The organism is Burkholderia sp. RF4-BP95, assembly GCF_001521985.1.
GTDB lineage: Bacteria > Pseudomonadota > Gammaproteobacteria > Burkholderiales > Burkholderiaceae > Burkholderia > Burkholderia diffusa.
Genome location: NZ_LOSX01000073.1, coordinates 57672 through 114113, shown reverse-complemented (window position 1 = coordinate 114113; position 56442 = coordinate 57672). Strand labels below are relative to the sequence as shown.

55 protein-coding genes, 1 tRNA gene and 1 pseudogene (2 of these 57 running past the window's edge) are annotated in these 56442 nt (G+C 66.3%); 23 read left to right on the top strand and 34 right to left on the bottom strand.

Annotation, left to right across the window (positions count from 1 at the left end):
- From WS46_RS24905 to WS46_RS24890, 4 genes are all read left to right on the top strand, one after another.
- Nucleotides 1–1667, top strand: partial view of an SDR family oxidoreductase gene (locus tag WS46_RS24905; protein ID WP_059692080.1) — the 3' portion only. Its footprint begins 121 nt before the window's first position; only the last 1667 of its 1788 coding nucleotides appear in the window; the start codon falls outside the window, past its left edge; the stop codon is at nt 1665–1667.
- Between the two features lie 34 nt (nt 1668–1701).
- Nucleotides 1702–2607, top strand: coding sequence for a metal-dependent hydrolase (locus tag WS46_RS24900; protein ID WP_059692079.1), 906 nt, complete (start codon nt 1702–1704; stop codon nt 2605–2607).
- Between the two features lie 89 nt (nt 2608–2696).
- On the top strand, nt 2697–2984 hold the full coding sequence (locus WS46_RS24895; protein WP_059692078.1) for a hypothetical protein: 288 nt from the start codon (nt 2697–2699) through the stop codon (nt 2982–2984).
- Between the two features lie 251 nt (nt 2985–3235).
- A complete protein-coding gene (locus WS46_RS24890) occupies nt 3236–3610 on the top strand; it encodes a DUF2917 domain-containing protein (RefSeq protein ID WP_059527245.1) in 375 nt (124 codons plus the stop codon).
- Between the two features lie 172 nt (nt 3611–3782).
- Here WS46_RS24890 and WS46_RS24885 read toward each other — a convergent pair whose 3' ends face one another.
- A complete protein-coding gene (locus WS46_RS24885; RefSeq protein ID WP_006480752.1) occupies nt 3783–4061 on the bottom strand; it encodes a hypothetical protein in 279 nt (92 codons plus the stop codon).
- A gap of 755 nt (nt 4062–4816) precedes the next feature.
- Between WS46_RS24885 and WS46_RS24880 the strand changes: the two genes are divergently transcribed.
- On the top strand, nt 4817–6118 hold the full coding sequence (locus WS46_RS24880; RefSeq protein WP_059527038.1) for an NCS2 family permease: 1302 nt from the start codon (nt 4817–4819) through the stop codon (nt 6116–6118).
- Nucleotides 6119–6226: 108 nt separating this feature from the next.
- On the opposite strand, the pseudogene WS46_RS24875 reads toward WS46_RS24880, so the two are convergent.
- Nucleotides 6227–7078, bottom strand: a pseudogene (locus tag WS46_RS24875) (LysR substrate-binding domain-containing protein).
- Nucleotides 7079–7285: 207 nt separating this feature from the next.
- Between WS46_RS24875 and WS46_RS24870 the strand changes: the two are divergent.
- From WS46_RS24870 to WS46_RS24860, 3 genes are read left to right on the top strand one after another with little or no spacing between them, the layout of a single operon-like run.
- Nucleotides 7286–7816, top strand: a complete 531-nt coding sequence (locus tag WS46_RS24870; RefSeq protein WP_059692077.1) for a hypothetical protein — start codon at nt 7286–7288, stop codon at nt 7814–7816.
- Between the two features lie 13 nt (nt 7817–7829).
- Nucleotides 7830–8156: a hypothetical protein gene (locus WS46_RS24865; protein ID WP_059692076.1), complete on the top strand. Its 327-nt coding sequence runs from the start codon at nt 7830–7832 to the stop codon at nt 8154–8156.
- A gap of 3 nt (nt 8157–8159) precedes the next feature.
- Entirely contained in the window at nt 8160–9026 is an 867-nt protein-coding gene (locus tag WS46_RS24860) for an MBL fold metallo-hydrolase (RefSeq protein WP_059692075.1), read from the top strand.
- Nucleotides 9027–9187: 161 nt separating this feature from the next.
- On the opposite strand, the gene WS46_RS24855 is transcribed toward WS46_RS24860, so the two are convergent.
- On the bottom strand, nt 9188–9475 hold the full coding sequence (locus WS46_RS24855; protein ID WP_014898618.1) for a DUF1488 domain-containing protein: 288 nt from the start codon (nt 9473–9475) through the stop codon (nt 9188–9190).
- Between the two features lie 243 nt (nt 9476–9718).
- Nucleotides 9719–9910 carry a DUF2964 family protein gene (locus WS46_RS24850; protein ID WP_059527249.1) on the bottom strand — a complete coding sequence of 64 codons (192 nt, stop codon included), beginning with the start codon at nt 9908–9910 and terminating at the stop codon, nt 9719–9721.
- A 379-nt stretch (nt 9911–10289) separates the two neighbouring features.
- Between WS46_RS24850 and WS46_RS24845 the strand changes: the two genes are divergently transcribed.
- The 8 genes from WS46_RS24845 to WS46_RS24810 all read left to right on the top strand — a co-directional run bounded on the left by WS46_RS24845 (nt 10290) and on the right by WS46_RS24810 (nt 15638).
- Nucleotides 10290–12179, top strand: coding sequence for a sigma-54-dependent Fis family transcriptional regulator (locus WS46_RS24845; protein WP_059692074.1), 1890 nt, complete (start codon nt 10290–10292; stop codon nt 12177–12179).
- Between the two features lie 99 nt (nt 12180–12278).
- Nucleotides 12279–12581, top strand: a complete 303-nt coding sequence (locus tag WS46_RS24840) for a 2Fe-2S iron-sulfur cluster-binding protein (protein ID WP_059527056.1) — start codon at nt 12279–12281, stop codon at nt 12579–12581.
- A gap of 56 nt (nt 12582–12637) precedes the next feature.
- A complete protein-coding gene (locus WS46_RS24835) occupies nt 12638–13132 on the top strand; it encodes an SRPBCC family protein (RefSeq protein ID WP_059527059.1) in 495 nt (164 codons plus the stop codon).
- Between the two features lie 104 nt (nt 13133–13236).
- Nucleotides 13237–13614 (top strand): DUF2946 domain-containing protein, encoded by a 378-nt coding sequence (locus tag WS46_RS24830; protein ID WP_059692073.1) that lies wholly within the window; start codon nt 13237–13239, stop codon nt 13612–13614.
- 226 nt (nt 13615–13840) lie between these two features.
- Nucleotides 13841–14206 (top strand): copper homeostasis periplasmic binding protein CopC, encoded by a 366-nt coding sequence (gene copC / locus WS46_RS24825; protein ID WP_059527065.1) that lies wholly within the window; start codon nt 13841–13843, stop codon nt 14204–14206.
- Nucleotides 14207–14258: 52 nt separating this feature from the next.
- Nucleotides 14259–14705 carry a copper chaperone PCu(A)C gene (locus WS46_RS24820; RefSeq protein WP_059692072.1) on the top strand — a complete coding sequence of 149 codons (447 nt, stop codon included), beginning with the start codon at nt 14259–14261 and terminating at the stop codon, nt 14703–14705.
- Between the two features lie 34 nt (nt 14706–14739).
- Nucleotides 14740–14916: a hypothetical protein gene (locus tag WS46_RS36140; protein WP_179949184.1), complete on the top strand. Its 177-nt coding sequence runs from the start codon at nt 14740–14742 to the stop codon at nt 14914–14916.
- A 92-nt stretch (nt 14917–15008) separates the two neighbouring features.
- A complete protein-coding gene (locus tag WS46_RS24810; protein WP_059692070.1) occupies nt 15009–15638 on the top strand; it encodes a LysE family translocator in 630 nt (209 codons plus the stop codon).
- A 44-nt stretch (nt 15639–15682) separates the two neighbouring features.
- On the opposite strand, the gene WS46_RS24805 is transcribed toward WS46_RS24810, so the two are convergent.
- Nucleotides 15683–17008 carry a leucine-rich repeat-containing protein kinase family protein gene (locus tag WS46_RS24805; protein WP_059692069.1) on the bottom strand — a complete coding sequence of 442 codons (1326 nt, stop codon included), beginning with the start codon at nt 17006–17008 and terminating at the stop codon, nt 15683–15685.
- 140 nt (nt 17009–17148) lie between these two features.
- Between WS46_RS24805 and WS46_RS24800 the strand changes: the two genes are divergently transcribed.
- Nucleotides 17149–17233, top strand: a tRNA-Leu gene (locus WS46_RS24800).
- A gap of 264 nt (nt 17234–17497) precedes the next feature.
- On the opposite strand, the gene WS46_RS24795 is transcribed toward WS46_RS24800, so the two are convergent.
- From WS46_RS24795 to WS46_RS24755, 9 genes are all read right to left on the bottom strand, one after another.
- On the bottom strand, nt 17498–18439 hold the full coding sequence (locus WS46_RS24795) for a fimbrial protein (RefSeq protein WP_082725394.1): 942 nt from the start codon (nt 18437–18439) through the stop codon (nt 17498–17500).
- An 8-nt stretch (nt 18440–18447) separates the two neighbouring features.
- On the bottom strand, nt 18448–21009 hold the full coding sequence (locus WS46_RS24790; protein WP_082725393.1) for a fimbria/pilus outer membrane usher protein: 2562 nt from the start codon (nt 21007–21009) through the stop codon (nt 18448–18450).
- Between the two features lie 162 nt (nt 21010–21171).
- Complete coding sequence (locus WS46_RS24785; RefSeq protein ID WP_156443180.1) at nt 21172–21939, bottom strand: molecular chaperone; 768 nt, start codon at nt 21937–21939, stop codon at nt 21172–21174.
- 115 nt (nt 21940–22054) lie between these two features.
- Nucleotides 22055–22609 carry a fimbrial protein gene (locus tag WS46_RS24780; RefSeq protein WP_059692065.1) on the bottom strand — a complete coding sequence of 185 codons (555 nt, stop codon included), beginning with the start codon at nt 22607–22609 and terminating at the stop codon, nt 22055–22057.
- Nucleotides 22610–23720: 1111 nt separating this feature from the next.
- The gene (locus WS46_RS24775) at nt 23721–24422 is read right to left on the bottom strand and encodes an ABC transporter ATP-binding protein (protein ID WP_006484776.1); all 702 of its coding nucleotides are present in this window, start codon (nt 24420–24422) and stop codon (nt 23721–23723) included.
- Nucleotides 24422–25195 carry a high-affinity branched-chain amino acid ABC transporter ATP-binding protein LivG gene (gene livG / locus WS46_RS24770; protein ID WP_059692064.1) on the bottom strand — a complete coding sequence of 258 codons (774 nt, stop codon included), beginning with the start codon at nt 25193–25195 and terminating at the stop codon, nt 24422–24424. The genes WS46_RS24775 and livG overlap by 1 nt, the downstream gene beginning before the upstream one ends.
- The gene (locus tag WS46_RS24765) at nt 25192–26463 is read right to left on the bottom strand and encodes a high-affinity branched-chain amino acid ABC transporter permease LivM (RefSeq protein ID WP_059534289.1); all 1272 of its coding nucleotides are present in this window, start codon (nt 26461–26463) and stop codon (nt 25192–25194) included. Before WS46_RS24765 ends, livG begins: the two co-directional genes overlap by 4 nt.
- A gap of 11 nt (nt 26464–26474) precedes the next feature.
- Nucleotides 26475–27401 (bottom strand): high-affinity branched-chain amino acid ABC transporter permease LivH, encoded by a 927-nt coding sequence (livH, locus tag WS46_RS24760; RefSeq protein ID WP_006484734.1) that lies wholly within the window; start codon nt 27399–27401, stop codon nt 26475–26477.
- Nucleotides 27402–27574: 173 nt separating this feature from the next.
- Entirely contained in the window at nt 27575–28690 is a 1116-nt protein-coding gene (locus WS46_RS24755; RefSeq protein WP_059692063.1) for a branched-chain amino acid ABC transporter substrate-binding protein, read from the bottom strand.
- An 812-nt stretch (nt 28691–29502) separates the two neighbouring features.
- Here WS46_RS24755 and WS46_RS34485 point away from each other — a divergent pair.
- Nucleotides 29503–30123, top strand: coding sequence for a hypothetical protein (locus tag WS46_RS34485; protein ID WP_082725392.1), 621 nt, complete (start codon nt 29503–29505; stop codon nt 30121–30123).
- Nucleotides 30124–30179: 56 nt separating this feature from the next.
- Here the strand turns inward: WS46_RS34485 and WS46_RS24745 are convergent, their stop codons facing one another.
- The 3 genes from WS46_RS24745 to WS46_RS24735 form a co-directional block, all read right to left on the bottom strand.
- A complete protein-coding gene (locus WS46_RS24745) occupies nt 30180–30689 on the bottom strand; it encodes an OmpA family protein (RefSeq protein ID WP_059534279.1) in 510 nt (169 codons plus the stop codon).
- Nucleotides 30690–30773: 84 nt separating this feature from the next.
- Nucleotides 30774–32042 carry a diguanylate cyclase domain-containing protein gene (locus WS46_RS24740; RefSeq protein ID WP_059692061.1) on the bottom strand — a complete coding sequence of 423 codons (1269 nt, stop codon included), beginning with the start codon at nt 32040–32042 and terminating at the stop codon, nt 30774–30776.
- Nucleotides 32039–32746 (bottom strand): YfiR family protein, encoded by a 708-nt coding sequence (locus tag WS46_RS24735; RefSeq protein WP_059692060.1) that lies wholly within the window; start codon nt 32744–32746, stop codon nt 32039–32041. The genes WS46_RS24740 and WS46_RS24735 overlap by 4 nt, the downstream gene beginning before the upstream one ends.
- Before the next feature lie 427 nt (nt 32747–33173).
- Between WS46_RS24735 and WS46_RS24730 the strand changes: the two genes are divergently transcribed.
- Nucleotides 33174–34415 carry an FAD-binding oxidoreductase gene (locus tag WS46_RS24730; protein ID WP_059534263.1) on the top strand — a complete coding sequence of 414 codons (1242 nt, stop codon included), beginning with the start codon at nt 33174–33176 and terminating at the stop codon, nt 34413–34415.
- A 16-nt stretch (nt 34416–34431) separates the two neighbouring features.
- Here WS46_RS24730 and WS46_RS24725 read toward each other — a convergent pair whose 3' ends face one another.
- The 9 genes from WS46_RS24725 to WS46_RS24685 form a co-directional block, all read right to left on the bottom strand.
- Nucleotides 34432–35193 carry a FadR/GntR family transcriptional regulator gene (locus WS46_RS24725; RefSeq protein WP_059534261.1) on the bottom strand — a complete coding sequence of 254 codons (762 nt, stop codon included), beginning with the start codon at nt 35191–35193 and terminating at the stop codon, nt 34432–34434.
- Between the two features lie 74 nt (nt 35194–35267).
- Nucleotides 35268–36158 (bottom strand): amidohydrolase, encoded by an 891-nt coding sequence (locus WS46_RS24720; RefSeq protein WP_059692059.1) that lies wholly within the window; start codon nt 36156–36158, stop codon nt 35268–35270.
- A 43-nt stretch (nt 36159–36201) separates the two neighbouring features.
- Complete coding sequence (locus tag WS46_RS24715; RefSeq protein WP_059534259.1) at nt 36202–37143, bottom strand: ABC transporter substrate-binding protein; 942 nt, start codon at nt 37141–37143, stop codon at nt 36202–36204.
- Nucleotides 37144–37218: 75 nt separating this feature from the next.
- Complete coding sequence (locus tag WS46_RS24710) at nt 37219–38256, bottom strand: ABC transporter permease (RefSeq protein WP_059692058.1); 1038 nt, start codon at nt 38254–38256, stop codon at nt 37219–37221.
- A gap of 30 nt (nt 38257–38286) precedes the next feature.
- Nucleotides 38287–39828 (bottom strand): sugar ABC transporter ATP-binding protein, encoded by a 1542-nt coding sequence (locus tag WS46_RS24705; protein ID WP_059692057.1) that lies wholly within the window; start codon nt 39826–39828, stop codon nt 38287–38289.
- 12 nt (nt 39829–39840) lie between these two features.
- Complete coding sequence (locus tag WS46_RS24700) at nt 39841–40617, bottom strand: SDR family oxidoreductase (protein WP_059692056.1); 777 nt, start codon at nt 40615–40617, stop codon at nt 39841–39843.
- An 88-nt stretch (nt 40618–40705) separates the two neighbouring features.
- Complete coding sequence (locus tag WS46_RS24695; RefSeq protein WP_059692055.1) at nt 40706–41983, bottom strand: L-fuconate dehydratase; 1278 nt, start codon at nt 41981–41983, stop codon at nt 40706–40708.
- Nucleotides 41984–42006: 23 nt separating this feature from the next.
- Nucleotides 42007–42849 (bottom strand): ureidoglycolate lyase, encoded by an 843-nt coding sequence (locus tag WS46_RS24690; protein ID WP_059692054.1) that lies wholly within the window; start codon nt 42847–42849, stop codon nt 42007–42009.
- A gap of 66 nt (nt 42850–42915) precedes the next feature.
- Nucleotides 42916–43680: an SDR family oxidoreductase gene (locus tag WS46_RS24685; RefSeq protein ID WP_059534356.1), complete on the bottom strand. Its 765-nt coding sequence runs from the start codon at nt 43678–43680 to the stop codon at nt 42916–42918.
- Nucleotides 43681–44357: 677 nt separating this feature from the next.
- Between WS46_RS24685 and WS46_RS24680 the strand changes: the two genes are divergently transcribed.
- The 3 genes from WS46_RS24680 to WS46_RS24670 all read left to right on the top strand — a co-directional run bounded on the left by WS46_RS24680 (nt 44358) and on the right by WS46_RS24670 (nt 46296).
- Nucleotides 44358–44648 (top strand): DUF3331 domain-containing protein, encoded by a 291-nt coding sequence (locus tag WS46_RS24680; RefSeq protein ID WP_044847789.1) that lies wholly within the window; start codon nt 44358–44360, stop codon nt 44646–44648.
- A 144-nt stretch (nt 44649–44792) separates the two neighbouring features.
- Complete coding sequence (locus WS46_RS24675) at nt 44793–45779, top strand: oxidoreductase (protein WP_059692191.1); 987 nt, start codon at nt 44793–44795, stop codon at nt 45777–45779.
- Between the two features lie 214 nt (nt 45780–45993).
- Nucleotides 45994–46296 carry a DUF4148 domain-containing protein gene (locus WS46_RS24670; protein ID WP_059534248.1) on the top strand — a complete coding sequence of 101 codons (303 nt, stop codon included), beginning with the start codon at nt 45994–45996 and terminating at the stop codon, nt 46294–46296.
- A 192-nt stretch (nt 46297–46488) separates the two neighbouring features.
- Here WS46_RS24670 and WS46_RS24665 read toward each other — a convergent pair whose 3' ends face one another.
- From WS46_RS24665 to WS46_RS24635, 7 genes are all read right to left on the bottom strand, one after another.
- Nucleotides 46489–47685: a TauD/TfdA family dioxygenase gene (locus WS46_RS24665; protein WP_059692053.1), complete on the bottom strand. Its 1197-nt coding sequence runs from the start codon at nt 47683–47685 to the stop codon at nt 46489–46491.
- 22 nt (nt 47686–47707) lie between these two features.
- On the bottom strand, nt 47708–48664 hold the full coding sequence (locus WS46_RS24660) for an alpha/beta hydrolase (protein WP_059692052.1): 957 nt from the start codon (nt 48662–48664) through the stop codon (nt 47708–47710).
- Between the two features lie 57 nt (nt 48665–48721).
- The gene (locus WS46_RS24655) at nt 48722–49210 is read right to left on the bottom strand and encodes a thioesterase family protein (RefSeq protein WP_059692051.1); all 489 of its coding nucleotides are present in this window, start codon (nt 49208–49210) and stop codon (nt 48722–48724) included.
- Nucleotides 49211–49216: 6 nt separating this feature from the next.
- Nucleotides 49217–50182 (bottom strand): L-carnitine dehydrogenase, encoded by a 966-nt coding sequence (locus tag WS46_RS24650; protein WP_059692050.1) that lies wholly within the window; start codon nt 50180–50182, stop codon nt 49217–49219.
- Nucleotides 50183–50268: 86 nt separating this feature from the next.
- On the bottom strand, nt 50269–51198 hold the full coding sequence (locus WS46_RS24645) for a 3-keto-5-aminohexanoate cleavage protein (protein ID WP_059692049.1): 930 nt from the start codon (nt 51196–51198) through the stop codon (nt 50269–50271).
- A gap of 100 nt (nt 51199–51298) precedes the next feature.
- Nucleotides 51299–52252, bottom strand: a complete 954-nt coding sequence (locus tag WS46_RS24640) for a choline ABC transporter substrate-binding protein (RefSeq protein WP_059692048.1) — start codon at nt 52250–52252, stop codon at nt 51299–51301.
- Between the two features lie 317 nt (nt 52253–52569).
- Nucleotides 52570–53541, bottom strand: a complete 972-nt coding sequence (locus WS46_RS24635; protein WP_059534236.1) for a LysR substrate-binding domain-containing protein — start codon at nt 53539–53541, stop codon at nt 52570–52572.
- A gap of 135 nt (nt 53542–53676) precedes the next feature.
- On the opposite strand from WS46_RS24635, the gene WS46_RS24630 reads away from it, so the two are divergent.
- On the top strand, nt 53677–55977 hold the full coding sequence (locus WS46_RS24630; protein WP_059692190.1) for an NADP-dependent malic enzyme: 2301 nt from the start codon (nt 53677–53679) through the stop codon (nt 55975–55977).
- A gap of 183 nt (nt 55978–56160) precedes the next feature.
- Here WS46_RS24630 and WS46_RS24625 read toward each other — a convergent pair whose 3' ends face one another.
- Nucleotides 56161–56442, bottom strand: the 3' end of a protein-coding gene (locus tag WS46_RS24625) for a YdeI family protein (protein ID WP_059692047.1). 288 nt of this gene lie beyond the right edge of the window; the window shows 282 of its 570 coding nt (coding positions 289–570); its start codon lies beyond the right edge, outside the window; the stop codon is at nt 56161–56163.

Below are 56442 nucleotides of genomic sequence, written 5' to 3'. Positions count from 1 at the left end.
CGGTCGTGCTCGTGCACGGCTACCCCGACGACAGCAGCGTCTGGCAGCACGTCGCGCCTCTGCTCGCGCGCAAGCACTACGTGATCGCCTACGACGTGCGCGGCGCGGGCCTGTCCGGCGCGCCGAAGCGCACGGCCGATTACCACCTCGCGAAGCTGACCGACGACTTCATCGCGGTGATCGACGCGCTCTGCCCCGGCCGCGCGGTGCACCTGATCGCGCACGACTGGGGCTCGATCCAGGGCTGGGAGTTCGTCACGGATCCGCGGCTCGCCGGCCGCATCGCGTCGTATACGTCGTGCTCGGGGCCATGCCTCGACCACGTCGGCTTCTGGCTGCGCGAACGCGTGCTGCATCCGACGCCCGCGTCGTTGGCCAGGCTCGGCGGGCAGCTCGTGCGCTCGTGGTACGTGTATCTGTTCCATCTGCCGTTCATCCCCGAGCTCGGCTGGCGGCTGTGGCTCGGCCGCGCATGGCCGGGCCTGCTGCGCCGGGTCGAGAAGACCCCCGCCACGCCGCGCGCGACGCAGGCCGACGACGGCGCGCGCGGCGTGCGCCTCTATCGCGCGAACTTCATCCGCTGCCTGTTCGCGCCGCGCGAGCGCTACGCGCACGCGCCGGTGCAGACAATCGTGCCGCTCGGCGACAAATACGTGAGCCCGGCGCTGTCCGAGAACCTGTCGCGCTGGGTGCCGCAGTATTACCGCCGCGAAGTCGCGGCCGGCCACTGGCTGCCGCTCGCCGATCCCGCGCGCTTCGCGGGTCTCGCCGAACAGTTGATCGACGCCGTCGAATCGGGCGACGAGCCGCCCGCGCTCGCGAACGCACGCCGCCGCGCGACCAGCGGCCGCTTCAGCGGCAAGGTCGCGGTCGTCACCGGCGCGGGCAGCGGCATCGGCCGCTGCGCGGCGCTTGCATTCGCCCGCGAAGGCGCGACCGTCGTCGCGTGCGACATCGATCTCGCGAGCGCCGAGCGCACCGCGCTGCTGCTCGGGCTGACCGGCGCGCAGGCGCATGCGAAACGCGTGGACGTCGGCTCCGCCGACGAGATGGAAGCGCTCGCGGCATGGGTCGGCAGCGAACTCGGCGGCGCCGATGTCGTGATCAACAACGCGGGCATCGGCATGGCCGGCGGCATTCTCGACACGAGCGAACGGCACTGGGAGCGCATCCTGCACGTGAACCTGTGGGGCGTGATCCACGGCTCGCGGCTGTTCGCGCAGCAGATGGCCGCACGCGGCACGGGCGGCCACATCGTCAACACCGCGTCGGCCGCCGCGTTCGGGCCGTCGCGCGACCTGCCCGCGTACGCGACGACGAAGGCCGCCGTGCTGATGCTCAACGAATGCATGCGCGCGGAACTCGCGGAAAAAGGCATCGGCGTGACGGCCGTCTGCCCCGGCTTCGCGGAAACCGGAATCATGGCGTCGACGCAATACGCGGGCGCCAACGCACGGGACGAGGCGCGGCTGCGCAAACGCGCGACGAAGCTGTACCAGATGCGCGGCCTGAAGCCGGAAACCGTCGCGCAGGCGATGGTCGACGGCGTGCTGCGCAACCGGCCGGTCGTGGCCGTGGGCACCGAGGCGCACGCGCTGCGCTTCGTCGGCCGCTTCATGCCGTGGCTCGGCCGGATGCTCGCCCGCGTCAGCATGGCATCGCATTGACGGCGCGGCGCGCCGCACAGGAACGGAGACACAGATGACCGCTACCGCCGACTATCACAAGATCAAGGCCCGGCACGTGAAGTTCGACTTCAGCGACACGCCGATCACGTGGGTGCCGAACGACCCGGGCAGCACGCACATCATCAACACGCTGAACCTGCTGTTCCCGGAAGGCGAACTGTGGTTCTGCCGCGTATACAACAAGGCGCTGCCGAACATCACCGATGCGCGCCTGCGCGACGAAGCCGAAGGCTTCCTGCGCCAGGAAGCCGTGCATTCGCGCTCGCACGGCGGCGTGCTCAAGCATTACTACGACCGGCACGGGATCGACACGAAGCCGTTCACGCAGAAACTGAACTGGCTGTTCACGCGCGTGCTGGGCGAAGCGCCGTTCGGGCTGAAGATCGGTCACACGCGCTTCTGGCTGCGTCAGCAGCTCGCGGTGATCGCGTCGCTCGAACATTTCTTCGGCTATCTCGGCAACTGGGTGCTCAACGCGCACGGGCTCGACGAAGGCCGCGCCGACCCGACGATGGTCGACCTGCTGCGCTGGCACGGCGCGGAGGAAGTCGAACACCGGACCGTCGCGTTCGATATCTACAACCACATGGGCGGCAACTATCCGGAGCGTTGCGTGCACATGGCGTTCGTGATCGTGCTGCTTCTCTACTTCATCACGAGCGGCGCGAAATTCATGTACCGGCGAGATCCCGCCGCCGGCCGTTATCCGGGTTTCGTGCTGTCGTGGTGGAAGGGTTCGCGGCGCGGGCACCTGCCGTCGTTCTGGAAGGTGATCGGCGCGGCGCTGCGCTATTTCAGGCCGGGCTATACGCCGCACCACGAAGGCTCGACCGAGCAGGCGCTCGCGTATCTGGCGCGCTCGCCGGCCGCGCAGGCGGCCGCGCACGGCGGCAACTGGGGCACGACGAAGGGCGCGTGACCGGGCCCGCAAGCGGGTTCGCGACGGTTTCGGCGGGGGCGCCGGCCGAAATGCGTACAATCGCGGCTTCATTTCCCGGAGGTGCCGCGATGGCCATGAAGAAAACCGATCTAGAAAAGAACAAGGCGCTCAAGCTGACGCAGGCGATGAAGCAGTCCAGCTCCGCCCGCTTCGGCAAGGGCGCCGAGGACGCGGCGAAGCTCGACCGCCGCGCGCAGCGCAAGCTCGACCAGGAACAAGGCCTCGTGCCGTTCGCGTGCAAGCTCAACGCCGACCTCGTCGAACAGCTGAAGGCACGCGCCGCCACGCATCCGAACGGGATGACGGGCCTGCTGTCCGAACTGCTCGTCAACGGCCTCGCCCAGCGCGACGCGTGATCGTCACATATCTCGAAAATAGTCGTTGACAACGCTGTACGACATCGACAAACTCGTTCGCATGCCTACGTTCAAGCTCATCGCCATCGCGAATCATTGCCCGCTGAACATTCGAAAGAATGGATCACGGGAGGCGCTTGTGCGTTAGCATCCGAGCAGTACCGCATGTCACACAAGGCCTCACCGGAAACGGATGAGGCCTTTTTGTTCTGGTGCGCGTCATCCGTCCGGCTCAACGAATGGAGAAGACGATGGACCAGGCAAGCCCGTTGTTCGACCGTCCCGATTCGCGCCGCGTCGGCGCGATCGCGTTACCGACCGTCGTGATCCGTTTCGCGGTCGCGCCGCGCACGACGCTGACCTGGCGCGCGCCGAGCGATGCGGAAATCCGCGCGCACGGCGCGCCGCTGTGGATCACGCGGCCGCCGAGCGTCGACGACTACTGGGTACAACCCGGCGACGTGCTGCGCATCGCGCGCGGCGATCGCATCTGGCTCGGCACCGATGACGACCGGCCGGCCGAGGCGTCGATCACGACGGCGTACGTGAAGCGCGGCGAACGGCTGAGACGCACGCTCGCGCGCATGCAACGTTTGCTCGTCGGACGATGGCGAATACGGGATTGACGATGCGCGCTCACGCGCGCGACGGGATGCCGGGACGCACTGAATCAGCGCATCCGGAAACGGACGCACCCGCGACGCGACGCGTCGCAGGTGCGCATCGAATGACGCGGCACGCACGTGCGTGCCGCGAGCGATCGCGCGCCGTGCGCAACCCTGACATGCATCACGTGCATCAGGTGCTGGCGGCGAGACGCGGGCCCGTGCTGCGAGGCGTGGAATCGAGGTCGGGGCGTTGCGCCGCCTGCGAGGTCACCCACGGGTCGATGCCTTGCTTTTGCACCTCCTCGAGAAATGACACCCGCGTACGCCAGTAATCCGCCTGTAATTTCGCATCGATGACGCGCTGTTCGGCTGCGAACAGTTCCATGCGCGCCGTCACGAGCATCGACGCAGCGGTTTTTTCCGGCGTGGGGGCGTGCCGCATCGCCCAACGGCTGATCCAGTTCAACATGCTGACCTCCGTGATGACGGACAAACCCGCATCGGGCAATCGCAACCGGTCGCGCCTGCCCGAATGCGCAACGACCGTCACCGCGCTTCACCGCCTGGCCTGCACGGACTGCGACTCCCCCGCGTCGGCAACAACTGGCGCGACGTGTGTGCGCGGTGTATCTATCCTAGAAAGACTTGCCGGTTAACGCGATGACGTCTTGCAATCTTTTACACAGAAACCACAGTCCGGCCCGCGCCGCGAAATGACAGTTGCGGACGCGACGGCTTCGGCGCAGGATACCCCGATATCTGCAACCGCCTGGACTGACGAATGACCGCTGCGCGCCGCCGCGCACCCGCGTCGGTCATGTGCGCGCGCACTGCGTCCGTCCTGTGTTCGCCCCTCGTGCGGGCGTGCCGTTGCGGTCGCATACCGTCACGTGGCGGCCATGCACCGCACGTCGATCATGCCGTTGCGCCCGCATCGGCCGACACGGCCCGCCCGCCATCGAATCGTTTCCATCGTTTCTACCTGCCCGCCTGGTCCGAACCGGTAAAATGCGCGCCTTCGTCGCGCGGCCGGCCTGTCCCACCGTTCGCGCGAACGCTGCCGATCGTGCCCCGCAACTATATCGTCCGAGCTATCCGCGCTATTACAATCCGCCGATAGCGTCGCAATAGTGGCTGGTTACAGTAGGCCGGCCTCGCCGCTGCCTTACAACAATTCGGCATAAACAACAAGCAACACGACAACCCGACCGGAGAAACGCCTTCATGGAATCCATCAAGCGGTATTTCGGCTTCGACGAAGCCGGCACCGACTTCCGCACCGAAATACTCGCGGGCGTCACCACGTTCCTGACGATGGCCTACATCATCTTCGTCAACCCCGCGATCCTCGGCGATGCCGGCATGCCCAAGGAATCCGTGTTCGTCGCGACCTGCCTCGTCGCGGCGCTGGCGTCGATCATCATGGGGCTGTACGCGAACTACCCGATCGCCTGCGCGCCCGGCATGGGCCTGAACGCGTATTTCGCGTACACGGTCGTCAAGGGGATGGGCTTCACGTGGCAGGCCGCGCTCGGCGCCGTGTTCATCTCCGGCTGCCTGTTCCTGCTCGTCACGCTGTTCCGCGTGCGCGAGGCGATCGTCAACGGCATTCCGAAATCGCTGCGCATCTCGATCACCGCCGGCATCGGCCTGTTCCTCGGCATCATCTCGCTGAAAACCTCGGGCGTGATCGTCGGCAGCCCGGCCACGCTCGTCACGCTCGGCGACCTGCACAAGCACGACACGATCCTCGCGATCATCGGCTTCTTCACCATCGTCACGCTCGACCACCTGCGCGTGCGCGGCGCGATCCTGATCGGCATCATCGGCGTCACGATCCTGTCGTTCTTCTTCGGCGACAACCAGTTCCACGGCGTGTTCTCCGCGCCGCCGTCGATCGACGCGACGCTGTTCAAGCTCGACATCGGCGCCGCGCTGTCGACCGGCATCATCAACGTGATCCTCGTGTTCTTCCTCGTCGAACTGTTCGACGCGACCGGCACGCTGATGGGCGTCGCGAACCGCGCGGGGCTGCTCGTCGAAGGCAAGATGAACCGCCTGAACAAGGCGCTGCTCGCCGACAGCACCGCGATCGTCGCGGGCTCGGTGCTCGGCACGTCGTCGACCACCGCGTATATCGAAAGCGCGTCGGGCGTGCAGGCCGGCGGCCGCACGGGCGTGACGGCGATCACCGTCGCCGTGCTGTTCCTCGCGTGCCTGTTCATCGCGCCGCTCGCCGGCGTCGTGCCGGCCTACGCCACGGCACCGGCACTGCTGTACGTGTCGTGCCTGATGCTGCGCGAGATGGTCGACGTGCCGTGGGACGACGCGACCGAAGCCGTGCCGGCCGCGCTGACCGCGCTGCTGATGCCGTTCACTTACTCGATCGCGAACGGCGTCGCGTTCGGCTTCATCGCGTACGGCGGCCTGAAGCTGCTGACGGGCCAGGCCCGCACGGTCAAGCCGATCGTGTGGATCATCGCGGCCGTGTTCCTGTTCCGCTTCTTCTATCTCGGCAGCGAGTGACGCACGCGCGCCCCCGTGCGCTGCACGATGAAACGAAAACGCCACCTTCGGGTGGCGTTTTTGTTGTGTTCTCGATTCGGCTACGCGCGTGGAGCGAGTGAGCGCCGGTCAAGCTTCCGCCTGCCGAAGCACCCAGCGCGCGAAGGTCTGCACCGGCCCTTCGCCCAGTTCCAGCGCATCGGGCAACACGAGACAGAAGCGCTTGACCACGCCCCGCCCATCGGGCCACGGCGCGGCGAGCAACCCTTGCGCGATCTCGGCGTCGACATAGAGACGCGGCACCAGCGCGACGCCGAGCCCGGCCAGCGCCGCCGCGATCAGCATCGAGTAAAGGTCGTAGCGTGCGCCGGCGGCCGGATTGCTCACCGGCAACCCCGTCTCCTGCACTTACGCCGACCACGCATCGGGCGTCTGGCGCTTGTGCAGGCGCGGCAGCGTGCCCAGCAACATGTTCGGCTGCCCGCCCGCGAGCAGCGACGGATGGCAGACCGGCACCAGCACCTCCTCGCACAGCCGGTACGTGTGCATGCCGGCCCAGGCCGGGTGCTCGAAGTGAATCGCCGCATCGAAACCGCTGCCGGCCAGCACGAACGGCTCCGCACGGTCGGCGAAGTGCACCGTGATGTTCGGATGCTGCGTCTGGAATCCCTTGAGCCGCGGAATCAGCCAACGCGTCGCGAACGTCGGCGTCACGGCGATATCGACGCTGCCGCCGTCACCGGGCTGCCCCATCATGTACTGGCTGTCGCGCTCGAGCCGGTCCAGCACTTCGCGAACCTGCGCCGCGTAGCGCACGCCGTTCGGCGCCAACCGCACGCGGTTGCCGACCCGCTCGAACAGCGCGACGCCCAGGAACGCCTCCAGCCGGCCGATCTGCCGGCTGATCGCGCCTTCCGTCAACGCCAGTTCGTCGGCGGCGCGCGCGAAACTTCCATGCCGCGCCGCGGCCTCGAATGCCATCAATGCCGAATTGCTCGGAATCCTGCGTCGCGTCACGATTGCTCCCGGTCCGACCGCCATCGGTCATGGCTTGATCAAATGTCATTGAACGGTGACGAATCATCGTTTTTCGCCCGTCGTGCCGCTCATTATCATGACAAAAACTCAACCCGTCGAGCCAGCCGTTCGATTCCGAAGGCCGCTCGCCCCCCCCCCCGTGGAGAAGTCATGATCTATGCCGTTGAATGCAGCATCGCCGAGCCCGCCGTCGAAGCCGAGTGGAACGACTTCTACAGCCGGATCAAACTGCCGGCGCTGATTTCCGTATCCGGCTTTCGCACGTCGCAACGCTTTCGCGCGCTCGGCGGCGACGGCCCCGTCTACCTCGCGCTGCATACGATCGACGGCCCGGACGTGCTGACGTCGGCCGAGTATCGCGACAAGGGCGGCGGCAATTTCGCGCGCTGGCAGCCGCATATCGTCGAGTGGCGTCGCAACGTATACGACTGCGCGGCACCCGCGCCCGCCGTCTCCGGCCATCAATGGCTGGCCGTTTGCGACGACCTCGCCCCGTTCGCGCGAGCAGGTATCGCCGCCACGGCCATGCATGCAGTCGCGCTGGATCGCCGGCCGGCGGCGCGCTGGCTGGCCGTACTCGCGCACGATCAGGCTCGACTCGCGTCCGATGCCGCGATCCGGCTCTATGCGCCGATGGGTGACCCACTCGTCAGCGCGCCGGCGTCGACAACCTCACGCTGACCGGAGCCCGACCATGCCCAACGTCACGATTTCGATCCCCGAAGCGAGCATGCCGACCAGCGCGGCGCTCGACGCATTGTCGTCGGCGTGCGAGAGGATTTGCACCGACGTGTTGAGCGCCGCACCCGGCACGGTCCATGTCGTATATGTGCCGGTCCGGCACGGCTGCGGACATCCGGTCAGCGCGGAGATCCGCTTTCGCATCACATCATTTCGCACCACTGAACTGATGACCCGGTTCATGACGGAACTGGATCGCGAGATTCTTCGCCACACCGGATTCGTCGCACGGATCCGCTGCTTCGGCTATGACGCCACCCACCTTCACGCCCGACATTGACCCATGAGCGCCTCGGTTCCCCGCCCATCTTTCCCGCGTCGCCAGGTCGGCGATTTCACGGTGACCGCGATCAGCGACGGCACGCTGACGGCCAGCCTCGACCTGCTGTCGAACATCGACGTCGACGACGCGGCCGGCATCATGCACAGGGCCGGCATACACGCGCCGTCCGACGTCAACATCAACTGCTACGTCATACGCGGGCACGGGCGCACCGTGCTCGTCGATACCGGCGCCGGCGGCATCCGGAACTGGGGCGGCCTGCTGCGTCCGTCGCTGTCGCGAGCCGGCATCGATGCACGCGACATCGACACGGTCCTGCTGACGCACGCCCATCCGGACCACATCGGCGGCCTGCTCGACACGGACGGACGGCCGGCCTTTCCGCAAGCGGAGGTGTTCATTCACGAACGGGAACGTGCGTTCTGGCTGGACGACGGCATGTATGAGCGGGCAAGCGAGCGCGCACGCGGCAATTTCCGGATCGCGCGGCGCACGTTCGACGCGTATCGCGCGCAGCTACGCACCATCGAGGCGGCAGGCGACGTGCTGCCCGGCATCGTCGCAGTGCCGCTGCCGGGGCACACGCCCGGCCACACCGGCTATCGCATCGAATCGCATGGCGAGCGCCTGCTGATCTGGGGCGATCTCGTGCATTTCGCGCCGATTCAGGTTGCTCGCCCCGACGTGTCGATCGCGTTCGATCACGATCCGTCGCAGGCATCGTCGACGCGCGCGGCCACGCTCGCCGAAGTCGCTTCGGATAACTTGCTGATTGCGGGCATGCACCTCGCCGACACGGGCTTCGCACGCATCGCGCGCGCGAACGGCGCAACCGGCGACGCGTACGTGCTGAGCGGCGCGGATTGAGCGAAACGGAACGCGGGAACGCACGCACGCCAGCGCGCTGGCGCGACGTTCGAATCGTGCCGGGCACCGCCCCGCGCGGGCGCGCTATCGGACGAGCATGCGTCGATATGACACGGGCGCCGGTATCCGACGCCCGCTCCGTCGCTGCCCGGTCGTCCGGTTCAGCGCCAGTTCGCCTCGTAGAAGCGCACGTAGCCGCTGCGCAGCGTCACGCATTGCGCGCGCGTCTCGGACAGCAACCGCCGTGCGGCCGCCTCGATACGCTCGCGGTGCTGATCGTACGCACCGACCATGTCCTCGAAGCGCGGCGATGCCGCACCGAAATGATCCTCCAGCGCCTCGGCGGTGATCTGACATTGGACGCGCTCGCCATTGACCAGCGCCGTGAAACCAAGCATCAGGTCGCGCCCCGAATATTCGGGCTTCTCATTCGTGAAATGGATCTGCATGGGAGCCGCCTTGTCCGGTAGAAAGCAAATGACCGCGTCCGTCGTCCGCTACCGGCCGGACGAAAATTTACGCGGGCTCGCCGGCAGAGGCAGCATCCACGGGGGTATGGCGCGGACAATGCGTGCCGGTTGCATTCCACTGTAGACGGTTTCGCGCAGGAGGCAAAATTTACGATGTGCGTCGTTCCGACGCGCTTTTTCATCAGACCAGCGCGACATCCGGCACCGTTTTGCCGAGCGGCGTCAGTGGGGATCGGTGGGCCAGATGTTCAGTGCGATTGCGGCGGTCGTGGCACCTACCGCGATCGCGGCGGCCCCGTATTGCACCGCATCGCTCAGGTCGAACAGCAGACCGTGGATCGCGACGGCGATGCCGCCCAGCATGATGAAAGTGGCGATGGCCGCCAACACGACTCTCAGTTCCGTCCGAACCATGATGGGTCTCCCGAACGGATGCATGTCACGTCGCATGCATGTTGCGATGCGGAACACGGCGCGTGCGTGCTCCACTTTCATCATTGCAGGCGGACGCTTAAAAGCAAGGGGGTTTTGTACGCAGTCGCACAACGCGCGCGGCGCTTGTATGATGAGGCGATATCGATGGCGGCGGCCCGGGTGGCGGATGGTGCGGTGCAGAGCGTGAGCTGGGGTCGACCGCGAAGCATGGGACCAGAGTAAGCGCTAAAGCGCTAACTGGGGCCGACCGCGAAGCATGGGGCCCCAGTAAGCGCTGAAGCGCTAACTGGGACCGACCGCGAAGCATGGGACCAGAGTAAGCGCTAAAGCGCTAACTCTGGTCGACAGGAGACAAGACATGCCTCAACCTTTCGTGCTGCCCGCCACCGCGGGCCGCAACGACCTGCTCGCGCAGGCGCATGCCCGTTCGACCGCGGTCGGCCTGCGCGCAAACGAGCGCCCCGATTTCTCGCCGCTGTCGCGGCTCGCGCTGCGCGAACTGCTCGACACGAACCACGCATTGTTCGCGCACGCGCGCCCGGTGATGGAGAACCTCCACGCGCAGATCGCCGACACGCAAAGCCTCGTGCTGCTCACCGACGCCGACGGCGTGATCCTGCACAGCATCGGCGACGCGGACTTCATCGAAAAAGCAAACCGCGTCGCGCTGTGCACCGGGGTGTCGTGGGCCGAAGGCGCGCGCGGCACCAACGCGATCGGCACCGCGCTCGCATCGGGCCAGGCGGTCGCCGTGCACGGTGCCGAACACTTCCTGCGCGCGAACCATATCCTCACCTGCTCGTGCGCGCCGATCATCGATCCGTTCGGCCGCACGCTCGGCACGCTCGACGTGAGCGGCGACCCGCGCGGCTTCAGCCCCCATACGCTCGCGCTCGTGCGGATGTCCGCGCAGTTGATCGAGAACCATCTGTTCGCGAACCAGTGCGCGGAAGCACTGCGGCTGCGCTTCCACGCCCACGAGGATTGCGTCGACTCGCTGTTCGCCGGGCTCGTCGCGTTCGGCCCCGACGGCGGGCTGATCGCCGCGAACCGCAGCGCGCAATTCCAGCTCGGCGCGACCTTCGATGCGTTGCAGCATCAAGGCTGCGATGCGCTGTTCGGCATGCACTTCGGACAGCTCGCGCAGCAGGCGGCCCGCGCACCCGGCGCACCGTTCCGCCTCACGCTGTCGACCGGCGTGCGCGTGCTCGCGCGCTGCGAATTCGCGGAAGCGCACAAGACGGCCGTCGCCGTCACGCCACCCGCGCCGGCCGCGCGCACACGGGCGCCGGACCCGGATGCGATCACGTTCGCGACGCTCGACACCGGCGATGCGCGGATGGCCGCCGTGCTCGAACGCGTCGCGAAGATTCGTGGGCGCGACCTGCCGTTGCTGATCCTCGGCCAGACCGGCACCGGCAAGGAATGGCTCGCGCGTGCGCTGCACCAGGCATCGCCGCGCGCGGACGGCCCGTTCGTCGCGGTCAACTGCGCGGCGCTGCCGGATTCGCTGATCGAGGCCGAACTGTTCGGCTACGAGGACGGCGCCTTCACCGGTGCGCGCAAGCGCGGCAGCCCCGGCAAGATCGCGCAGGCCGACGGCGGCACGCTGTTTCTCGACGAAATCGGCGACATGCCGCTCGCGCAGCAGGTCAGGCTGATGCGCGTGCTGCAGGAGCGCGCGGTGATGCCGCTTGGCGGCGCACGCGCGGTGCCGGTCGACGTGCGCGTGGTCTGCGCGACCCACCGCGACCTGCGTGCGATGATCGCCGAAGGCACGTTCCGCGAAGACCTGTTCTACCGGATCAACGGCCTTGCCGTCACGCTGCCGCCGCTCGCCGCGCGCACCGACCTGCCGGCACTGGTCCAGCGGATCCTCGCGCGGCTCGGTCGCAGCGAGCCGATGCCGAACCGCCTCGCGACCGACGTGCTCGACGCGTTCATGCGGCACCGCTGGCCCGGCAACCTGCGGCAAATGACCAACGTGCTGCGCACGGCCGGCATGCTCGCCGAAGACGAAGCCGAAATCACGCTCGCGCACCTGCCCGACGATTTCTGGCTCGACTGCGACGACGCGCCCGTGGCGGAGGCCGCGCCGTCCGACACGCGCGAAGCAACGACCCTGCAGAGCCACCAGGCTGCGGTGATCGACGCGGTGCTCGCGCGGCACGGCGGCAACGTATCGGCCGCCGCGCGGGAACTCGGGCTCGCGCGCAATACCGTGTACCGCTACCTGCGCCGACACTGACGTCCCGGGCCGGCTGCCCGACGGGCGCCGGCCGCACCGCCTTCGGGTATGCTTGGCGCTTGCCTTGTGTTACCGCCGCGCCGCCGCCCGCTTCGCCCCATGACCGATCCCGACCACCCGCCTCTCGTACGCATCGAGCCGCTCGGCGCGACGTTCGACGCCCCCGATTCGCTGACGCTCCTCGAGGCTGCCGCGTTCGCGCACGTCAGGCTGCCGCGCTCGTGCCGCAACGGCACGTGCCGAAGCTGCCTGTGCAGGATCGTCAGCGGCAGCGTACGCTATACGATCGAATGGCCGGGCCTGAGCCGCGAGGAAAAGGCCGACGGCTATACGCTGCCGTGCGTGGCCGTCGCGACCTCGGATGTCGTGCTCGACGTGCCCGACGCGGTGATGATCGACTGAACGCGGCGCGCGGCCGTGCGCCGTCCCGCATCAAGCATGCCCGTCAGGAGAACGCGATGACCCAGTCCACCGATCGCATCGAGAAACAAGCCTTGCTCGCCGCGCCGCTGGCGCGCGTCTGGGAAGCCGTCAGCAATGCCGGGGAATTCGGCACCTGGTTCGGCGTGACGTTCGACGGACCGTTCGTCGCCGACCGGCCGCTGTTCGGCCGCATCACGCCGACGCGCGTCGACGACGACGTCGCCAGGGCACAGGAGCCGTATGCCGGCACCGTGTTCGAAATCGTCGTCGATCGCGTCGAGCCGAAGCAACGGTTTTCCTTTCGCTGGCACCCGTTCGCGATCGATCCGAACGTCGATTACGCGTCCGAGCCGATGACGCTCGTCACTTTCGCACTCGCCGAAGCGAACGGCGGCACGCTGCTGACGATCACCGAAACGGGTTTCGACCAGTTGATCGCAACGCGTCGCGCGAAGGCGCGCGAGATGAACGATCAGGGCTGGGCCGCGCAGATGATGCTGATCACGAAATATCTCGCGAAGCACGCGTAAGCGTGCCGCGCATCATTCCCGGAATCCGCGTGCCCGCATGCCCTCGCGGCGGGTGCGTGGCATAATCCGCTCCATCGTCGTTCATACGCCGCCCCGCGCATCGCATGCTGAGTCGTCGTTTCCGGAAGATCGTCAGTCTGATCGGGATGCTCGCCATCCTGATGACGGCGCTCGCGCCGACGATCTCGCAAGCGCTGACGACGCAAGACCGCGTCGATTCGCTGCTTGCCGGCTACTGCACGGCCGGGCCGGCGGGCGGCAACCATGCCGGCGATGCGTCGTCGAAAAGCCTGCAGGCCCATCTGCAGGCTTGCGGCTATTGCAGCCTGCTCGCCCATACACCCGCCCTGCCCGCGCCCGAACTGACGTTCGCGGCCAACTTCCAACCGCTCCGGCATCGCGAAGCAACCCGCTTCGAAAGCCTGCGCCGCTCGCAGCCGCTTACGGCCGCGCAACCGCGCGCCCCGCCGCTCGCGTCCTGATTCGTCGTCACCGCGCGTGATGCCGTCGCGCATCACGCCGTCCGCACGCGCGCTGCGCGTGCATGCCGTGTCACGTTTCGAAGGACGATCTCATGTTCGACCGTATCGCTCGCGGCGTCGCGCCGTGCGTGCGCTCGCCCGCCTCCGGCGGTTGCGCGTGCACGAACGCGCGGCCGTTCGTCGAATGCATCGTTCTCCTTGTCATTTCCAACCGGATCATCCCGTCATGAAAACCACTGCTTTCGTCCGCGGCGCACTCGTCGCACTCGGCTTCATCGTCGCCCAGGCCGCTCACGCGCACGCACACCCGAAAAACCTCGAACCGGCCGCCGACGCCGCGCTGTCGAGCGCGCCGCACGCGGTCACGATCGACTTCAGCGAAACGCTCGAACCCGCATTCAGTTCGATCGCCGTCACCGACAGCCACGGACAATCGGTCGCCGACGGGAAATCCGCCATCGACGCCGGCAACCGGAAGCGGATGCATGTGGCGCTGGCGAACCTGACGCCTGGTACGTACACGGTCGCATGGGTCGCGGTGGCGAGCGACGGGCACCGCACGCAGGGCCGCTACACGTTCACGGTGAAATAACGCGCACGATGCCCGCGCGGCGACCTTCCCTACCCGATCAGGAACACACTCGATGAAACGCTCGATTCCGACCAGCCTGCTGTTTGCACTGCTGGCGCTGCAGGCGCCCGCCACGTTCGCCGCATCGGCCGTCCAGGCCGATGCATGCTGGATCCGCACGATGCCGGCGACGGTGCCGTCGTCCGGTTATTTCACGCTGAAGAACGACGGCGACAAGCCCGTCACGCTCACGGGCGTCGATACGCCCGCGTTCGGGATGGCGATGATGCACGAAACCCAGACGGCCGGCAGCACCGCGAAGATGGTTCACGTCGACACGGTCGACGTGCCCGCGCACGGCACGGTGACGTTCAGGCCGAAGGGCTATCACGTGATGCTGGAGGAACCGCGCCAGCCCGTCGCGCCCGGCGCGAAGGTGCCGCTCCGGCTGCATTTCGCCGACGGCGCGACGGTGTCCGTGACCTGCGACGCGAAAGCGCCCTCCTACACCGGCCAGTAACGCCGCATCCGCAACGACCGAAGGAGAGATGCACATGAGCAAGGAACGCGTGCCGCTGGCCACCCTGATCGTCCGCTACCGGACGCCGCTGAACGTCGCCGTGCTGATCGCCTGCGGGTTATGGGCGGCGTGGATCGCGTGGATGACGCGGCCGTCCGCGATCGATTCGCCGTCGTCGATCTCCGCATACTGCGTGCGCGACGCACGCTGACGCGCCGCGCCGGTTCCGGCGGCGGTCCGCGTCATTTTGGCGTGGCATCATCGCTTCATCCCGACCGCCGGAACCGCCTCTCGGAGCAACGCATGTCCATTCAGACTTGGATGCTGTTTGCCGCTGCCTATCTCGCGACGACGCTGTCGCCGGGCCCCAACGTGCTGCTCGTCATCCGCAACACGGTGCGCTACGGCTCGCGCGGCACCGCCGCGACGATCGCGGGCAACCTCGTCGCGCAAGGCGCGGTGGTCATGCTCGTCGCGTTCGGCGTCGGCGCGGTGCTGGCCGCGATGCCGCCGCTGTTCGTCGCGATGAAGGTCGTCGGCGCCGCGTACCTGATCTTTCTGGGCATCCGGCAACTGCGCGGCGACCGCAACGCGCGCTCGCCCCACGGCCAGGCCGCGATCGTCGAGCCCGACCGCAGGAAGCTGTTCCGCGAAGCGCTGTTCGTGTCGGGCAGCAACCCGAAGACGATGATCTTCCTGTCGGCGTTCATGCCGCAGTTCATTGCACACGATCGCCCGCTCGCGATGCAGTTCGTCGTGATGTACGTGACGATCGCATGCACCGTCGTCGTCGTGCACAGCGTCTATTCGTTCGGCGTGCGCCGGCTCCATCGCGGCATCGGCGTCGGCCCGTGGGTACGCGCGGCCAAGCGCGCCAGCGGGCTGCTGTTCGTCGGCCTCGGGATCAAGCTGCTGACTGCGCGGCAGGCGTAAGCATTCCTGCGGCGACGGCCGGCGCCACGGCGCGGGCGGAACCGTCAGCCCTTCGATGCGGCCAGCACGGCCGCAATCTCGCCGAACGACGGCCGCGCGTCGATCTCCTCGTTCAAGCAGGCGGCCGCCAGCGCGTCGAGTGCATGCGAACCTTCCCTCGCACGCGGCTCGCAGCGCGCCAGCAACTCGCCGAGCAGATAGCCGAACGCCCTGACTTCCAGCCGTTCGAGCCGTGCCGCGCGCACGCGGTCGTTCACGTCGTAGACCGACGCCGCGCCGAAATCGCCGAGCAGCGCGCCGCCGTTACCGTCGTGCAGGATGTTGTGCGCGTACAGGTCGCCGTGCATGATGCCGCGCGCGTGCAGATGCGCTGCAACCGACGCGATGCCGAGCGCGATCCGCGATGCCTCGGCCGGCGCGAATCGCACATCGGCCCCATATACATCGCGCGTGCAGGACGCGAAGCTCGGCGGCCCGGCGAGGTTCGTCAACGCCGGATCGACCAGTTCCATCACGAGGCCGTGCGCGCCCTCCGGATGGCCGTGCACCTTGCCGATCACCGGAATCATGTTCGGATGACGCCCGGCGTGCAGGCACGCGGCCATTTCGCAATCGGGCAGGCCGTCGCTCGTCACGGCCCCCTTGAACAGCTTGACAGCGACCGCGCGCGGCACCTGGCCGTCCGCGCGCCACTGCGCGCGATAAATGACACCCGATGCGCCTTCGCCGAGCTTCTGTTCGAACGCGAGCGACGTCCAGTCGATGTCCGCGACGCCCGGCTCGGCCGACGCCGCTGCTTCCGGCGCGGTGCCGAACGGATTGCCCGCGGACGCGAGCCACGCGAGGCGCGGCAGGCGCAACAGCCAATCCGGCAGCGCGTCGAGCCGGTTCGCCGACAGCCGCACCAGTTCGAGCGCACGGCACGCGGCCATTTCGGGCGGCAACGCGCGCAGCCGGTTGCCCGCCAGCATCAGCTTCTGCAAGCGCGAACAATCGCCGATCCCGGCGGGCAGCTCATCGATTTCGTTGTCGGTCAGGATCAGCCAGCGCAGCGCGCGCGGCAGCGACCCGCGCGGCACCGTGCGGATCTGGTTCGCCTTGAAGCCGATCATGTCGAGCTGCGCGCATGTGCCGAGCACGTCGGGAAATTCGGTGAAGCGATTGCCGGACGCGAACAGGATGCGCAGCCGATGCAGCCGCGACAGGTCGTCCGGCAGCGCCGACAGCGCATTGCCGGACAGGTCGAGCACTTCGAGCGTGTCCGCCAGATCGAAGATCTCGCGCGGAAATTCGGTCAGCCCGCATGCGAGCTTGAGTTGCCGGGCGCCCGACAGCTGGCCGGCCTGCAGTTGTTCGAGGGTGGTGGTCACGGTGGAAAACGGGTAGCCATGGCGATGGTCGTCGGACCGGTCGCCCGAATTCTACCGGGATCGCTTTCGCGTATCCGCTCGCCGTGTCATACCCCCTTCACAAACGCGCAATGTAACGCTACAATTCGCCCCCTTGCAGTGCCGACGTGGTGAAATTGGTAGACACGCTATCTTGAGGGGGTAGTGGCGAAAGCTGTGCGAGTTCGAGTCTCGCCGTCGGCACCATATACGGCTTTTTCGTGTTTCGTGCATCTGTAAAAAACCCGCGACAGCGCATGGCTTCGCGGGTTTTTTGTTGTCTGCGGCAATACCGTTGCGATCCGGCGATGCGCCGCGATAGTCCGGACGTCCAAGGAGATATCCACGTCGTCGCACGGGGACATCGCCACCGCCACCTCAGACGCGAGTCCCGACTTCCGCTTCCTCAGCCGTCCACCCGGCGCCGCGCTCGCTACTTCCCGGCTTTCCGGGCGCGCGACCGGAAAGCCGTCAGCGATAATCCATCAGGACCTCGACGACGCCCGTCACGGCGCCCACGCCGATTGTCTCGGCTGTCTGGATATATCGTGCAACCAGCGGAACCGTGTACGACCCACCCGTCGCCGTGTCATACGAGGTGAGGTTCATCGGCGTGTTGAACTGAACCGGCGTGCCGCCCGGGTCCGTCAACTGGATCGCGACACCGGAAGCCGTCGTCCCGGGGCCGTTCGGCAGCACGCCATTGGCGGAAGCCGGAGCCCCACCGGCCGGCGCCAGCGTGTAGCCAACATGGTTGTAACCGGCCGGGCACGCTTCCATCTGCAAGTCGAACGGCACTTCGACATTCGTTGTCGTACCAACGCCACCAAATTGATACACGACCGTTTGCGGCAAATTCACTGTCTTGTCCGGAACATTGCACGTTCCGACGATCGGTGTAACCGGCGCCTGACCGGCATTCACGCTGAACGATGAGCCGCCGCCGACGCCGAACACCGTCATGCCGGTCGTCGTCAGGTATGAGAGGCCAGTCGTGTACACGGCACTCGATGTCCTGATCGCGATCAACTCCACACGCGACGGTTTGACGCCGACCGAGCTCGACGTAACCGGCTGACCATCGAACAGCACCTGCATTTTCAAACCCGGGTTTCGCGAACTGATGTCAGGGCCGGCGATCGGAGGGTTGGTGGCAAGACCCTTGTCGTAAAGCGTGACGCTGGTGATCTCGCATGATGGTTGACCGCATAAGGCCATCCAGTCGACCGGTATGAGCGCGCGCAGCACGACGGTCCCTGGCGGCGCGGTGGTCGGAATGGAAAGAGGGGAACCCCACGGGGAATACCACAGCTTGACTGGCGTGACCGTTTGTCCGACACCTGACGGCGAATAGACGAACGCGCCCAACGCGAAAAGCCAGACACCGGCGACCACGCCTCGAATTGTCTTCATACGTTTCCTCACGAGGGTTGAGCCGAATCACCCGTCGAGAGATTCGGCCGGTAATTCGCGTGTTCCACCGATACACACGGCAACTCGACGCGCTGCGGCAGCCCGCCGGCGCCCCGACCCTGCCTGGCGCGCCGTTCAGGAAGCGCATACGAGACTTTGCAGAGCGACTTTTCGCCACTGCCATTCCACTCCACGAACAGATCGCCGCGCTCCGACAATCCGCGTGCGAAGAGCTTGCCGCCCTGCCCCACCACACCGATATCCGCGCCATCCTGATCGACGACCGACGCGCCGAACGGCACCGGCGCGCCATCTGGCCGATGCATGCGGATCACCGCCGAGCGACCGAACGTCGTCCTGAACTCGAGCAGCGGCACGGCGCCCGCGAGCGGCGCGACGCGCTGGCTCGTTTCCTGCAATTCGACATCCGTCGACAACCCCTTCGGATCGAGCGTGATCTCGTTCATCCTGAACGGCGACAGAAACGGCACGACCGCATAGCCGTTGCGCCCGACGCGCACGCCCGACATGTTCGTGACGCGCGCCCCTTCCGCATGGGGCGCCTTGACGATCGCGAATGTCTCCGACAACGGCTGAGACAACGTGACGCCGCCCGGATGCGCGACCATCGCGCCGCGCAAGCCCAGCGAGAATTGCTGAAAATCCGTGCTGACACCGAAACTGCCGCTGACGTCCGCAATCGAGCCGCGATACATCGCGTTCGCGCCGCCGGCGGTTTGTGATCGACCACGACTTGCATCGTGATCGACGTTCACGCCATACGAGAAATTGCCTTCGCGCCCAAGCGCGCCGGACAGACTCGTTTGCGCCCGCGTCGACCCTTGCGTGTCGCGATTGAAGTTGAGCGACAGCATCGCAGGCCGCTTCGATCCGAGCGGAATGGTCAGGCCTGCGTACAGTAACGTGCTCGATCGCCCCCACGCGTCGCGCTGGCGGGTCGCCGACAGGTTGTACGACACATCGCGGAAGCTGTTGTTGTAGCCGATCGTATAGTCGACGTCCGACCCGCTGCGATTCCAGTACGTCATCGCGGATGCGGTCACGTTGAGGCTGCCGCCCTTGCTGCCGAGCTGTTGACTCATCGTGAACGACATGCGATTGCGCTGCCGGTATATTCCCGCCGAGCCCATGAAAACCTTGGCCTGGTCGCGCGCGGACATCGCATCGTTCAGACCGAAAAAACCGTCCGTCGAATAGCGGTAAGCCGCAATGGCGATGTTCGTGCCGGTCGTATCGATCTGTTTCGCGTAGTTGATGCGGACGCTTTGTCCCGAATAGCGTCGCTCGCGCGGAATCGACGTCACGGCATGGGTGACGTCCACGCCGAATGCGCCCCAGGACGTGTTGAGCACGCCGCCGAGCATCGCGGCGGCGTAGCCCTCCGCGACCGTCGCGCCGCCATAGCCCGTCAGCATGTTGGTGAAGCCGTGCTGCCAGGTTGCCTGCGTGAAGAAAGGCGTCGTCTCGGGAAGGTTGCGCACGAAACCGGCCGTGAAGCTGTAGCGGTTTTGCCCGGGACGCAGCGACAACGGAACCGCGGCATACGGCACCGTAAACGAATGCACCGAGCCGTCGGCCTCCATCACGGAGACGTGCAGATCGCCGCCGTAACCGGTCGGATAAAGATCGTCGATGATGAACGCGCCCGGCGCAACGGTCGTTTCGTACAGCTTCACGCCGTTCTGCATGACGGTCACCTTCGCGTTGGTGTTGGCGACACCCCGCACGACCGGTGCATAACCGCGCTGCGACTCCGGCAGCATACGGTCGTCCGTATAGACGCGCACGCCGCGAAACGACGTCGAATCGAACAGATCGCCCGACGTGTACGATTCGCCGATCACCAGTTGCGACATCCAGGACGTCAGGTCGCGCTGCGCATAGGTCGAGACCGCTTCGTAACGCGTCCGACCGCGGTTGTCCACGTTCATCGAGCCGCTGTGACGAAAATGCCAGCGCTGGAAATTGAAGCCGCCGTCAAGACCCACGTAGCCCTGCGTGTTGCTTGCTGCGCCCTTGACGTGCGAATTGTAGACGTTGACGTTATACCCCAGCATCGCGACCGGCGCGCCGGCGCTCCACTGGTCCGGATTCACCGCGTCACGCGCGTGCCGCCGCAGCGACGCTTGCGGGATACTCAGATCGACGCGCTGGTTGCCGAAGTCGAATTCAACCGATGCCTCCGGAAGCGCTTCGCCAACGCGCATGCATGCACCGGGCCGGCCGAGCGTCGTCCGGACCTCCTCGGACAGTTGCTCGACGTCGATGCCGATCGTCTCGAGCATCGACTGATCGAAGCACGGTTGCGCATCGGCGACGCCGGGCGCCGACTTGAACGTCAATTCGAACCGCCCGATCCAACGGCCGTCGACATACACGTCCGGAATGTACTTTCCGGCACGCACGACGTTGCCGCGCGCGTAGCGCGATACATCGATCCCGCCGCTCGCGTTGTTCAGGAATCCCCCCTGAAACTCAACCTGGGCAAATTCCGTTTGCGCGAGTTGTTGCGTCGTCGCATATGCAGACTCTGCCTGCCATCCCGCCATCGCGATCAGGCACGCCGCGCAAATCGATTTCAGCTTGGGCCGATTCTCTTGCGGCAAACTGGTACGCCGACGCACTATGATTTCCCTCTCTGAAGAGCATCGCTTTTCTTTTTTCACGCCGACATCGTCGGTGGGGCGACTGCGGTCCTTCTTCTCCCGACATCAGTGCGCGACAGCCGCCTCATGCGCACGACCGCTTCCCCAGTCGTCGACACTGCTGTACGTCACGGTCGCATCGCCAACGTCACGGGTGCCGAGCCCCTTGACCGGGAACGTTGCCGTCTCGCCCGGAAGGATGTGGCCGATTCCTGCCGTGAACGGCTTGCCGCGCACATTCAGCGTGACGCTGCCCAGATTGACGACGTAGGACGTCGGGTTTTCCGCCTTCAGAACGATTTGCTGCTTGTCGTCGCGGACGAGGCTCCATCTGAGCGCCTTCGGCGCCTCGGCAGAATCCCCGGACAGACCGGCCGGCCGGTACATCAGCTTGATGCGCGACCGAAAAGCGACCTGCAATACGTTCCGGTCTTCAGTAGCCGCCGCCTTCGGCGGCACGTCGAGCACGTTCAGCCAGAACAACGACTCCTTGTCGGCCGGCAAGGGTTCGCCGCTGTAAATGATCCGCAGCGCCTGGCCCTTCCCGGGCTCCACGCGGAACACGGTCGGTGTCACCACAAACGGAACGTCGATTTCATCGACCGACGCACGCATGTCGCCATCGTCGATCCATGCCTGCACGAGCGACGGCTGTTTCCCTTCGTTCACCAGTTGAATCGTGGCTTCCTTGTCCTTGGCCTCGAAGACGATCCGCGTAGCGGAGAGCACCACGCTGGCGGACGCTTCGGTCAACGGCAACATCAGCGTCAGAATCGCCAGCGTGCCGAATACCATCATCGAAAACGCTTTTTTGTATGGATTCCTCAATTTCATTCTGCCTATCCTCTGGGAATTGTTCCGATGCGCGGCCAATCTGACAGCCTGTCGATCCGAACCTCGGCTGGCCACTGCGGAGGATGGCCAGCCGCCAATTCAGCTCATTTCCGAATCAGGGGTACACGAGCGAATACGTGACATAGGTGCTCGCGTCACCGGCCGTCGCCACGCCAGTCGCCACGTACTCCGCTGCGTATTGCAGCGTCGCGCCGCCGTCGACGATCTTCACTACCTGCGAGCTCTGATCCTCGAAAGCCGCACCGACCTTGATCGGCTGATACGTGTCGTTCAGCAGCCCGATTTCGACATTGGCCGCCGGATTCGCCGTACCGGTCGGCTTCAGCCGGCCCGTTGCCAGGTTCACGGCAGGACCGGGCTCGAACGCAACCGCGACTTGCGTCGGCGCATAAGCCGCCGTGCTGCACCCCGTCAATTGGAAGCTGAACGGTGTGCGGCCTGCGCTCTTGCCCGCTGCGGAAAGCTGCGCGGTGCCGACATTGGGCAGCATGACCGTGACATTGCCGTTGGCTGAGACGTTGCTGATCTTGCACGTCGAGGCAATGACCGCGCCCTGGAAAAGGACCGAGCCGTCCGATGCGTGTGCGACATTCGCGCCGAACGCGGCTGCCAGGCCGACAGCGGACATCAACATGGTGATTTTTTTCATTTGAGATTCCCTCAGGTTACACAAACAAACGAATAAAAAAATCCAGACTTACCTCCCACAGCGCCGATAAAGTCCAATCGATTTATTTATCCGGATAAGCGCCCACATTTACAAAGATCTTTTTTATCAATGGAGCGCGACGCCTATGCCACTACACAATCCTGGCCGGCCGGCCATTCCAGAGCGAATCGCGCCGATATACATCTTTCGGGTTTCGTTACAAGTCAATAACTAAGTCAACGACTTACCGATACACCCGCAAGACAACAGCATCCGCCCCAAACCCGCGTCGATCTCGGCGCCTGCAGGAAAGCGCCCCGGGCCCACCGCCCGGAAAACCGGCAAAAGATGTGTTGAGCCGATGCCCGAACTGCGCGCTTGATCAGTTCGAGATCGCGCTTCACGCCGGTTTTTATCGGCCCGGCCTTCTGCGCATTGCACGCTTGCCTTTGCTCGGATACCCGGCGGCCTCTGTTGACAGACGAGCCGAACGGGTGTGGAAGCGCAACCGCGTTCTCTCTCGACGCTCATCCCAGCCGGCATCTGCCCTTATTATTTTTCTTGACGGCCGCGCTGCCGGCAGCGGCTTGACCGTGGGCGACAGGTATTCGCCATTGCAATACGCGGATTGCATTGCGATGACGATCTGGTTATCGGCGCTTGGCACACCTCGCGTAAATTCGATCAAACGCCGGCGAATTCAGAATTACCCCATCGCAAACAACCGACCAAGGCAACCCTTCATACTTCCATTTTCTTGCAGTGCGCAGCAGTAAAATTTCCCGTCGGCAACTAAACTATTTAAATGATACTTTTCTGGAATCCGCGCACGATATAAGAATCATCCTAATTTCATCTCATAAAATTTGGGATAAGCGCGGTTTGACAATGATTAACGGTTGGGGAGAGCGGATCGCTCCCAGAGCTGGCGGGGATGTTGAGCACGCATAATCCGAAGGGGGAAACGCGCTCACTGATATGAACGGCCCGGCGGCACGCGATCGGGCCGCAAATGACCGGCCGGGCGATGGATTGCGACTGTTCCTGACGTCGGTGTCGCGCGGACAGTACCGAGTGCCGCCGGCCCGTTGCAGGCCGGCGGCATCCAGCATCAACCGCCGAGATACGCCTGCTTGATCCGGTCGTTCGCGAGCAGGTTCGCGCCCGTATCGGCGAGCACCACGCGCCCCGTTTCGAGCACGTAGCCGCGATCGGCCACGCCGAGCGCCTTGTTCGCGTTCTGCTCGACGAGAAACACCGTGACGCCCTCGTCGCGAATCGTCCGGATGATGTCGAAGATCTGCGCGATCACGAGCGGCGCGAGACCGAGCGTCGGCTCATCGAGCAGCAGCAGGCGCGGCTTGCTCATCAGCGCACGGCCGATCGCCAGCATCTGCTGCTCGCCGCCCGACATCGTGCCGGCCCGCTGCGCCGCGCGCTCCTTCAGGCGCGGAAACAGCTTGAAGACGTGCTCGATGCCGTCGTCGATCTCGTGACGGCTCGCGAAAAACCCGCCCATCTTCAGGTTTTCGAGCACCGTCAGGCTCGGGAACACGCGCCGTCCTTCCGGCGAGATCGCCATCCCCTGTCGCATGATCTGGTGCGTCGACATCGCGGTGATGTCGTTGCCCTCGAACAGCACGCGGCCCGACGATGCGCGCGGCGTGCCGCACACGGTCATCATCAGCGTCGTCTTGCCGGCGCCGTTGCTGCCGATCAGCGTGACGATCTCGCCCTTGTTCACCTCGATCGACACGCCCGCGAGCGCCTCGACCGCGCCGTAGTGCGTATGGACCTGTTCCAGCTTCAGCATCACTCTTCCCCCAGATACGCCTTGATCACGCGCGGGTCGTTGCGAACCGCTTCCGGCGTGCCGATCACGATCGGCCGGCCGTGCTCCATCACGAGGATGCGGTCCGACACGCCCATCACGAGGCTCATGTCGTGTTCGATCAGCAGCACCGATACGCCGAACTCGCGGCGCAGCTTGTCGATCAGGTGCTGCAGTTCGATCTTCTCCTGCGGGTTGAGACCGGCCGCCGGCTCGTCCAGCATCAACAGGCGCGGCTCGGTGATCATGCAGCGCGCGATCTCCAGGCGACGCTGGTGCCCGTACGACAGCGTGCCGGCCTGGCGGTTGGCGACCGCCGTCAGCCCCATCCGGTCGAGCCATACGGCCGCGCGCTCGAGTGCTTCCTTCTCCGCGCGCCGATACGCGGGCGTCGCGAACAGGCCGTGCAGCATCCCCGACTTCACCTTGCGATGCTGCGCGACGAGCAGGTTCTCGACGACCGTCAGCGACTTGAACAGGCGGATGTTCTGGAACGTGCGCACGAGACCCTTCAGCGCGATCTTGTGGCTCGGCAGCCCGGCGATCGCGTGGCCGTCGAGCACGACGTCGCCGCCGGTCGGCTTGTAGAAGCCGCCGACGCAGTTGAACACCGTGGTCTTGCCCGCGCCGTTCGGCCCGATGATCGCGAACACCTCGTTGCAGCGCACGTCGAAATCGATGCCGTCCACCGCGAGCAACCCGCCGAAGCGCATCTGCAGCCCGGCGACCTTCAACAGTTCCGTATTCGCGCTCATTGCGGCAGCTCCACGTGGGGACGGCTCGCGGGCAGCAGGCCCTGCGGACGCCACATCATCATCAACACCATCACCAGACCGAAGATCAGCATCCGGTACTCGGCGAAGCCGCGCGCGACTTCCGGCAGCACGGTCAGCAGGATCGCCGCGAGAATCACGCCGAGCTGCGAACCCATCCCGCCGAGCACGACGATCGCGAGGATCAGCGCCGATTCGATGAAGGTGAACGATTCAGGATTCACGAGGCCCTGACGCGCGGCGAAGAACGCGCCGCCGATGCCCGCGAACGCCGCGCCGAGCGTGAACGCCGACAGCTTGATGCGCGTCGGGTTGAGACCCAGCGAGCGGCAGGCGATCTCGTCGTCGCGCAGCGCTTCCCACGCACGCCCCATCGGCATGCGAATCAGGCGGCTCGTCACGAACAGCGTGAAGCCGACCAGCACCAGCGCGATCAGGTACAGGAAGATCACCATGTGCTCGCCGCTGTATTCCAGCCCGATCAGCTCATGGAAGGTCTTCGCGCCCTCGACGCTCGCCGAGCGCGCCATCTCGAAGCCGAACACCGTCGGCTTCGGAATGCTCGAGATGCCGTCCGGGCCACCCGTGAGGCTCGTCAGGTTGTTGGCGAGCAGGCGGATGATTTCGCCGAAGCCGAGCGTGACGATCGCGAGATAGTCGCCGCGCAGACGCAACACCGGGAAGCCGAGCAGGAAGCCGAACGTCGCCGAGGCGATCGCCGCGATCGGCAGGCACTCCCAGAACGACAGCCCGAAATACTGGTTCAGCATCGCGTACGTATAGCCGCCGACCGCGTAGAACCCGACATAGCCGAGATCGAGCAGCCCCGCGAAACCGACCACGATGTTCAGCCCGAGGCCGAGGATCACGTAGATCAGCGCGAGCGTCGCGACGTCCACGGCGCCGCGCGAACCGAAGAACGGCCACACGAGGCCGACCGCGAGCAGCACCCAGATGATCGCGCGCTGCTGCTGCGCGCCCATCGCGGGCATCGCCGGCAGCTTCACTGCGGATTTCGCGCGCACGAGCCACGGCTTGAACAACTGGAACAGGAACACGGCCGCGACCGCGATCCACACCGGACGCCAGTGCGGCGTCAGCACGACCTGATAGCCGTCGAGCTTCAACTGCAGGCCGAGCACCGGAATCGTGAGGATCGCCGTCAGCAGCGCGGCGGCCGCGGCATTCTTCAGCGCCTGGCCGACCGAAGCGTCGGCGGCCGGGCGGCGAACGGAAATGACTTGACTCATCTGCGTCTCCCTCAAACCTTTTCGATGTCCGACTTGCCGAGCAGGCCGGTCGGGCGGAAGAGCAGGATCAGCACGAGCAGGCCGAACGCGACGACGTCCTTGTACTCGGCCGGCATGTAGCCTGCGGCGAAGGTTTCGGCGAGGCCCAGCAGCACGCCGCCGAGCATCGCGCCCGGGATGCTGCCGATCCCGCCCAGCACCGCGGCGGTGAACGCCTTGATGCCCGCGACGAAGCCGATGTACGGATTCAGCTTGCCGATCGTCAGCCCGATCAGCACGCCGCCGACGGCCGCCAGCATCGCGCCGAGCACGAACGTGAACGAGATCACGCGGTTCGTGTCGATGCCGAGCAGGTTCGCCATCTTCATGTCTTCAGCGCATGCGCGGCAGGCACGGCCCATCCGCGAATGCGAGATGAACAGCGTCAGCGCGATCATCAGCACGATCGTCACGCAGACGATCAACAGACGCGCATACGGAATCGTCACGTCGTAGTCGCCGCCGAGGTGGATGTCGAACGCGCCGGAGATCAGCACCGGCACGGACACGTCGCGCGCGCCCTGGCCAATCTGCACGTAGTTCTGCAGGAAGATCGACATGCCGATCGCGGAGATCAGCGGCACGAGGCGCGGGCCGCCGCGCAGCGGCCGATACGCGACGCGCTCGACCGCGAAGCCGTACAGGCCGGTGACGATCACCGACACGATCAGCGCGGCGCCGAGCACGAGCGGCAGCGGATAGCCGGCGGAGATGCCGATGGCGGTGAGGGTCACGAGGCCCACGTACGCGCCGATCATGTAGATCTCGCCGTGGGCGAAGTTGATCATGCCGATGATGCCGTAGACCATCGAATAGCCGATGGCGATCAGCGCATAGATCGCACCCAGCGTCAGGCCGTTGACCAGCTGCTGGGCGAATTGAGGAAAGAAGTCAGTCATGTGCGGGAAGCTCCCGTTGGCGCTGGGTCGCATGCCGTCGCCGGATCACGGCGTTCGGCCGCGCGCAACGCACGGTGTCGTCTCGGGCCGCCCGTCGGCCGCGGAACGGCCAAATGCGCACGCGCTCCGCTCGGGTTACGGGCAGAGCGAGCGCGCGGGCGGATACTCCGTTGTTACTTGGCGGCGGTCTTCGTCGCGTCCTTGTGCCACGTGTAGACGACGAACTTGAACGCCTTCAGGTCGCCCTGGGCGTCATACGCGACCTTGCCGATCGGCGTGTCGAACGTCGTCTTGTGCATGTACGCGGCGACCTTCGTCGGGTCAGTCGTCTTCGCGCCGGCGATCGCGTCGGCGATGATCTTCACCGCTGCGTACGACGGCATCTGGAACGGGCCGTTCGGGTCGCGCTTCTTGTCCGCGAACGCCTTCACGAGCGCCGCGTTGGCCGGGTCGGCCGAGAAGTCGGCCGGCAGCGTGACCAGCATGCCTTCCGAAGCCGGGCCGGCGATTGCCGTCACGTCCTTGTTGCCCACGCCTTCAGGCCCCATGAACGTGGCCTTCACGCCCTGCTCGCGCGCCTGGCGCATCAGCAGGCCCATTTCCGGGTGGTAGCCGCCGAAGTAGACGAAATCGACGCCTTGCGACTTCAGCTTCGTGATGATCGCCGAGTAGTCCGAATCGCCGGCGTTGATGCCTTCGAACAGCACGACCGGGATCTTCGCGGCTTCGAGGTCCTTCTTCACCGACGACGCGATGCCCTGGCCGTACGACTGCTTGTCGTGTAGGACCGCGACCTTCTTCGGCTTCACGTTGTTGATGATGTAGTGCGCGGCGGCCGGGCCTTGCTGGTCGTCGCGGCCGATCGTGCGGAAGATGAAGTGGCGCTTCTTGCCTTCCGTCAGCTGCGGCGCGGTGGCCGACGGCGTGACCATCACGATGCCTTCGTTTTCGTAGATGTCGGATGCGGGGATCGTCGAACCCGAGCACACGTGACCGATCACGTACTTGATCTTCTGGCTGACGATCTTGTTGGCGACGGCGACGGCCTGCTTCGGTTCGCATGCGTCGTCCATCTGCACGACTTCGAACTTGTTGCCGCCCGCACCGCCGGCCGCGTTGATCTGTTCGATCGCGGTCAGCGCGCCGGCCTTCACCATGTCGCCGTACTGGGCGACCGAGCCGCTCATCGGACCAGCGATGGCGATCTTCACGGTTTCCGCTTGCGCGGCGGCGGCGCCGGCGAACAGCACGGCGGCGGCGGAAATGGACGTAAGACGGGACAGCGTCATCTGGGAGCTCCTCGATGTTGTTTAGTCATACGGGCAAAGGCGGCATGACTTGCGCAATCGAACAGCACCCGGGGCGAGGACATGGGACACGCCCGAGACACATGAAGACGGACCTGCGGATGGATGTTGCGTAGCGGGGCCCGGCTCTTGCAGTCCCCCAAAGGGGACGTCTGGTTCGGAAAGACATCGTGATGCGTCTTGCATTGCGCAAGCGTTTCGCCTGCCCCGCTTGCCAACTGCTCGTCCGGAGGGATGGTCCGACAGCCGTTGGCAAGGCAGTCGAAATTATATGGGGGTTTTCAAATCGTCTGTCAAAAATGCCGCCTCCATGAGGGAAAACACGGAGAAACTTGACTCGCGCAAGGTGGCGATGCGGGAGCAACTGAGGCGGGCGGCGAACGTTTGCGGCGGGTGCAATTGGGTTGCGATTTTGGGTGGGCTTGTCGATGAATTCCTTGCCGGGTTTAGGTTTCGGCGATTTGTCGTCGTGCGTCGTGTGCACTTTTGGATGCTTAGGGTCCGATCGCCGACGATCAATCAACTGATGATTGTGTCGGCGCGCACCGTGTCTGGGCGATGCGACCGCGCCGCCAATCCTTCTTTTTGCCGACATTTACCCGTAATGCGAAAGCTGTTTGTGATTTTTATGAAATAATACGGCCTCGCTTCTGCAATCCAGCCAGCCTTCCTGTGAGTCGCCCCTTCCGCGATTCGCAGTCGCTTCAGGGCCGCTTCGACGCCCATACGTCGCCGAGCCGCCAGCCAGTGATCTGCCGTTTTTTCTCATTGCACATCACCTGGTTCGGATCCCGATGAATCATCCTCTCCGTTTTTCTTCCGCCGCCGCGCTCGCTTGTGCGCTTTCTGTTTCGACTGCCGACGCCTCGGGCCGCGATTCGCTGGTCGATCGTTCCGGCGGGGCCAATATGTTTCGCTCGGAACGCCGGGCTGTCGCCAGGGATGACGCGCGTGCCGCGCTAACGACGCGGCGCGCGAAGTACGCGGCGCGGGCTGAACGTAGTCCGTTCGATACGCCTGATACGCGGCCGTTGCGGGTTTCGGGCGATACGCTCGAGCCGCAGCCTTCGGTTGAACACAGGGCCGGCGATTCCGTATGGCCTTCGAATCGCGTTGCGCTCGGCGCGGGCGGCAGCGATAGCTTCGGTCGCGCATTGCCCCGATACGAACAGCGCGCGCAGAACTGGACTGATTATCTGAGGGCCAACGGGTCGCAAGCGCCTGGCGGCAGGAATTCGTATCCGCCCACGCGGCCTTTCGATGCCGCGCGCGGTCCGCACGGTGCGCCCAATCCGTACAACCCATCGATGCCGCAGCCGGTGACGCGGACGTTCTACGACAACGGCGCGGGTTCGCATTGCACGGCTACGGGTGGTGCGGGAGCGTCGCGGTCGTCTTGCAATATCGCTTGGTGATGTTTGGTGGCGGGTCGTGACTGCTGACGTCGCTGATCATCCGGACGTGACGCCCCTCACCTCGGCGAAACCACGATCGCCGCCCGCCGATTCTGCATTCTCCCGGCCGGTGTCCGGTTATCGCCCACCGGATCGCTCTTCCCCTTCGGGACAACCGCAATCCGCTTCCCGTCGAGCCCCACGTCCACCAGCTCGATCGCCACCACCTCCGCCCGCCGCCGGGACAACTCGAGATCGTAGGCAGCCTCCCCTTCCTCGTCGGAGTATCCATAAACCCGCACGCCGTTGATCCCCGCCGACCTCAACGTCCTGCCGATCCGCTCGACGATCCGCCTGACATCCGGCTTGAGGTTGTACCGATCGAAATCGAACAGAATCGGCCCCGTCGACCCGAACTCGAACCCCTGCTCGGTCTCCTGGAAGCCGGCCGACTTCAGCGCCGTGACCTGCGTCTGCGTGAGCCCCCGATGAAGCGGCGGCGTCTTGCATCCGCCGAGCAGCAGGCACAGAAGCACCGCGCTCGCGACGCACATCCTCCCAATGCTCACAGGCAACGAGTCATCCATGATCGACCCCTTCGTACGCGCCCGCTTCGCGCGCGCTTATTATCCCGCCGCCGCGGCCTCGCCCGCGGCGCGAAACGATAGACATCAAACCCGTCCCGCCATGCCCTCCGCCAGTTGCCACGACCCCGGCCGCGCACGCTTGGCGCGGTACATCGCGGCATCCGACGCGCGCAGCAAGCCGCTCGCGTCGGACGCATGATCGGGATACAGCGCAATACCGGCACTCATCATGGTGGCCACCATGCGTCCGTCGGGCAGTTCGATCGACGGCACCATGCCGGACAAGATCTCGTCGGCGATCCGGCACACGCTGTCCGTATCGCGCACAGCCGTCAGCATCACCGCGAATTCATCGCCGCCCAGCCGGGCGACGAGATCGGTCTCGCGCACCTGCGCGCGCAACCGCGCCGCCACGCCGATCAGCACCGCGTCGCCGGCATCGTGGCCGAGGCCGTCGTTGATTTCCTTGAAGCGGTCGCAGTCGAGATACAGGATCGCGACCCGCTGCCCCGTCACGACGGCGTCGCAGAGTGCAAGCGACAGACGCGACTCGAACTGCACGCGGTTGGGCAGCCCCGTGAGCGCATCGTGCGTGGCCTTGTGTTCGAGCGACGCGTTTTCGTCGCGCAGCGTGTTCTGCCAGTCTTCGAATTCGTCGAGCAACGCGTTGAAGTCGTCGCCGAGCTGGTTCAGTTCGGCGATCGCCACGGGCTCGACGCGGCGCGCGAACGCGCGCTCGCGCCGCACGGCGTGCGCGACGCCGGCCAGCGCGCGCAGCGGGGCGACGATGTTGCGCAGCAAACGCTTCGAGCTGACATACGCGCCGAGCACGCTGACGGCCAGGCCGCCGAGAATGCCGCCGATGCCGCCGAGCAGGAATCCGAAGAACTGATGCCCGCGACCGCGCACGATGACCTGGCCGACGACGATGCCGTCGTGCGTCACCGGGGCGCTCACGGGCCCGGGCAGCGCCAGCGCGGCGACGCCGCGCTCGAGCCGGGCGATCCGCCCTTCGGCGGGCATCTTCCATGTTGCGAACAACTGGCCTTTGCCATCTGTGACCACCACCTGCGCGACGTCCTCGTCGGTGGCGATCATCGCGATCGCCTCGTTCGCCGCGACGCGGTCGCCGAACACGAGCGCCGCCTCGACCGTGTAACCGAGCGAGCGCGCCAGCAGGTTCAGGTTGTTGCCGGCGTACGCGCGCAGCGCGATCACGGCGACGACGATCAGCGACACGGCGGCCATCGCGACTGCGACGAACGCGAGGCGCAAATGCGCGCGGCGCAACACGCTTTGCAGCGTCGGGCGCGACACACGCGAAGGCGACATGGAGGGTGCGGAACGTGTCATGGCGTCAGCGTCCGCCGCGCGAGATTGAGCACATTCGGATGCACGCGCACGCCACTGCGCGCGACGGCGTCGAGATTGATGTCGAACGTGACGTGTTCGCCTTCGACCGCGAGACAGAACATGCTGCCCGCGGTGCATGACGGATCGTGTTCGGCGATGGTCAGCACCGGACGGCCGACCAGCGCGGTTCGCACCCGCTTTCGCTCGTCGTTTCCGAGCGCGCCGAGATACACCACGTCGCATGCGACGCCGAGCGCGGGGTCGTCGAAGCGGACCCGCTGCACGTCGAGCACGGTCGAGCCGGCCTGCATCGAGTCGGTCAGGTCGCCCGCGTAGTCGGGCCTGCCCGTCACGCACAGATGCAGGCGAACGGGCGTCGTCGGCCAGCGCGTGAAACTGACGATGCCGAGCACGACCTGGCGTACGGCGGAGTCGTGTGACGAAAAGGCGGGACTCGTGGGATTGACGGGTGTCGTGGTGCCGACGAGCCGCACCGTGTCGTTCGGCTCGTCGGCATCGCCAGGCGCCCCGGCAAGAACGGCCGGGGCAACGCTCAGAACGCAAACGATTGCGATGAACGCGTGGCGCAATCCGGCGACTCGGCCCGACCGGCCGGACGCCGTCCGCGCGGCGATTGCCGCCGCGCCCGCTGGCGTCGATGCGGCCGCATGACTCGCGGCCGTCGCGCACACACTCGCATCCATGATGGAAACATCTGCTGCAGTCGTTCCCGGCCCTGCCTCCTGCCTGCCGTGCGCGCGCAGGCACCGTGTCGCGCGCACGAGTGCTTCCATCTTAGGTAAAAATTCGTATCCCAAACCAGTGGGATACACCCGCGATTCATGTCGGAAAGTATGCGGAATCGGCGCCGTTCGTGGCGATGCGATGCCGGGGATTGCTCGGCTGACGGGGCGACCGTGCGACGCAAACTTCATACGTTCCGCAGTGGCACGCCGGACCGGTTTCCCCCACGCACTGATGCGAAGACGGGGGAAGTCGCAGCGCAATTCGCACATCACCGCGTTCCCGAGTATCCTTGCTGATCATTCGATTGCAGTTCCGCGCACCGGACCGTCGCGCGCGTCGCCGACGCCGAGTGTCGATCATCAACCGTCTATCTCGTCTTCCCTCATGGACTTCGACGTCATCGTTCTGGGCGCGGGCATCATCGGCGTCTCCGCCGCGCTGCACCTGCAGGATCGCGGCCGCAAGGTCGCCCTCGTCGACCGCGGCGCGCCCGGCGAAGGCACGAGCTTCGGCAACGCGGGGCTGATCGAGCGCTCGTCGATCGAACCGTATCCGTTCCCGCGCAGCCCGTTCACGCTGATGCGCTATGCGCTCAACCGCTCCACCGATCTCTATTGGCACAGCGCGTCGCTGCCCGCGTTCGCGCCGTGGCTCGCGCGCTTCTGGTGGGAATCGGCGCCGCTGCGTCACGCGGCAGCCTCGCGCGACATGCTGCCGCTGATCGAGCGCTGCATCGTCGAGCACGACGCGCTGATCGCGCGCGCCGGCGCCGGCGAACTGGTGCGCGCCAGCGGCTGGATGGAAGCGTTCCGCACGCCGGCCGCGTTCGAGCGCGCGGTCGCCGATGCGGGACTCACCGCGCGCCGCCACGGGCTCGGCATCACACCGCTCGATGCCGCGGCACTTCGCGCACAGGAGCCGAGCCTCGCCGCGGGCTTCTGCGGCGCGCTGCACTGGCTCGATCCGAAAAGCGTCGTCGATCCGTCCGCGCTCGTCAAAACCTACGCGCAACTCTTCGTGCAAGGCGGCGGCACGCTGCTCACCGGCGATGCCGCGAGCCTCGACGCACTGTCGCCCGGCTGGCAGGTCACGACGGACGACGGCAGGATCGCTGCGCCGGCCGTCGTCGTCGCGCTCGGCCCGTGGTCCGACACGGTGTTCGGCAAGTTCGGCTACAAGATTCCGCTGCGCGAGAAGCGCGGCTATCACATGCACTACGCGCCGTCCGAACGCGGCGCGCCGTCGGCACCGATCGTCGATCGCGAATACGGCTACGTGATCGCGCCGATGCGGCGCGGATTGCGGTTGACCACCGGCGTCGAAATCGCCCGGCGCGGCCTGCCGCCGACGGGCGTGCAGCTCGATCGCGCGGAACGCGTCGCGCGCCCGGTGTTCGGCTTCGGCGAGCGGCTCGACCCGCACCCGTGGCTCGGCTTCCGGCCGTGCACGCCCGACATGCGGCCGGTGATCGGCCCCGCGCCCGCGCATCGCGGGTTGTGGTTCTCGTTCGGGCACAACCATCACGGGTTGACGCTCGGCCCCGTCTCCGGCCGCCTGCTGGCCGAGATGATGACCGGCGAGACGCCGTTCACCGATCCGACGCCCTACCGCGCCGACCGCTTCTGATGCCGATCGCCCGCGCTCAGTCGAGCGCGCGGCCGAAGATCCGGATCACTTCGTCGAGATGCTCGGCCATCGCGCGGCGCGCGGCCTCCGGGTCGCGCGCGCGGATCGCGTCGAGGATCGCGCGGTGTTCGAGCTCCGATCGATGCGGCATGTCGTTCGGCATGTACAGCGACTGCAGCCGCTGGAACATCAGGTCGTACTTGTGCGCGAGCAGTTGCTTGATCATCAGCGCATACGCGGGGTTGTCGCTCGCTTCCGCGATACGGATATGGAACAGCCGGTCGCCCGGATGCGTGAGCGAGCCGCTGCGGTTGTCTTCCTGGTTGCGCAGGAACGCCTCGTGAATCCCCTCGATCTGCGCGTCCGAGCCATGTTTCGCGGCGAGCGACGCGGCTTCCGGCTCGATCAGCCGGCGCGCCTGCAGCAGCGCGAACGGCGGGATTTCGGTATCGAGGTCGATCGCGATGCCGAGCTCCGGATCGATTTCGACGATCGAGAACGGCGCGACCGTCGTGTCGATCTGCGGTTGCGGTGCGGTGGCCGCCTCGGGCTGGCGCACCTTCACGCCGTCGCCGACACGCACGCTGACGAGACCGTTCACCTCGAGCGCGATCAGCGCCTCGCGCACCGACGTGCGCGACACGCCGAACTGCTCGGCCAGTTCGCGCTCCGGCGGCAGGTAGCTGCCCGGCGGGAAGTCGCCTGACTCGATCATCGCGCTGAGCTTGTCGGCGATCTGCTGGTAGAGGCGGCGGTTCTGAATCGGCTGGATGGACATACGTTGATACAGGTAAGCGGTTGCGTGGCGGACGGCCTGACGAATGCGGGAGCGTCAGGCCGTTCGCGCCTATTCTATATGCCGGGCTTCGTATCGCCCGGCACCGCATAGCACCGCGCGGCCGTACCGCCCCACAACGCGTCGCGCTCGGCCGCCGACAACCGCGCTTCGGCCCAGCGTTCGACCAGCGACGCCACTTCGTCGTACGACGCTGCGAGCAGGCACACGGGCCAGTCCGAACCGAACATCAGCCGCTGCGGGCCGAACGCGTCGAGCGCCGCATCGAGGCATTGCTCGATATGGCGGATGTCCTGCCCGCGCAGGCCGCGCCGCCAGTCCGTTTCGGTCACGAGCCCCGACAGCTTGCACACGACGTGCGGCAGCGCGCCCAGCTCGCGCAGCCCGGCGCGCCAGCGGGCGAGCGCGGTGTCGTCGCGGTCGAACTCGGCGAGCGCGGGCTTGCCCGCGTGATCGAGCACGAGGCAGTGCGCATCGTGCCGCGCGCAGAACGCGCGCACGTCGCGCAACTGACGTTCGAACACGAGCACGTCGTACACGTAGCCATTCGCCTGCAGCCAGGCGACGCCGCGATTGAACGCGGGATCCGCGACGAACGCGCCGACGTCGGCTTCGTCCTGCAGCAGGTGACGAAAGCCGCGCAGCTTCGGGCTGCGCCATTCAGCGACACGGTCGGCGAGCGCCGGCGCACCGAGGTCCTCCCAACCGACCACGGCCGCGATGCGCGCTTCGTCGCGGGCGAGATCGAGCAGGAACGCCGTCTCGTCGCGTCCGACACGCGCCTGCACCGCGATCGACGCGCCGAGCGCCTGCGCATGCATCTGCGGCCACAGCGCGTCGGGCATGTAATCGCGGGCAAGCACGCCCATCCCGGCGCCGATCCACGGGAATTCGGCCGCGCGATAACGCCAGAAGTGCTGATGAGAATCGATGCGCACTGCGCCCATGGTGTCCTCGCGTTTCGCCGTCGTTCGCCGTGTCACGTCACGTTCAGTCGTACAGCACCGCCGTGATTTTCGGGTCGTCGATGTTGGTCTTGTCGTACCAGTAGAAACCGGTATCGATGACCTTCGGCAGCTTCTCGCCCTTGATCGCCTTCACGGCCGCCTCGACGGTCTTGTAGCCGATCCCGACCGGATTCTGCGTGATCGCGCCGGCCATCATCCCGCTGCGGATCGCGTCCTTCTGCTGCTTGCCGGAATCGTAACCGATGATCACGACCTTGCGCTTCATCTCGCGCACGCCGTTCACCACGCCGATCGCCGAGCCTTCGTTGGTGCCGAACAAGCCCTTGAGTTTCGGGTATGCCTGCAGGATCGACTTCGTCACTTCGGTCGATTTCAGCTGGTCGCCTTCGCCGTACTGCACGGTCACGATCCGCACCTTCGGGTGCGCCGATTTCATCCGTTCGAGAAAGCCGTCGCGACGGTCGATGCCGGTGCGGCTCGTCTGGTCGTGCGCGACCACGGCCACCTCGCCCTCGTCGCCGATCAGCGCGGCGAGCTTGTCGGCGGCGAGCGCGGCGGCGGCCTTGTTGTTGGTCGCGGCGGTCGTCACCGGGATGTCGCTGTCGACGCCGGAGTCGAACGCGATGACCGGGATCTTCTCGGCCTGCGCCTTCTTCAGGAGCGGCAGCGCGGCCTTGCTGTCGAGCGCCGCGAAGCCCAGCGCCGCCGGCTTCTTCGCGATCGCGGCGGACAGCATGTCGATCTGCTTGTCGACCATCGCCTCGGTTTCGGGGCCTTCGAACGTCACCTTCACCTTGTAGTCCTTCGCCGCCTGCATCGCGCCCGCCTTCACGGCCTGCCAGAACTGATGCTGGAAGCCCTTCGAAATCAGCGGGATGTAGGTTTCCTGCGCCTGCGCGCCGGCCGTCACGCCCACGGCGAACGTCAGTCCGACGATCGCGTTCAACACCTTGCTCCTGATCACTTCGCGTCTCCTTGGTTGGTATCGACTGAAATGCCGGACGGGCCGGCGGTGAAGCACATGTGTGTTGTGCGTGCGTCAGCGGCGGCGCCGGCGCAGGATGTCCACGTAGACGGCGAGGATGATGATCACGCCCGTGACGACCGTCTGCCATTCCTGCGCGACCGACATGATGCGCAGGCCATTGGTCAGCACGCTCATGATGAACGCGCCGATGATGGTGCCGACGATGCTGCCCGCGCCGCCCGACAGCGACGTGCCGCCGATCACGACGGCCGCGATCGCATCGAGCTCGTAGCCCTGCCCGAGCGCGGGCTGCGCGGAATTCAGCCGCGACGCGATCAGGAGCCCGGCGATCCCGCACACCGCGCCGCTGAACGTGTAGACGGCAATCTTCCACGCGTCGACGTTCACGCCGGACAGCCGCAGCGCTTCCTCGTTGCTGCCGAGCGCGAACGTGTAGCGGCCGAAGATGGTCCGGTTCAGCACGATCGACGCGCCGACCGCGACGAGGAACAGGATCAGCACGGCGTTCGGAATCGGCAACGCGGGAATCAGGCTGCCGATCAGCGAATCCTGCGCGATCGACGTGAAGCCCGGCGTGTCGTTGAAGTAGATCGGCCGCGTACCCGAGATCACGAGCGACAGCCCCTTGAGCAGCATCATCATCCCGAGCGTCGCGATGAACGGGGGCACCTTCATCTTCGCGATCACGAAGCCCGACACGCTGCCCGACAGCGCGCCGAAGCACAGCGCGGCCAGGATGCCGAGCGGCAGCGGCATGCCCCAGTTCGTCAGCACGACGCCGGCCATCACCGCGCAGAACGTCATCAGCGTGCCGACCGACAGGTCGATGCCCGACGTGATGATCACGTAGGTACACGCGACGGCCAGCACGCCGTTTACGGCGGTGGCCTGCAGGATCGCCACGAGGTTGTCGACTTCGAGGAAGTTCGACGACGCGAAGCTGAAGAACACGATCAGCAGCACGAGGCTCGCGAACGCGAGCAGCTTCTGCCGCGCGGCCGGGTTGAAAAAGCGCGCCTTCAGGCTCGATGCGGCGGCCGGCGTGTCGCCGGTGGCAAGGGGCGGGACGGGATGCGTATCGTTTGACATGGTCGGTAGGCCTAAGGATCGGCGTCTGAATCAGGACAATACGGTCGACTCGCGCTGCGTCGCGAGCTGCATGATCTTTTCCTGCGTGGCGTCGGCCGCGCGCAATTCGCCGGTCACGCGCCCTTCGCACATCACGAGAATCCGGTGGCTCATGCGCAGCACCTCGGGCAACTCCGACGAGATCATCACGATCGCCTTGCCGTCGGCGGCGAGCGCGTCAAGCAGCTTGTAGATCTCGCTTTTCGCGCCGACGTCGATGCCGCGCGTCGGCTCGTCGAAGAACAGGATGTCGCAGTCGCGCAGCAGCCACTTCGCGATCACGATCTTCTGCTGGTTGCCGCCCGACAGGAGGCGCGCCGGCTGCGCGACCGACGGCGTGCGGATCGCGAGCTGCCGCACGTACGACTGCGCGGTGTCGCGCATCCCGCGCGCATCGAGGAACATGCCGCGGCGCACGAAGCGCTGCATGCTCGACAGCGCGATGTTGTTCTGCACGTCCATCCCGACCGCGAGCCCGAAGTGCTTGCGGTCCTCCGACAGATAACCGATCCCGTGCGCGACCGCGTCGGCCGGCGTGCGGATCGTCACGGTCTTGCCGTGCACGCGAATCTCGCCCGCGTCGATCGGGTCCGCGCCGAACACCGCGCGCGCGACCTCGGTGCGGCCCGCGCCCATCAACCCCGCGAAGCCGAGAATCTCGCCGCGCCGCACCGTGAAGCCGACGTCGCGGATCGCGCGGCCGCGCGACAGCCCGCGCACTTCGAGCGCGACCTCGCTGGCCGACGTATCGGGCGGCGTGCGGAACGTCGTATCGAGCTGGCGGCCGACCATCATCGCGATGATCGCGTCCATCGACGTGTCCGCCATCGGCACGGTCGCGACGTACTTGCCGTCGCGCATCACCGTCACGCGATCGGCGATCTGGCGCAGTTCATCCATCTTGTGCGAGATGTAGACGATGCCGACGCCGTGCGCGCGCAAGTCGCCGATGATGCGGAACAGCTCGGCGATCTCCGCGTTGTTCAGCGCGGCGGTCGGCTCGTCCATGATCAGCACGCGCGAGTCGAACGACAGCGCCTTCGCGATCTCGACCATCTGCTGCTTCGCGACCGTCAGCCGGCCGACCGGCGTGCGCGGATCGAGATCGAGCCGCATCCGCGCGAAGATCGCGGCCGCGTCGCGGTTGAGCTGGTCCTCGTCGACGAACACGCCGAAGCGGCCGCGCGGCTCGCGCCCGATGAAGATGTTCTGCGCAACGCTCAGGTGGTTCATCAGGTTCAGTTCCTGATGGATGATGCCGATGCCGAGCGCCTGCGCGGCGCGCGGATCGTCGATCTCCACCGCGCGGCCGTCCATCCGGATCTCGCCTTCGTCCTTCTGATAAACGCCGGCGAGAATCTTCATCAGCGTCGACTTGCCGGCGCCGTTCTCGCCCATCAGCGCGTGGACTTCGCCGGCATGCAGGTCGAACCGGCAATCGTCGAGCGCCTGCACGCCCGGAAAGCGCTTGCCGATGCCGGTCAGCGCAATCAGCGCGGCGGGTGCGGCGGTCGGGTTCAGATCGGGTTGCATGGCTCGATGCCCTCAGCCGATCGCGCGATCGAGATGCGTATAGCCGCCGTCGACGAACAGCCACTGGCCCGTCGTGTGCGACGCGCGGTCCGACAGCAGGAACACGGCCGTGTCGGCGATCTCGTCGGCGGTCGTGAAGCGCTTGCCGAGCGGCACCTTGCCGGCGATTTCCGCGAGCTTCGCTTCGGGATCGTCGAAACCGGCGATCCAGGTCTGGTAGAGCGGCGTCATCACCTCGGCCGGAATCACGGCGTTCACGCGCACGCCGTCGTCGCGCAATGCGACGGCCCATTCGCGCGTCAGCGCGAGTTGCGCCCCCTTCGATGCGCAATAGCCGCTCGTGTTGCCCTGCCCGGTGACGGCCGTCTTCGACGAGATGTTGACGATCGCGCCGCGCGTCGCCTTCAGGTGCGGCACGCAGTAATGCGCCATCACGTAGTAGTGGACCAGGTTGCGTTCGAGCGATGCGACGAACGCGTCGCGCCCGGCATCGAGCCCGACGCCGTCGTTGATGCCCGCGTTGTTGACGAGGCCGTCGATGCGGCCGAAGCGCGCGATGGTTTGCGCGACCGCGTCGCGGCACTGCGCGTCGTCCTGAAGCTCGACGGACATGCACGCGGCGCGCGGCTGCTTGCGCGTGAGTTCGCGCCAGAAGCCGTCGTCCGGTGTGTGGCGCGCGAATACCACCGGAATCGCGCCTTCGCCGGCCAGCCGCATCGAGATCGCGGCGCCGATGCCCGACGCGCCGCCCGTCACGATCACGATCTTGTCTTGCAGATTCAAATCCACTTCGCGTCTCCGTCGTTCATGTTGTCGCCGCGCGGGCCGCGCGCGGTGCATCGTGCGTTCTCGTGCCGCATGCCGCGTGCCACGCGCTTCAGCCGCGGAATCGATACCGTTCCAGCGATTCGGGCTTCATCTCGATCGAAAAGCCGGGCGCCGTCGGCGGCAGGTAAGCCGCGCCGCGCACGACGCACGGTTCGACGAAGTGCTCGTGCAGGTGATCGACGTATTCGGTCACGCGCCCTTCCTTCGTGCCGGAAATGCACACGTAGTCGATCATCGACAGATGCTGCACGTATTCGCACAGCCCGACGCCGCCCGCATGCGGACACACCGCCAGCCCGTACTTCGCGGCCAGCAGCATCACCGCGAGAATCTCGTTCACGCCGCCGAGCCGGCATGCGTCGATCTGCACGACGTCGATCGCGCCGCGCGCGATGAACTGCTTGAACAGCACGCGGTTCTGGCACATCTCGCCGGTCGCGACCTGCACCGGCGCGATCGCCTCGCGGATCTTGCGATGCCCTTCGACGTCGTCGGGGCTCGTCGGCTCCTCGATGAACCACGGTCTCGCGAAGGCCAGCTCGCGCACCCAGTCGATCGCCTCGTCGACTTCCCACACCTGGTTCGCGTCGATCATCAGCTTGCGGTCCGGACCGATCACCTCGCGCGCGATCGTCACGCGACGGATGTCGTCCTCCAGGTTCGCGCCCACCTTCAGCTTCACGTAGTCGAAACCGGCGTCGACCGCCTCGCGGCACAACCGGCGCAGCTTGTCGTCGCTGTAGCCGAGCCAGCCCGCCGACGTCGTGTAGCACGGGTAGCCTTCACGCTCGAGCGTCGCGATCCGCTCGGCCTTGCCCGGCGCCTGCCGACGCAGCAGGTCGAGCGCCTCGTCCTGCGTCAGGCAGTCGGTCAGGTAGCGGAAATCGATCGCGCGCACGATTTCCTCGGGGCTCATGTCCGCGACGAGCCGCCACAGCGGTTTGCCGACCGCCTTCGCCCACAGGTCCCACACCGCGTTGACGACGGCGCCCGTCGCCAGATGGATCGCGCCCTTGTCGGGGCCGATCCAGCGCAACTGGCTGTCCGACGTCACGTGCCGCCAGAAGCGGCCCATGTCCTCGCGGATCCAGTCGAGGTCGAGGCCGACGATGAGGTGACGCATCGCGTCGATCGCCGCGCAGCAGATTTCGTTGCCGCGCCCGATGGTGAACGTGAGCCCGTGGCCTTCGAGCCCGTCGTGGTCGGTTTCCAGCACGACGTACGCGGCCGAATAGTCGGGGTCCGGGTTCATCGCATCGGAGCCGTCGAGCTGCTGCGAGGTCGGGAAGCGCACGTCGAGGACGCGCATTGATCGAATGATAGGCATGACGAACGGTCCGTAAAAGGAAATCAGGCCTGCACGGTGCGCTGGCGCTGCTCGCCGAGCCCGTCGATGCCGAGCGTGATCACCTGCCCGGCGCGCAGATAGACCGGCGGCTTCTGCCCGAGGCCGACGCCGGGCGGCGTGCCGGTCGAGATCACGTCGCCCGGCTGCAGGCTCATGAAGCGGCTCAGATAGCTGATCAGATGCGGCACGCGGAACACCATCGTCGCGGTCGTGCCGTTCTGGTAGCGGTGGCCGTCCACCTCGAGCCACAGCCGCAGCGCGTGCGGATCGGGCACTTCGTCGGCCGTCACGAGCCAGGGCCCAAGCGGGCCGAACGTGTCGTTGCCCTTGCCCTTGTCCCACGTGCCGCCGCGCTCGAGCTGGTATTCGCGCTCCGACACGTCGTTCACCACGCAGTAGCCGGCGACGTGCGACAGCGCGTCGGCCTCGTCGATGTAGCGGCCGCCCTGGCCGATCACCACGCCGAGCTCGACTTCCCAGTCGGTCTTCTCCGAGCCGCGCGGAATCTCGACGTCGTCGTTCGGGCCCGAGATCGCGCTCGTCCATTTGCCGAACACGACCGGCTCCTTCGGGACTTCCATGCCCGATTCGGCCGCGTGGTCGGAATAGTTGAGCCCGATGCAGATGAACTTGCCGACGCGGCCGACGCACGCGCCGAGTCGCGGCGCGCCTTCGACGAGCGGCAGCGACGACGGGTCGATGTCACGCAGCCGCGCGAGCGACGCGGGTGTGAGCGCATCGCCGGCGATGTCGTCGATCACGCCCGACAGGTCGCGAATCTTTCCCTGCGCATCGAGCAGGCCGGGCTTTTCGTGGTGTTTGTCGCCAAATCTCAACAGTTTCATGTCGTGTGAGGAAACGGAAAGTGAATGGAACGGCGCGGTCGGCCAGACACGGTCGGCCAGACGCGGTCAGTTCGACCAGCCGCCGTCGATCAGGTGAATCGCGCCGGTCGTGAACGACGCTTCGTCCGACGCGAGATACAGCGCGAGCGCGGCCACTTCGTCCGCGGTGCCGATGCGGCCCATTGGCTGGCGCGCGACGAAGGCCTCGCGCACGGTGTCGGTCGACACCTGACGCGTGCGCGCCTGCTCGGCGATCCGCTGTTCCAGCGACGGCGACTCGATCGTGCCCGGGCAGATCGCGTTGCAGCGGATGCGCTGCTCGACGAAATCGGCGGCGACGGACTTGGTCAGGCCGATCACGGCCGCCTTGGTGGTGCCGTAGACGAAGCGGTTCGGCACGCCCTTCACGCTCGACGCGGCCGACGCCATGTTGATGATCGACGCGCCGCCCGCTGCCAGCATCGCCGGCAGCAGCGCACGGATCAGCCGGTACATCGACGTGACGTTGAGGTTCAGCGAGAACGCCCACGCGGCATCGTCGCAATCGAGGATCGAGCCGTGGTGCACGAACCCCGCGCAATTGAACAGCACGTCGAACGCACGCTCCTGCGCGGCGAGCGCCGACACGTCGCCCGCATCGGTCACGTCGAGCCGCCGCGTGGCCAGCCTGCCGCCCGCGCGTTCGGCGTCGGCCGCGAGTTGCGCGAGCGCGGCTTCGTTGATGTCGGTCGCCAGCACGTCGGCGCCCTCGCTTGCGAACCGCAGCGCGGTCGCGCGGCCGATACCCTGCCCGGCCGCCGTCACCAGCGCGCGCTTGCCCTGCAATCTCATGAGCACCACTCCTGTAGAAGCCGGCCGAGCCGACCAATTGGCACAAAGGACTAAAGGTCCAACCAATCATAGGAACAGATTCCGGATTTGTCACGATCGCGTGATTCAGTATTTTCCCGAACGGCAAAATCGGGCCGGCAGGCGGTGCGAGCTACTTCGGTTACCGTCTTTTTCCGATTCCGGAGAGCGATCACTTGCCCCGCAAAGCCAATGCCGGCGCGGGTTTGCGCCGGCCTCGGGTGCCTGTGTCGCGCCGCCGTCGCGGCGAAACTGACAAAAAAGTCATGTTCCCGTCAGGGTGTCAACGGGGGACGCGCGCGATCATTGTGTTGCCGGACCGCGCTGCCCGGACCACCGCACCCCGCCCGTCGCAGATCCCTGACGGGCACCTCCGTCCCCCGCGGTGTCCACGTGACTGAGCGAGCAGACACGGTGGCGCGGGCCGATTTTCCGCCCCGGGCGTTCGCGTCCGGGGCGCTTTTGTCGTTGGTTTTTCAAGAAAATGCGCGTCGATTGTTTCTAAATCGGCAAAAGGTAATTTGAGCCAGACAGGATGTTTTTTCCGGTCACAGACGCTTACATTTAGCGCACCACTCATGGAAACCGCTACGGAATCGCCGTTGGGTAGTGACATCCACTGCCACGGCCGAAACCGCACGAGCTTTAGGAAACGGCAAATGAAGGCCTCCAAATCCCTGCCTGTGCTCGATCCCGCCGACGTCCACGTCGAAATTCTGGAACGCTCCGATACGCTGCTCGTCGTCCGCTGGGTCGAACCCGGCCGCTGTCACTACGGCGAACAGCGCTGGCGCCGCCGCTTCGCGCAGCGCACCGGCACCTGCGCGCTGTCGCGCCAGGTCATCCAGCGCGGCGACGAAGTCTTCCGCCCGGCCGAGCGCCCGGCACCGGCAAACGCGGCCGCGATGATCTCCGCCGCCGAAGTGCTCGCCCTGGCCGGCAGCCGGTAACGCCCGTCGCGCGACGCGCAAGCCGGCCTAGAACCGCCGGTCTAGTTCCTCCGCTTGTCTGCCCCGCCCGCGCGGACTATCGTTACAGCATTCAATGTAACGATTACACGTCGTGGCGCACCGGCCACGCCGATGGAGGCAGACATGCATGCATGGAGCGCGCGCCACGTCCCGGCGCAAGGCGGCAAAGTCGCGGTCGTGACCGGCGCCAACAGCGGGCTCGGCTGGCAGATCGCGGAAACGCTGGCCGCCAAGGGCGCGACGGTCGTGATGGGCTGCCGCGATGCCACGCGCGGCGCGCAGGCCGCCGATGCGATCCGCCGATTCCATCCCGCCGCGCGGGTTGAAGTCGATCCGCTCGACCTCGCCGATCTCGCGTCGATCCAGCGCTTCGCCGCCGACGTCTCCGACCGCCACGGCCGCGTCGACATCCTCTGCAACAACGCCGGCGTGATGTTCCTGCCGCTACGACACACGCGAGACGGCTTCGAGATGCAGTTCGGCACCAATCACCTCGGCCATTTCGCGTTGACCGGGCATCTGCTGCCCGCGCTGCGCGCCGCGCGGCGCGCGCGGGTCGTGACGATGTCGAGCGGCTTCAACCGCGGCGGCCGGATCCGCGTCGACGACCTGCGGGCCGAGCGCGGTTACAACCGTTATCTCGCCTACTGCGACAGCAAGCTCGCGAACCTCGTGTTCGCGATCGAACTGCAGCGCCGCTTCCAGCGCGCGGCGTTCGCGGGCATCAGCGTCGCCGCGCATCCCGGCTATGCGGCGACCAATCTGCAGTTCGCGGGCCCTGCGATGGACAGTTCGCCCACGCGCGCCGCGTTGATGCGCGCGGCGAACCGTTATCTCGCGCAACCGGCCGATCAGGGTGCGCTTCCCGCGATTCACGCGGCGACGTCGCCCGACCTCACCGGCGGCTCGTACATCGGACCGTCCGGCTGGTTCGAGTCGCGGGGCCTGCCGGCGCCGGCGAGCGTGCCGCGCGCGGCGCGCGATGTGGCGACCGCCGCGCTGCTGTGGGAAGCCTCCGAAGCCGCGACGGGCGTGCATTTCCTGAGCTCCGGCATGGCCGCGGGTCGCCCGCCCGCCACGCCGTTCGACACGGCGACCGAGGTGCGTTGAATCACGCGCAGTTCTCCTCAACATTTGCCATGCTTATTACACTCGCAGAAATGAAAGCTTGGTGAAAGCCTGATTGAACGGCTGACTGTTACCAGTCCGGAAACAATCTATCGTCAAAATCAGCGTTTACCCTGCACGACCCGGTGACTAAGATTTAGTCAATCGCTGCAGACATGGTGTCGAAAGCGAACCCAATAAAACACCGGAGGTCATCATGAAATCGCTCGTTTCCGCAGTCGTTGCCGCTGTCGCCCTGTCCGCTTCGTTCGGCGCTTTCGCACAAAGCACCGTGACCCGCGCGCAAGTCCGCAACGAACTGGTCCAGCTCGAACAAGCCGGCTACAAGCCGGGCGTGTCGAGCCCGTACTACCCGAACGACATCCAGTCGGCGGAAGCGCGTGTTCATGGTGCCGACGCCAGCGGCTACGGCGCGCAACCGGTTCCGGTCGTCCACTCGGGCGCCCCGGTCGCCGCAGCGTCGTCGAACGCGCGCGACTCGATCTTCTTCGGCCAGTAAGCCGACGCGCCCCTGGCGGGCGCATCGCGCATCGCGCGACGAAGCTGTACCCGGACGAGCCCCTGATGCGGGCTCGTCTTGTTTTGTGAAACGCATACCTCCGCCGCCCGGCAGCGGGTGGCTTCGCCCGGGCGCGCTGCGTCCGGGCGCTTTTTCCCGGCGAGGTATGCGTGGCGCTGCCGTATGCGCCGGTCAACGCCCCGCGGCGGCGGCAGGCGCCGCACGCGACAGCACACGCCAGCGCGACAGCAGTTCGTCGCGATCGACGTAGCAGCCCTGCAGATGCCGGCGACCCGTCGACGGATCGAACTCGGTGCGCGCATGCAGCACGCGCCGGTTGTCGAACGCCCACATGTCGCCCGCCCGCAATCGGCGCTGCACCCGGAAACGCGGCTCGCGCGCGAGCGCGAGAAACCGCCGGTACGCGCGATAGACGGCCGCGACCGATCCGGCCGGCGCATCGAGCGGCCCGCGCAGGAAGTTCGCGACGCGCACTTCCGTCACGTTGCCGCGTGCATCGAGGCCGATCACCGGCGCCGAGCAGCGGTAGTCGCTGTTCGCACTCTTGTTCCAGAACTCGAACGGCGTCGAGGCAAGGTATTCGAAATCGGCGGGATAGTCGCGCCGCAGCGCTTGCGCGAGCGCAAAGCCGTCGAGGAAGATGCTGTCTCCGCCCGTTGCGTCGTTCGCGAGGCAATGCAGGAACTGCACGCCCGGCTGCAATTCACGCGTCGGCAGGTCGGTGTGCGGCGGCAGGTTGAGCGACGTATAGGCATTGCTGTCCGGTCGCGGCTTCGATTCGACATCGAACAGCACGCCGAAATTGCTTTCGCGGATCAGGCCGACACGACGCGCGATCTGGTCGACCCGGCCGCGTTCGGCCGGCACGCCCTCGACGAGCGTCAACCCCGTGCGCTGCAACGCGGCGAGCCACGCGCGCAACGCGCCGTCGTCCTCCATCACGTCACGCCACGCGAACACGCCGATCGCCGTCGCATCGTCGCCGGCCCATACGTGCCGCCCGTGCTCGGCCTGGCGTTCCGCGCGCGACGCATCGTCGTATGCATGCGCGCGCAACCATCCCGGCGACCAGGTGCTGCGATGCCCGTCGTTCCACTCGACGTGCAGCGCGCCGTCGGTTTCGACATGCACGGCGAGCGCCGACAGATCCTCGCGCGCGTCGGCGATCTCGAACACCTGTTCGCGCGTGAGCGCGTGCACGCACGCGGAACACGCGCAGTTGTCGCGCAGCCAGTCGAAATGAAACGGCGATCGTCGCGTGTCGCTCCACTCGACGTCCACCGTTCCATCGCCGATCGTCGCCGCCGCAATGGCCGCGTCGGCGGAAAAGGTCCGCCAGTCCTCGATACGGTGTTGCGCTGCCTGCATCGTTGCCTCCCGGAAACGCCCGCTACGCGTGTGGTGCGAGCAGAAACCCGCCGATCATCCGGTGCATCCGCGCCGCCTGCGGGCTCGTTCCGAGCGCGCGCCAGCAGCCGTGCACCAGCCCCTCTCCCCTCCAGTAACGCGCGGCGCCGCCGGCCGCAAGGATCCGTTCGACGTAGACGCGCGCATCGTCGCGCAGCGGATCGTGTTCCGCGCCGATCGCGAGCACGGGCGGCAGCCCGTCGAAGCGCGACGCCGCGAGCGGCGCCGATGCGCGCAGCAACGGATCGTCGTTCAGCGCGATTTCATCCGCATCGCCCCAGTACAGCGCGCGATAGCGATGAACGTCGTCGAGCGTCAGCATCGGCGCGTGCGCTTCCGTCTCGCGCGCCGGCGCTTGCGGTTCGATGCCGAGCATCGGATACACGAGTGCGATCCCGTCGATGCCGCCTTCACCCGCGTCGCGCAGCGCGGTAGCGACGGCCGCCGCGAGATTGCCGCCCGCACTGTCGCCCGCGAGCGTCAGCGGTCGTGCGCACGAGCCGAACGGCCAGCGGGTTGCATCGCGTGCGGCGCGCGTGACGGCCAGGCAATCCTCGAGCGCGGCCGGCGCACGATGCTCGGGCGCGAGCCGGTAGTCGACCGCGATCACGGCCAGCCCCGTGTCGGCGGCCAGTTGCGCGGTGATCAGCGCGTGACTGTCGAGCGAGCCGACGACGAAGCCGCCGCCATGAAAGAACAGCACGGTGCCGCGCGGCTCGCCGTGCGCAGGCGCGTAGCGCCGGAGTGCGATGGCGCGTCCGTCCGGCGCGTGCCACGCGGCGTCCTGCTGCACGATGCCGGGCGGCAGTTCGGCGGGCGTCCATGCGGCCGCGAAGCGGTCGTAGACGCGGCGTTGCTCGACGGGCGAGCGCGCCGCCGCGTCGGCCGGATACCACGCGTCGACGGCTGCAACGAACGCCGCGATTTCCGGTTCGAGCATCGTGTGCGCTCCGCGGTCGAAGATTGAACGTTGAAACCTGAACGTTGAACGTCGACGCTAGCGACGTGGCGGCAGTCCGATCACGCGCCCCGCATACGCGGGCGCCGCACAATCGCGCTGCAATGCATGCAGTTCGGCCACGCGCGCGGCGACGTCGTCGTCGAACGGCGCCGATTTCGCGCCGTCGCGCGTATCGACGTGCAGCAGCATCTGCTCGCTCGCCGACACCGCGCCGTCATGGCTGTCCGCGAACAGCTCGAGATACAGGTGCAGCCGCTTCGCGTCATGCGCGAACACCCGCGCATCGACGCGCACGCGCGTGCCCTCCTTGATCTCCTGCAGATAGTTCACGTGCGCTTCGAGCGTATAGACCGAGCGGCACCGCTCGCGACGCGCGGCGTCGTCGAGACCGATGCGGTCGAGCAGCGCATCGGTCGCGAAGCTGAAGATCAGCAGATAGAACGCGTCGCGCAGATGGCCGTTGTAGTCGACCCACTCGGGCCGCACGACGTCGTGGTAAATCGTCAGCGGGGTATCGCCGGTCATGTTCGTTCAGTCCTCGAATCGCATCCCGTGCCGCGCCTTCACCGCGGCGATCGCCTTCAGCACCTCGGTGATGCACTCGTCGCGATAGCGTTCGAGTTCCTTGATGCTGCGCGTGCCCTGCTGCTCGCTCGTGCCTTCGACGACGCTGTCGATCAGTTCGTCGGTCAGCTTCGGCGCGACCAGCTTCGTCCATGGCAGTTCGAGCGCGGGGCCGAACTGCTGCATGAAGTGTCGCATGCCGGCATCGCCGCCGGCCAGCGTGTAGGTCAGGAACGTGCCCATGAACGACCAGCGGATGCCCGCGCCGAAGCGGATCGCATCGTCGATCTCGCCGGTCGTCGCGACGCCTTCGTTGACGAGATGCAACGCCTCGCGCCACAGCGCTTCGAGCAGCCGGTCCGCGATGAAGCCCGGCACCTCCTTGCGCACGTGCAGCGGCCGCATGCCAAGCTTGCGATAGATCGCCATCGCGGCCTCGACCGCTTCCGGCGACGTGCGCGCGCCGCCGAGCACCTCGACGAGCGGCAGCAGGTAGACCGGATTGAACGGATGGCCGACCACGCAGCGCTCCGGGTGCGTCGCACGCGCATAGAAGTCGGTCGGCAGCAGCCCCGACGTCGACGACGCGATGATCGCGTCGGGCTTCGCCGCGCGGCTGATCTGTTCGTGCAGTTCGAGCTTCAGCGTCTCGCGCTCGGGCGCGCTTTCCTGGATGAAATCCGCGTCGGCGACGCAGGCCTCGATCGTCGACTCGAAGCGCAGCCGCGCGGGATCGGCGCCCGGCGCGAGGCCGACGCGTTCGAGCGCAGGCCACGCATTCGCGATGTTCGCGCGCAACCGCTCCTCGGCGCCCGGCGCGGGGTCCCACACGACCACGTCGAGACCGTGCGCGAGCGCACGGCAAATCCATCCGCTGCCGATCACGCCGGTGCCGATCGCGGCGAACGTCTTGATGTCGGTCTTCACTGCCATGTCACGCATCCTTCAAATCGGGGGAAATCGGACGGCGACCGCGCCCGTGCGCGCCGCCGCATTGAATCGGAATCAGCCTTGCAAGCTCACGCGAATTCGGTCACCGCGCGGCGTTCGAGCGGACGCTCGCCGCGCGCCGGCAGGCCGAGCTTGCGACGCCCTTCGGCCGGCGTCAGCACGCGGCCGCCGAGGCGTTCGACGATTTCCCGCGCGCGCTCGACGAGCTTGCCGTTGGTCGCATGCACGCCGCGATCGAGCCAGATGTTGTCTTCGAGGCCGACACGCACGTGACCGCCGAGCAGCATCGCCTGCGCGACCATCGGCATCTGCATGCGGCCGATCCCGAAGCCGGCCCAGTGCGCGCCCGGCGGCAGGTTGTCGACCATCGCCTTCATCGTGCCGGTGTCGGCCGGCGCGCCCCACGGAATGCCGAGGCACAGCTGGAACAGCGGCGGATCGTCGAGCAGCCCTTCCTTCAGCAACTGCTTCGCGAACCACAGATGGCCCGTATCGAAGATTTCCAGCTCCGGCTTCACGCCGAGTTCCTGGATGCGTTTCGCGCCGGCGCGCAGTTGCGCGGGCGTCGATACGTAGATGTAGTCGCCGTCGCCGAAATTCAGCGTGCCGCAGTCGAGCGTGCAGATTTCCGGCAGCAGTTCCTCGACGTGCGCGAGGCGCGTGAGGCCGCCGACGAGATCGGTGCCCTTGCCGAAGCGCATCGGGTCCTCGCCCGGGCCGATCTCCAGATCGCCGCCCATGCCGGCCGTCAGGTTGATGATGACGTCGACGTCCGCCGAGCGGATCCGGTCGACCACTTCGCGGTACAGGTTCGGGTCGCGGCTGCCGCGGCCCGTCTGCGGATCGCGCACGTGGCAGTGCGCAACCGTCGCGCCGGCCTTCGCCGCTTCGATCGCGGCGGCCGCGATTTCCTTCGGCGTGACCGGAATCGCCGGATGCTTGCCGACCGTGTCGCCCGCGCCGGTGACCGCGCAGGTGATGATGACTTCGTGGTTCATGCTGAATGCCCTCGCTTGATGCTGTTCGTGTCGCTCGTTTTCCGTCGTACTGCAGATTATTTGTCGCTGCGCGCCGCCCGCTTGCGGCGCGCACGGGCCGTTACAGGCCGAGATACGCCTTCACGGCAGGCAGGCCGTCCTTGCCGTCGAACGTCTTGACGCCGGCGAGCCAGGCATCGAGCACCTGCGGATTCTTCTTCAGGTATGCCTTCGCGGCGTCGGCCGGCTTCGTCTTGTTCATCACCGACTGCATCAGCTGGTTCTCGAGCTGCGTCGTGAAGCGCAGGTTCTCGACGAGCTTGCCCGCGTTCGGGCAGCGCGCGATGAAGTCGGGCGCCGTCAGCGTGTACACGCGCGCTTCGCCGTAGTTCGGGCCGAAACTCGCATCGCCGCCGGACAGGTAGTTCATGCTGATCTGGATGTTCATCGGATGCGGTTCCCAGCCGAGGAATACGACCCACTTCTTCTCGCGGATCGCGCGCTCGACCGTCACGAGCATCCCGGCCTCGCTCGATTCGACCAGCTTGAAGCCGCCCAGGCCGTACTGGTTCGTGTCGATCATCTTCTGGATCGTCGCGTTCGCGCTGCTGCCCGGCTCGATCCCGTAGATCTTGCCGTCGAGTTCCGCGCGGTGTTTCGCGATGTCATCGAAGGTCTTCAGGCCGGCCTGGTATTCATAGCTCGGCACCGCGAGCGTCGCCTTCGCGCCCGACAAATTCGGCGTCTCGACCACGTTGATCGACTTGCTGTCGAGGAACGGCTGGAGCTGCTTTTGCTGCACCGGCCACCAGTAGCCGAGCGAGATGTCCAGCTGCTTGCTCTTCAGGCCGGCGAACGAGATCGGCACCGATGCGATCGTCGTCGTCGGCTTGTAGCCGAGCCCTTCGAACACCGTCGACGCGAGCGCCGTGGTGGACGTGATGTCGGTCCAGCCGATGTCCGCGAAGCGTACGTTGCGGCAGGTCGCTGCTTCCGTTTCGGCGTGCGCCGCGGTCGCGAATGCGCCGGTCGCCAGCACGGCCGCGACGAACGCGGCGATCTTTGTCGACTTCATGGTTTCTCTCCCGATTGGACCGATGTCCGACGGGTTCGCGGAGTGCGTCCCGGCCTGCATCGTGGGAGTAAAAGTAACGAGCCATATTGGTCGAAAGACGACCGGCGGCGACCTTTTCTTGACTATTTGCGACTATGAGTGGAAACCACTATGCGCGAGCAATGGCTTGTGCGGCGGGGGTTTGAGGCGAATTTCGGCGAAGCGGGGGTTGTCCGGATGCGGCGTGACGGATGCCGACGGAGCGTGCTTCGGCGGTGGCGCCGGAACGCGCGTGATGTCGATTCCGGCCGGGCCGGTGCGGGCCGGCGACCGACACGTTATCGCGGTACCTCGACGTAGGTTTCCCTGCAGATCTCGCGCAACGCCTGGACCAGCAGATCCCGCGTCGGCGCATGCGATTCGGCGGCGCGCGTAAACAGCGCGATGGGCGGCAGCGTCCAGACCAGCGAGTAAGGCACGATCGCCACGCCGGCGATGCGCACCATTTCTTCGGCGATATCGGCCGGCACGATCGATACGGCGTCGTCGCTCGACGCGATCATTTCGCCGATCAGCTTCGACGAGTAGCTTTCGACGATCGGCACGGGCGGCGCGATGCCGGCCGACAGGAACAGGTCCGTCACCTGCTCCCGCATCGGCGTATGCGGCGCGCCGAGAATCCAGTCCAGTTCGCGCAGCTTCTCCCAGTCGAGCTTCATGCGAGCCAGTTTCGCGGCGAGGCGCCGGCTCGCGATCATCCGCGGCTGCTGCTGGTACAGAACTTCGAAGGAAACCTGCCCCAGATCGACCGCCGACGACGCCCGCCCGATCACGAGATCGACGCTGTGGTCCTTGAGCTGGAGCAGCAACTGGTCGCTGGTGCCTTCGTGGATCGTCACGGTCAGGCGGCGTTCCATCCGGGATTGCAGCCGCTTGAGCGCCGCCGACAGCATCTGGCCCGAAATAAACGGAATCACGCCGATATGCAGGTGGGCCGCGTGGCCGGCGGCGACCGCCTCCATCTCGCGGGCGAGATGGTCGAGGTCCTTCAGCATCGCCCGGGCGCGCTCGAGCACGACCGAGCCGAGCGCGGTCGGCCGCATCCCGCGCGACGAGCGCTCGAACAGCGGCGTGCCGAACATGCTTTCCAGCTCGGACAGCGCGTTCGTCACGGCAGGCTGGCTGCTGGCCATGTGCTCCGCGACGCGCGTCAGCGACCCGTGCTGCTGGATCTGCAGCAACAGCATCAGGTGCCGCATCTTCAGGCGCGCACCGAGCCGCCGGACCACGTCGTTCGCGTCGAATGTCATTGCCGAACCGCCATACCATCATGAAAAAGTGATGGACCGATATTAAAACAGAATCATCTCCTTATGGCTGATCCCTAGAATCACCTCATGGATCGCGTCGGGACTGGCCTGGCGCGCACGCCCGGACCCAAAAACATGAAACAGACAGAGACTCAGCAGCAGGCCGCGTACGACTATCACGAGTTTCCGACCCCGGGGAAGATCTCCGTCGTCGCCAGCAAGCCGCTCGTGACGCAGCGCGATCTCGCGCTCGCCTACACGCCCGGCGTCGCCAGCGTGTGCGAATCGATCGCCGCCGAGCCGCTGAACGCGCATCGCTTCACGAGCCGCGGGAATCTGGTGGGCGTCATCACCAACGGCACCGCCGTGCTGGGTCTGGGCAACATCGGCGCGCTCGCGTCGAAGCCGGTCATGGAAGGCAAGGCCGTGCTGTTCAAGAAGTTCGCGGGGATCGACGTGTTCGACATCGAGATCAACGAGACCGATCCGGACAAGCTCGTCGACATCATCGCCGGCCTCGAGCCCACCTTCGGCGGGATCAACCTCGAGGACATCAAGGCGCCCGAGTGCTTCACCGTCGAGCGCAAGCTGCGCGAGCGCATGAAGATTCCGGTCTTCCACGACGACCAGCACGGCACCGCCATTACCGTGGCCGCCGCATTCATCAACGGGCTGAAGGTGGTCGGGAAGTCGATTTCCGAGGTGAAGGTCGTGACCTCGGGCGCCGGTGCCGCAGCGCTGGCTTGCCTGGACCTGCTCGTCGACCTCGGGCTGCCGGTCGCGAACATCTGGGCGACGGATATCGAAGGCGTCGTCTACCGCGGCCGCACCACGCTGATGGACCCCGCCAAGGAACGCTTCGCGCAGGAAACCGACGCGCGCACGCTGTCCGAAGTGATCGGCGACGCCGACGTGTTCCTCGGGCTGTCGGTCGGCGGCATTCTGAAACCGGAGATGCTGAAGGCGATGGCCGCGCGCCCGCTGATTCTCGCGCTCGCCAATCCGACGCCGGAAATCTTCCCGGAACTCGCGCATGCGACGCGCGACGACGTCGTGATCGCGACGGGCCGCTCGGATTTCCCGAACCAGGTCAACAACGTTCTCTGCTTTCCGTACATTTTCCGCGGCGCACTGGATGTGGGCGCAACGACGATCACCCGCGAAATGGAAATCGCCGCGGTTCACACGATTGCCGGCCTCGCGCAGGAAGAGCAGAACGACATCGTCGCGGCGGCCTATGGCGGCGATGAAGTGTCCTTCGGTCCGCAATACCTGATTCCGAAGCCGTTCGATCCGCGCCTGATCGTTCGCATCGCGCCGGCCGTGGCCAAGGCCGCGATCGAGGGCGGCGTGGCGACGCGCCCGCTCGCGGATCTCGACGCGTATGTCGAGCAACTTCAGCAGTTCGTCTACCACTCGGGTGCGTTCATGAAGCCGCTGTTCGCGACCGCGCGTCAGCTCGTGCGCGATGGCGGCAAGGCACGCATCGTGTTCACCGAGGGCGAGGACGAGCGTGTGCTGCGCGCGGTGCAGGTCATCGTCGACGAGAAGCTCGCGCGTCCGATCCTGGTCGGGCGTCCGGAAGTGCTGCTCGCGCGTATCGAGCGGTTCGGCCTGCGCCTGCGTCTCGGTCAGGATGTCGAAGTGACCAATCCGGAATATGACGAGCGTTTCCCGCAATACTGGACGACGTATTGGGAATTGCGCTGCCGCGACGGCATCTCGAAGGAAATGGCGCGCGTCGAAATGCGGCGCCGCCTGACGCTGATCGGCGCGATGATGGTGCGGCTCGGCGATGCGGACGGGATGATCTGCGGGACGGTCGGCGAGTACCACAATCACCTGCGATTCGTGGACGAAGTGATCGGCAGGAAGCCCGATGCGTCGACCTACGCCGCGATGAACATCCTGCTGCTGAATCAGCGGACGGTCGCGCTGGTCGATACGCACGTCAACGACAACCCGGATGCGGAGCAGATCGCGGAATTCACGATCGCGGCCGCGCGGCAGATGGAGTGGCTGAATCTCTCGCCGAAGGTTGCCCTGCTGTCGCGGTCGAACTTCGGGTCGGGGAGCGCGGCTTCGGGCGTGAAGATGCGCCGGGCGCTGGAAATCATTCGCGCGCATGCGCCGGATATCGAGGCGGATGGCGAGATGCACGGCGACTGCGCGCTCGACGAGGCGCTGCGTGCGCGGCTGCTGCCGATGTCGCCGCTGAAGGGTGCGGCGAACCTGCTCGTGTGTCCGAACGTCGATGCGGGGAATATCGCCTATAACCTGCTCAAGACCGAGGCCGGCAGTAACGTTGCGGTCGGGCCGTTCCTGCTGGGCGTCAACGGGCCGGTGAACATCCTCACGTCCAGTGCGACCGTGCGACGGATCGTGAACATGACGGCGTTGACGGTGATCGAGGCGAATCGCAACGCCGCCGTGTAATTGCGGTCGATGCGGGGTCGGCTACGGCCGACCCCGTCGGTCAGCGGGTTGCGGCCTGCACCGCAACCGGCGCGGATATCGCGCTGGCCGACGAAATTACCGCGCATGACGGCTGCCGGAACGAAGCGGCCATCACGGATTCGATGCCCGCGTTTCGCAAGATCTCCATCAGAAGCACAAGATTCACGGATGGAAGGTTTCACCGCGGTTCAGCATGTCGACGAATTCCGCGATTTTACGCGCCCGTGTTTCCGGCTTTTTCGCATTCTGTATCCGGTACAGGATGGCGTAGCGGTTGCGGCTATTCAGCGTTGCAAAGAACGCCTTGGCTTTCGAATTTGCGTCCAACGCCACCTGCAGGTCGTCCGGCACGGTCGAGTTGCTGGCCGACGTATAAGCAGCCTGCCAGCGGCCGTCCTGCCGCGCCTTCTCGATCTCGCGCATGCCGGACGCGCGCATTCTGCC

Coding starts and splice junctions, on each gene's coding strand:
- WS46_RS24900 (WP_059692079.1), top strand. CDS start 1,702: ATGACCGCTACCGCCGACTATCACAAGATCAAGGCCCGGCACGTGAAG.
- WS46_RS24895 (WP_059692078.1), top strand. CDS start 2,697: ATGGCCATGAAGAAAACCGATCTAGAAAAGAACAAGGCGCTCAAGCTG.
- WS46_RS24890 (WP_059527245.1), top strand. CDS start 3,236: ATGGACCAGGCAAGCCCGTTGTTCGACCGTCCCGATTCGCGCCGCGTC.
- WS46_RS24885 (WP_006480752.1), bottom strand. CDS start 4,061: ATGTTGAACTGGATCAGCCGTTGGGCGATGCGGCACGCCCCCACGCCG.
- WS46_RS24880 (WP_059527038.1), top strand. CDS start 4,817: ATGGAATCCATCAAGCGGTATTTCGGCTTCGACGAAGCCGGCACCGAC.
- WS46_RS24870 (WP_059692077.1), top strand. CDS start 7,286: ATGATCTATGCCGTTGAATGCAGCATCGCCGAGCCCGCCGTCGAAGCC.
- WS46_RS24865 (WP_059692076.1), top strand. CDS start 7,830: ATGCCCAACGTCACGATTTCGATCCCCGAAGCGAGCATGCCGACCAGC.
- WS46_RS24860 (WP_059692075.1), top strand. CDS start 8,160: ATGAGCGCCTCGGTTCCCCGCCCATCTTTCCCGCGTCGCCAGGTCGGC.
- WS46_RS24855 (WP_014898618.1), bottom strand. CDS start 9,475: ATGCAGATCCATTTCACGAATGAGAAGCCCGAATATTCGGGGCGCGAC.
- WS46_RS24850 (WP_059527249.1), bottom strand. CDS start 9,910: ATGGTTCGGACGGAACTGAGAGTCGTGTTGGCGGCCATCGCCACTTTC.
- WS46_RS24845 (WP_059692074.1), top strand. CDS start 10,290: ATGCCTCAACCTTTCGTGCTGCCCGCCACCGCGGGCCGCAACGACCTG.
- WS46_RS24840 (WP_059527056.1), top strand. CDS start 12,279: ATGACCGATCCCGACCACCCGCCTCTCGTACGCATCGAGCCGCTCGGC.
- WS46_RS24835 (WP_059527059.1), top strand. CDS start 12,638: ATGACCCAGTCCACCGATCGCATCGAGAAACAAGCCTTGCTCGCCGCG.
- WS46_RS24830 (WP_059692073.1), top strand. CDS start 13,237: ATGCTGAGTCGTCGTTTCCGGAAGATCGTCAGTCTGATCGGGATGCTC.
- copC (WP_059527065.1), top strand. CDS start 13,841: ATGAAAACCACTGCTTTCGTCCGCGGCGCACTCGTCGCACTCGGCTTC.
- WS46_RS24820 (WP_059692072.1), top strand. CDS start 14,259: ATGAAACGCTCGATTCCGACCAGCCTGCTGTTTGCACTGCTGGCGCTG.
- WS46_RS36140 (WP_179949184.1), top strand. CDS start 14,740: ATGAGCAAGGAACGCGTGCCGCTGGCCACCCTGATCGTCCGCTACCGG.
- WS46_RS24810 (WP_059692070.1), top strand. CDS start 15,009: ATGTCCATTCAGACTTGGATGCTGTTTGCCGCTGCCTATCTCGCGACG.
- WS46_RS24795 (WP_082725394.1), bottom strand. CDS start 18,439: ATGAAGACAATTCGAGGCGTGGTCGCCGGTGTCTGGCTTTTCGCGTTG.
- WS46_RS24790 (WP_082725393.1), bottom strand. CDS start 21,009: ATGGCGGGATGGCAGGCAGAGTCTGCATATGCGACGACGCAACAACTC.
- WS46_RS24785 (WP_156443180.1), bottom strand. CDS start 21,939: ATGAAATTGAGGAATCCATACAAAAAAGCGTTTTCGATGATGGTATTC.
- WS46_RS24780 (WP_059692065.1), bottom strand. CDS start 22,609: ATGAAAAAAATCACCATGTTGATGTCCGCTGTCGGCCTGGCAGCCGCG.
- WS46_RS24775 (WP_006484776.1), bottom strand. CDS start 24,422: ATGCTGAAGCTGGAACAGGTCCATACGCACTACGGCGCGGTCGAGGCG.
- livG (WP_059692064.1), bottom strand. CDS start 25,195: ATGAGCGCGAATACGGAACTGTTGAAGGTCGCCGGGCTGCAGATGCGC.
- WS46_RS24765 (WP_059534289.1), bottom strand. CDS start 26,463: ATGAGTCAAGTCATTTCCGTTCGCCGCCCGGCCGCCGACGCTTCGGTC.
- livH (WP_006484734.1), bottom strand. CDS start 27,401: ATGACTGACTTCTTTCCTCAATTCGCCCAGCAGCTGGTCAACGGCCTG.
- WS46_RS24755 (WP_059692063.1), bottom strand. CDS start 28,690: ATGACGCTGTCCCGTCTTACGTCCATTTCCGCCGCCGCCGTGCTGTTC.
- WS46_RS34485 (WP_082725392.1), top strand. CDS start 29,503: ATGAATCATCCTCTCCGTTTTTCTTCCGCCGCCGCGCTCGCTTGTGCG.
- WS46_RS24745 (WP_059534279.1), bottom strand. CDS start 30,689: ATGGATGACTCGTTGCCTGTGAGCATTGGGAGGATGTGCGTCGCGAGC.
- WS46_RS24740 (WP_059692061.1), bottom strand. CDS start 32,042: ATGACACGTTCCGCACCCTCCATGTCGCCTTCGCGTGTGTCGCGCCCG.
- WS46_RS24735 (WP_059692060.1), bottom strand. CDS start 32,746: ATGGATGCGAGTGTGTGCGCGACGGCCGCGAGTCATGCGGCCGCATCG.
- WS46_RS24730 (WP_059534263.1), top strand. CDS start 33,174: ATGGACTTCGACGTCATCGTTCTGGGCGCGGGCATCATCGGCGTCTCC.
- WS46_RS24725 (WP_059534261.1), bottom strand. CDS start 35,193: ATGTCCATCCAGCCGATTCAGAACCGCCGCCTCTACCAGCAGATCGCC.
- WS46_RS24720 (WP_059692059.1), bottom strand. CDS start 36,158: ATGGGCGCAGTGCGCATCGATTCTCATCAGCACTTCTGGCGTTATCGC.
- WS46_RS24710 (WP_059692058.1), bottom strand. CDS start 38,256: ATGTCAAACGATACGCATCCCGTCCCGCCCCTTGCCACCGGCGACACG.
- WS46_RS24705 (WP_059692057.1), bottom strand. CDS start 39,828: ATGCAACCCGATCTGAACCCGACCGCCGCACCCGCCGCGCTGATTGCG.
- WS46_RS24695 (WP_059692055.1), bottom strand. CDS start 41,983: ATGCCTATCATTCGATCAATGCGCGTCCTCGACGTGCGCTTCCCGACC.
- WS46_RS24690 (WP_059692054.1), bottom strand. CDS start 42,849: ATGAAACTGTTGAGATTTGGCGACAAACACCACGAAAAGCCCGGCCTG.
- WS46_RS24685 (WP_059534356.1), bottom strand. CDS start 43,680: ATGAGATTGCAGGGCAAGCGCGCGCTGGTGACGGCGGCCGGGCAGGGT.
- WS46_RS24680 (WP_044847789.1), top strand. CDS start 44,358: ATGAAGGCCTCCAAATCCCTGCCTGTGCTCGATCCCGCCGACGTCCAC.
- WS46_RS24675 (WP_059692191.1), top strand. CDS start 44,793: ATGCATGCATGGAGCGCGCGCCACGTCCCGGCGCAAGGCGGCAAAGTC.
- WS46_RS24670 (WP_059534248.1), top strand. CDS start 45,994: ATGAAATCGCTCGTTTCCGCAGTCGTTGCCGCTGTCGCCCTGTCCGCT.
- WS46_RS24665 (WP_059692053.1), bottom strand. CDS start 47,685: ATGCAGGCAGCGCAACACCGTATCGAGGACTGGCGGACCTTTTCCGCC.
- WS46_RS24660 (WP_059692052.1), bottom strand. CDS start 48,664: ATGCTCGAACCGGAAATCGCGGCGTTCGTTGCAGCCGTCGACGCGTGG.
- WS46_RS24655 (WP_059692051.1), bottom strand. CDS start 49,210: ATGACCGGCGATACCCCGCTGACGATTTACCACGACGTCGTGCGGCCC.
- WS46_RS24650 (WP_059692050.1), bottom strand. CDS start 50,182: ATGGCAGTGAAGACCGACATCAAGACGTTCGCCGCGATCGGCACCGGC.
- WS46_RS24645 (WP_059692049.1), bottom strand. CDS start 51,198: ATGAACCACGAAGTCATCATCACCTGCGCGGTCACCGGCGCGGGCGAC.
- WS46_RS24640 (WP_059692048.1), bottom strand. CDS start 52,252: ATGAAGTCGACAAAGATCGCCGCGTTCGTCGCGGCCGTGCTGGCGACC.
- WS46_RS24635 (WP_059534236.1), bottom strand. CDS start 53,541: ATGACATTCGACGCGAACGACGTGGTCCGGCGGCTCGGTGCGCGCCTG.
- WS46_RS24630 (WP_059692190.1), top strand. CDS start 53,677: ATGAAACAGACAGAGACTCAGCAGCAGGCCGCGTACGACTATCACGAG.